The sequence below is a fragment of the Maribacter huludaoensis genome, assembly GCF_029350945.1.
Taxonomy (GTDB): Bacteria; Bacteroidota; Bacteroidia; order Flavobacteriales; family Flavobacteriaceae; genus Maribacter; species Maribacter huludaoensis.
Map to the genome: position 1 here is coordinate 874389 of NZ_JARKMS010000002.1, position 57671 is coordinate 932059.

At 36.0% G+C, this 57671-nt stretch carries 41 protein-coding genes (2 of these 41 cut by a window edge); 20 read left to right on the forward strand and 21 right to left on the reverse strand.

What is annotated here, in order from left to right; translation table 11 throughout:
• Positions 1-1719 carry the 5' portion of an ABC transporter ATP-binding protein gene (locus tag PXC01_RS08855; RefSeq protein ID WP_276471922.1) on the reverse strand. The gene continues 33 nt to the left of window position 1, outside the view, so 1719 of the gene's 1752 nt are visible here — the first part of the coding sequence; the start codon lies at positions 1717-1719; its stop codon lies off the left edge, out of view.
• Between the two features lie 169 nt (positions 1720-1888).
• Here PXC01_RS08855 and nusB point away from each other — a divergent pair, with 169 nt between their 5' ends.
• The 3 genes from nusB to yajC are packed head-to-tail and all read left to right on the forward strand — an operon-like array spanning position 1889 to position 3662.
• Positions 1889-2836: a transcription antitermination factor NusB gene (nusB, locus tag PXC01_RS08860; protein WP_276471923.1), complete on the forward strand. Its 948-nt coding sequence runs from the start codon at positions 1889-1891 to the stop codon at positions 2834-2836.
• 43 nt (positions 2837-2879) lie between these two features.
• Entirely contained in the window at positions 2880-3350 is a 471-nt protein-coding gene (locus PXC01_RS08865; protein ID WP_276471924.1) for a DUF1573 domain-containing protein, read from the forward strand.
• A gap of 24 nt (positions 3351-3374) precedes the next feature.
• Positions 3375-3662, forward strand: a complete 288-nt coding sequence (yajC, locus tag PXC01_RS08870) for a preprotein translocase subunit YajC (protein ID WP_276471925.1) — start codon at positions 3375-3377, stop codon at positions 3660-3662.
• 160 nt (positions 3663-3822) lie between these two features.
• Here the strand turns inward: yajC and PXC01_RS08875 are convergent, their stop codons facing one another.
• Together PXC01_RS08875 and pepT are read right to left on the reverse strand one after the other, a co-directional pair.
• Positions 3823-4422 (reverse strand): YdeI/OmpD-associated family protein, encoded by a 600-nt coding sequence (locus PXC01_RS08875; RefSeq protein ID WP_276471926.1) that lies wholly within the window; start codon positions 4420-4422, stop codon positions 3823-3825.
• Position 4423: 1 nt separating this feature from the next.
• Positions 4424-5650 (reverse strand): peptidase T, encoded by a 1227-nt coding sequence (pepT, locus tag PXC01_RS08880; RefSeq protein WP_276471927.1) that lies wholly within the window; start codon positions 5648-5650, stop codon positions 4424-4426.
• Between the two features lie 74 nt (positions 5651-5724).
• Between pepT and PXC01_RS08885 the strand changes: the two genes are divergently transcribed.
• Together PXC01_RS08885 and PXC01_RS08890 are read left to right on the forward strand one after the other, a co-directional pair.
• Positions 5725-6174: a hypothetical protein gene (locus PXC01_RS08885; protein ID WP_276471928.1), complete on the forward strand. Its 450-nt coding sequence runs from the start codon at positions 5725-5727 to the stop codon at positions 6172-6174.
• 58 nt (positions 6175-6232) lie between these two features.
• A complete protein-coding gene (locus PXC01_RS08890; RefSeq protein ID WP_276471929.1) occupies positions 6233-7279 on the forward strand; it encodes a quinone-dependent dihydroorotate dehydrogenase in 1047 nt (348 codons plus the stop codon).
• A 65-nt stretch (positions 7280-7344) separates the two neighbouring features.
• On the opposite strand, the gene PXC01_RS08895 is transcribed toward PXC01_RS08890, so the two are convergent.
• Positions 7345-7665: a Dabb family protein gene (locus PXC01_RS08895; RefSeq protein WP_420828585.1), complete on the reverse strand. Its 321-nt coding sequence runs from the start codon at positions 7663-7665 to the stop codon at positions 7345-7347.
• A gap of 205 nt (positions 7666-7870) precedes the next feature.
• Between PXC01_RS08895 and PXC01_RS08900 the strand changes: the two genes are divergently transcribed.
• From PXC01_RS08900 to guaB, 7 genes are all read left to right on the forward strand, one after another.
• On the forward strand, positions 7871-8461 hold the full coding sequence (locus tag PXC01_RS08900; RefSeq protein ID WP_276471931.1) for a LysE family translocator: 591 nt from the start codon (positions 7871-7873) through the stop codon (positions 8459-8461).
• A gap of 53 nt (positions 8462-8514) precedes the next feature.
• Positions 8515-9384, forward strand: coding sequence for a hydroxymethylglutaryl-CoA lyase (locus PXC01_RS08905; protein WP_276471932.1), 870 nt, complete (start codon positions 8515-8517; stop codon positions 9382-9384).
• Positions 9385-9526: 142 nt separating this feature from the next.
• Positions 9527-10762 (forward strand): DUF4856 domain-containing protein, encoded by a 1236-nt coding sequence (locus tag PXC01_RS08910; RefSeq protein ID WP_276471933.1) that lies wholly within the window; start codon positions 9527-9529, stop codon positions 10760-10762.
• 95 nt (positions 10763-10857) lie between these two features.
• Positions 10858-11991, forward strand: coding sequence for an imelysin family protein (locus PXC01_RS08915; protein WP_276471934.1), 1134 nt, complete (start codon positions 10858-10860; stop codon positions 11989-11991).
• Positions 11991-13358, forward strand: a complete 1368-nt coding sequence (locus tag PXC01_RS08920; RefSeq protein WP_276471935.1) for an HTTM domain-containing protein — start codon at positions 11991-11993, stop codon at positions 13356-13358. The genes PXC01_RS08915 and PXC01_RS08920 overlap by 1 nt, the downstream gene beginning before the upstream one ends.
• Positions 13339-15810, forward strand: coding sequence for a TonB-dependent receptor domain-containing protein (locus PXC01_RS08925; RefSeq protein ID WP_276471936.1), 2472 nt, complete (start codon positions 13339-13341; stop codon positions 15808-15810). Before PXC01_RS08920 ends, PXC01_RS08925 begins: the two co-directional genes overlap by 20 nt.
• A gap of 144 nt (positions 15811-15954) precedes the next feature.
• On the forward strand, positions 15955-17427 hold the full coding sequence (gene guaB / locus PXC01_RS08930; protein WP_276471937.1) for an IMP dehydrogenase: 1473 nt from the start codon (positions 15955-15957) through the stop codon (positions 17425-17427).
• A gap of 63 nt (positions 17428-17490) precedes the next feature.
• On the opposite strand, the gene PXC01_RS08935 is transcribed toward guaB, so the two are convergent.
• From PXC01_RS08935 to lysA, 4 genes are all read right to left on the reverse strand, one after another.
• Positions 17491-20073, reverse strand: coding sequence for a M1 family metallopeptidase (locus tag PXC01_RS08935; protein ID WP_276471938.1), 2583 nt, complete (start codon positions 20071-20073; stop codon positions 17491-17493).
• A 224-nt stretch (positions 20074-20297) separates the two neighbouring features.
• A complete protein-coding gene (locus PXC01_RS08940; RefSeq protein ID WP_276471939.1) occupies positions 20298-20963 on the reverse strand; it encodes a hypothetical protein in 666 nt (221 codons plus the stop codon).
• A gap of 121 nt (positions 20964-21084) precedes the next feature.
• Positions 21085-21621, reverse strand: a complete 537-nt coding sequence (locus PXC01_RS08945; RefSeq protein ID WP_276471940.1) for a thioredoxin family protein — start codon at positions 21619-21621, stop codon at positions 21085-21087.
• Between the two features lie 58 nt (positions 21622-21679).
• Positions 21680-22918 carry a diaminopimelate decarboxylase gene (lysA, locus tag PXC01_RS08950; RefSeq protein ID WP_276471941.1) on the reverse strand — a complete coding sequence of 413 codons (1239 nt, stop codon included), beginning with the start codon at positions 22916-22918 and terminating at the stop codon, positions 21680-21682.
• 153 nt (positions 22919-23071) lie between these two features.
• Here lysA and PXC01_RS08955 point away from each other — a divergent pair, with 153 nt between their 5' ends.
• The 4 genes from PXC01_RS08955 (at position 23072) to PXC01_RS08970 (ending at position 26320) form a co-directional block, all read left to right on the forward strand.
• Positions 23072-23710 (forward strand): LON peptidase substrate-binding domain-containing protein, encoded by a 639-nt coding sequence (locus tag PXC01_RS08955; RefSeq protein WP_276471942.1) that lies wholly within the window; start codon positions 23072-23074, stop codon positions 23708-23710.
• 151 nt (positions 23711-23861) lie between these two features.
• Positions 23862-25055, forward strand: a complete 1194-nt coding sequence (sucC, locus tag PXC01_RS08960) for an ADP-forming succinate--CoA ligase subunit beta (RefSeq protein ID WP_276471943.1) — start codon at positions 23862-23864, stop codon at positions 25053-25055.
• Positions 25056-25286: 231 nt separating this feature from the next.
• On the forward strand, positions 25287-25622 hold the full coding sequence (locus PXC01_RS08965; protein WP_276471944.1) for a hypothetical protein: 336 nt from the start codon (positions 25287-25289) through the stop codon (positions 25620-25622).
• A 362-nt stretch (positions 25623-25984) separates the two neighbouring features.
• Positions 25985-26320 (forward strand): hypothetical protein, encoded by a 336-nt coding sequence (locus tag PXC01_RS08970; RefSeq protein ID WP_276471945.1) that lies wholly within the window; start codon positions 25985-25987, stop codon positions 26318-26320.
• 43 nt (positions 26321-26363) lie between these two features.
• Here PXC01_RS08970 and PXC01_RS08975 read toward each other — a convergent pair whose 3' ends face one another.
• On the reverse strand, positions 26364-26741 hold the full coding sequence (locus PXC01_RS08975; protein ID WP_276471946.1) for a DUF1456 family protein: 378 nt from the start codon (positions 26739-26741) through the stop codon (positions 26364-26366).
• Between the two features lie 787 nt (positions 26742-27528).
• Here PXC01_RS08975 and PXC01_RS08980 point away from each other — a divergent pair.
• Both PXC01_RS08980 and PXC01_RS08985 read left to right on the forward strand, forming a co-directional pair.
• Entirely contained in the window at positions 27529-27921 is a 393-nt protein-coding gene (locus tag PXC01_RS08980) for a hypothetical protein (RefSeq protein WP_276471947.1), read from the forward strand.
• 112 nt (positions 27922-28033) lie between these two features.
• Positions 28034-28435 carry a TerB family tellurite resistance protein gene (locus PXC01_RS08985; RefSeq protein WP_276471948.1) on the forward strand — a complete coding sequence of 134 codons (402 nt, stop codon included), beginning with the start codon at positions 28034-28036 and terminating at the stop codon, positions 28433-28435.
• On the opposite strand, the gene PXC01_RS08990 is transcribed toward PXC01_RS08985, so the two are convergent.
• Positions 28432-29700: a DUF2254 domain-containing protein gene (locus tag PXC01_RS08990; protein ID WP_276471949.1), complete on the reverse strand. Its 1269-nt coding sequence runs from the start codon at positions 29698-29700 to the stop codon at positions 28432-28434. The genes PXC01_RS08985 and PXC01_RS08990 overlap by 4 nt on opposite strands.
• Positions 29701-29905: 205 nt before the next feature.
• Here PXC01_RS08990 and PXC01_RS08995 point away from each other — a divergent pair, with 205 nt between their 5' ends.
• The gene (locus tag PXC01_RS08995; protein ID WP_276471950.1) at positions 29906-30331 is read left to right on the forward strand and encodes an Hsp20/alpha crystallin family protein; all 426 of its coding nucleotides are present in this window, start codon (positions 29906-29908) and stop codon (positions 30329-30331) included.
• A 654-nt stretch (positions 30332-30985) separates the two neighbouring features.
• Here PXC01_RS08995 and uvrB read toward each other — a convergent pair.
• The 7 genes from uvrB to PXC01_RS09030 all read right to left on the reverse strand — a co-directional run bounded on the left by uvrB (position 30986) and on the right by PXC01_RS09030 (position 53219).
• Complete coding sequence (uvrB, locus tag PXC01_RS09000; protein ID WP_276471951.1) at positions 30986-32974, reverse strand: excinuclease ABC subunit UvrB; 1989 nt, start codon at positions 32972-32974, stop codon at positions 30986-30988.
• A 59-nt stretch (positions 32975-33033) separates the two neighbouring features.
• Positions 33034-34500, reverse strand: coding sequence for a T9SS type B sorting domain-containing protein (locus PXC01_RS09005; RefSeq protein WP_276471952.1), 1467 nt, complete (start codon positions 34498-34500; stop codon positions 33034-33036).
• Positions 34501-34518: 18 nt separating this feature from the next.
• The gene (locus PXC01_RS09010) at positions 34519-36288 is read right to left on the reverse strand and encodes a T9SS type B sorting domain-containing protein (protein ID WP_276471953.1); all 1770 of its coding nucleotides are present in this window, start codon (positions 36286-36288) and stop codon (positions 34519-34521) included.
• Between the two features lie 97 nt (positions 36289-36385).
• Positions 36386-37219 carry an ABC transporter permease gene (locus tag PXC01_RS09015; RefSeq protein WP_276471954.1) on the reverse strand — a complete coding sequence of 278 codons (834 nt, stop codon included), beginning with the start codon at positions 37217-37219 and terminating at the stop codon, positions 36386-36388.
• A gap of 12 nt (positions 37220-37231) precedes the next feature.
• Entirely contained in the window at positions 37232-38134 is a 903-nt protein-coding gene (locus PXC01_RS09020; protein ID WP_276471955.1) for an ABC transporter ATP-binding protein, read from the reverse strand.
• 65 nt (positions 38135-38199) lie between these two features.
• Positions 38200-40212 (reverse strand): DUF11 domain-containing protein, encoded by a 2013-nt coding sequence (locus tag PXC01_RS09025; protein ID WP_276471956.1) that lies wholly within the window; start codon positions 40210-40212, stop codon positions 38200-38202.
• 173 nt (positions 40213-40385) lie between these two features.
• Complete coding sequence (locus PXC01_RS09030) at positions 40386-53219, reverse strand: T9SS type B sorting domain-containing protein (RefSeq protein WP_276471957.1); 12834 nt, start codon at positions 53217-53219, stop codon at positions 40386-40388.
• Between the two features lie 161 nt (positions 53220-53380).
• Between PXC01_RS09030 and PXC01_RS09035 the strand changes: the two genes are divergently transcribed.
• The gene (locus PXC01_RS09035) at positions 53381-54469 is read left to right on the forward strand and encodes a hypothetical protein (protein WP_276471958.1); all 1089 of its coding nucleotides are present in this window, start codon (positions 53381-53383) and stop codon (positions 54467-54469) included.
• 81 nt (positions 54470-54550) lie between these two features.
• Here PXC01_RS09035 and PXC01_RS09040 read toward each other — a convergent pair whose 3' ends face one another.
• The 4 genes from PXC01_RS09040 to PXC01_RS09055 all read right to left on the reverse strand — a co-directional run.
• Complete coding sequence (locus tag PXC01_RS09040; protein ID WP_276471959.1) at positions 54551-55609, reverse strand: nucleoid-associated protein; 1059 nt, start codon at positions 55607-55609, stop codon at positions 54551-54553.
• Positions 55610-55733: 124 nt separating this feature from the next.
• Positions 55734-56231, reverse strand: coding sequence for an IS1096 element passenger TnpR family protein (locus PXC01_RS09045; protein ID WP_276471960.1), 498 nt, complete (start codon positions 56229-56231; stop codon positions 55734-55736).
• Between the two features lie 26 nt (positions 56232-56257).
• Positions 56258-57292: a COX15/CtaA family protein gene (locus PXC01_RS09050; RefSeq protein ID WP_276471961.1), complete on the reverse strand. Its 1035-nt coding sequence runs from the start codon at positions 57290-57292 to the stop codon at positions 56258-56260.
• Between the two features lie 14 nt (positions 57293-57306).
• Positions 57307-57671: the 3' end of a CCA tRNA nucleotidyltransferase gene (locus tag PXC01_RS09055; RefSeq protein WP_276471962.1), read on the reverse strand. The gene runs 1060 nt beyond the window's last position; the window shows 365 of its 1425 coding nt (coding positions 1061-1425); the start codon falls outside the window, past its right edge; the stop codon is at positions 57307-57309.

The following is a 57671-nucleotide window of genomic DNA, read 5'->3' on the forward strand; positions in this document are numbered from 1 at the left end:
GAGGTCTTTATAGTAGCCTTCACTTGTATTTAACTCATCGTGTGTACCTTGCTGAATAAGTTTTCCGTCGTCTAAAACTAGAATTTTATCTGCGTTTTTAGCAGAAGAAACTCTGTGACTTACAATTAATGTAGTTTTATTCTTAGAGGCTTTCTTAAGATTGTTCAATATTTCTTCTTCCGTTTCAGTATCTACTGCAGATAGGCAATCATCAAATAAATAAATTTGGGGTTTCTTGATCAATGCTCGCGCAATAGAGACACGTTGCTTTTGTCCGCCACTCAATGTTATCCCTCTTTCACCTAAAACTGTATCATATTTTTTTGAGAAACCAATTATATTTTCATGAACAACGGCATCTTTGGCAATAGCTATGATTTCTTCATCGGTTGCATCTTCTTTACCAAATTTTATATTATTCTTAATGCTGTCCGAAAATAGAAAGGCATCTTGTGGTACTGCTCCAATAGATTCTCTAAGACTTGTAAGGTCTATGTGTTTAATAGGCTCGTCATCAATTAATATTTCACCAGATGTGGTATCGTATAATCGTGCCACCAAATCTAAAATGGTAGATTTACCTGACCCCGTTTTACCGATAATGGCAGTTGTCTCACCTTCGTTAATGGTAAAGGATAAGTTTTTTAAAGCGTTAATATTAGTATCTTGATATGTAAAGTCTACATCTTTAAATTCAATTTTGCCCTTAACCTTGTGCTCATGAGTAGGTAAGTTCATTAACTCTGACTCTTGCCTTAAAAATTCATTGATGCGTTGTTGACTGGCAGCAGCTCTTTGAACGATAGATGTAAGCCACCCAACTATGGCAACGGGCCATGTTAGCATGTTTACATATAATATAAACTCTGCAATAAGGCCAACTTCAATTTCGCCTGCCAAATACTGTTTTCCTCCTATATATATGACCAATATATTACTGATACCTATTAGTAGTATCATTAATGGAAAAAACCAGGCATTCACCTTTGCCAGACTTACACTTTTTTCTTTGCCTTCATTGGCAAGTTTAACCAGGTCATCATTGGTCTGCGGTTCTAATGCATAGGCCTTGATTACAGAAACCCCAGAAAAAATCTCTTGGGTAAACGTAGAAAGTGTAGAAAGGTATTGTTGTACAATGGTACTTCTTTTGTGTATAACCTTACTAATTTGATAAATTAAAACAGACAAAAAGGGTAAAGGTAATAGGGTATAAGCAGCTAAAGTTGGCGCTTTTATGAACATTAAAGGTATTAAACAGGCAAATAATGTCAATGTTTGCATACCGTACATAATGGCAGGACCGGCATACATGCGCACTTCATTTACATCTTCACTTATTCTGTTCATTAAATCTCCTGTTCTATTTTTCTTATAAAAATTGAGACTTAATTTTTGATAATGGTCAAATATTTCATTTTTAAGGTCGTATTCTATGTACCTGGAAATATTAATGATCAGTTGGCGCATTAAAAAAGTAAAGAAGCCAGATAATATGGCAGCACCTACTATAATAAGTATATACTCCATCAATAGTTCTTGTGCCGTAGATTTTTCTAATTCCGCGTTTATATATTGCTCAACAACGGTTATGGAGTTATTAACGTAAGACGGCATAATCAATTGAAATAACCTTGCAGCTATAGTTATAATAATGCCGAGAAAAAGCTTAAGCCAGTATTTTTTAAAGTATTTATTTAGATGCTTAAGTTCTTTCATAAGTTGTAGAAAAACTGATAGTTTAAATTTCTGTTGGCAAAGATAGTTTTTTGACCTAAAACGATATGTTATAAATAAGCTAAGATAAATACGATTGCTATTGTGACCCTTTAAATAGATACTTACCTTTGCGCCTTTATTTACTAATTTATTAAATAAGTTCTTTTAAATGCTTACAAGAAGGCACATTAGGGTTAAGGTAATGCAGAGTATTTATGCTCTTATACAGTCTAAGGACGATTCATTACAGAAGCAAGAGAAGTTTTTAAAGGTAAGCATAGAGAATACCTACACGCTGTACCTGTTATGGCTTAGTCTTTTTGTGGAATTACATAAAAGGGCTGCCGATCAAATTTCCCTATCTGCAAATAAATATATTACCGACAAAAAGACGGAGTTCCCTAATCCTAAAAAGTTTATCGAGAACAGATTGTTGTTGCAAATTGTAGAGAACAAGACTTTAGAAGAAGAGCTTACCCACAGAAAGTTAGATAATTGGTATTTGAACGAAGAGTATGTAAAGTTGATTTACAAAGAAATCTTAGACAGCGAAGCTTACCAAAAATATATGTCTACTGCAGAAAGTGACTACGCTGCAGATAAGGATTTGGTGATTACCTTGTTCAAGAACATTATTGCACCTAACGATAAAATCTACGACTACTTTGAAGATGATAAGTTAACGTGGGTAGACGATATACCTATTGTAAATACATTTGTTCTAAAACATTTTAAGAAAGCAAAGTTAACGCATACGGAATCTTACTTTTTACCTAGTTTGTTAAAGGATGATGAGGATATGACATATGCTATGCAATTGTTGACCAGAACCTTATTGAAGAACGATGCGTTAGAAAAAGAGATCGAGGGCAAGACACCAAATTGGGACAAAGATCGTATTGCCGGTATTGATAGCATTTTATTAAAAATGGCCATTTGCGAGCTGTTGCATTTCCCTTCTATACCGGAAAGGGTGACTATTAATGAATACTTGGAAATTGCCAAAGAATATTCTACGCCAAAAAGTAGTATTTTCATAAATGGTATTCTTGATAAGCTTACTAAAGAATACAAGTCAGAAGGAAAGCTTAACAAAATGGGAAGAGGTCTATTATAAAAATATTTTATAATTTTACAATTAATTGATAAATCTAAATAGTATGAAAAAAATAGTTCTAATCGTTGGTCTTGTATCAATGGTAGCTTTTACTTCTTGTAAGGACAATGCATCAAGTAAAATCAAAACAGATAATGTAGCAGAAGCTGCTGTAAGAGATGAGGCCGCTAAAGCTGTGCCTGTTATGTCTTTTGATAAAGCAGAACATGATTTTGGTACAATTGAGCAGGGTACTCCACAAGAGACCGTATTTACTTTTACCAATACAGGTAATGCTCCGTTAATTATTACCGATGCAAAAAGTAGCTGTGGTTGTACGGTTCCTAATCCTCCAAAGGATCCTATTGCACCAGGTGAAACGGGTGAGTTAAAAGTAAACTTTAACGGTTCTGGCCAAAACCAGGTTACTAAAACTATTACCGTTACGGCTAACACTGAAAAAGGTTCTGAGCTTTTGAGAATCAAAGCTTTCGTTAACCCAAAAGGAGCAGCTCCATTAGGACCTGTTAAATAATTATAAATTACAGATATACCAAAAATGGGTGATATAGGGCAGTTTCTTCCGATGATTTTGATTTTTGTGGTCGCATATTTTTTTATGATCAGACCTCAAATGAAAAGACAAAAGGAGGAAAAAAAGTTTTCGGCAGAATTAAAACGTGGTGATCGTGTTATTACCAAAAGTGGTCTGCACGGAAAAGTAGTAGATTTGAATGATAAGGATTTCTCTTGCGTTTTGGAAACAATGGCAGGAAAATTAAAATTTGATAGATCTGCCATATCCATGGAAATGAGCGCTAAGTTAAACGCTCCGGAGAAAAAGTAGCTAAACGTTGGGTAAGCACATGCGGTTTTATTAACGAACCGGTTAAAAGGTTTATCTTAAGCATTAGAATAATATAATCTCCGATTATTGAGTAACTTTTTCTTAATTCATAAAAAAAGCACCAATGGTAACATTGGTGCTTTTTTGTGGTAATTAGCTATTATCTTCTATACATATCAAGCAGGCCTTTACCTGCTAATATTAATGGTATGATCTTTTCCAATCTGGAGAGTTTGGTTTGTTCTTGTTTGGCAGTTGCAATATATTCAGCGTAATCTTTCTGTTTGGAATAGGTTAATTTTTGAAAAGCAACTTTGATATCTTTATTGTTTTCAAGCGCTACGGATAAGTGGGGGGGAATGGTAATTTTGGTTTTGGGCTTTCTCTTTACTTTTACATGTAGCCCCTTTTTCTGATTTTCAATGGCTTCATTTATATATGATGTTACTAGAGCTGTATCTATATCTTCTTCCGAAGAATATTTTAAGTGGCGCATTGCCATAGTTTTACCCTCTTGTGCATTTTCAAGTACTTTTTTAGGGTCACTTAAAAATACACCGTTAAAGAACCAAATGCCAAAATGGTTTTTGAATTTGTTTATAGCAATAACATTTTTACCGTTGATCATATAGGTGGGGAAACTCCATTTGTAGGTTTCCGTCATGCCATGGTCCAAAGCAAGGGCTCTTAATTTGGCCACACCATTTTTAAACAGATGCGCCTCATTATAAAATATTTCTATTTTCTCTTGCTTTTCCATACTAATGTTGATTTGCTGTCAACTCGCAAATACGTACAATTACTTCTACTGCCTTTTGCATACTCTCAACGGGCACATACTCGTATTTTCCATGGAAATTATGTCCGCCGGCAAAAATGTTAGGGCAGGGTAGGCCCATGTAGCTCAGTTGGGATCCATCGGTTCCTCCTCTAATGGGTTTAATGATCGGTTTTATTCCTATATCCTCCATAGCCTTTTTAGCAGTTTCTACAATATGAAAAACAGGTTCTACCTTTTCTTTCATATTAAAATATTGATCATTTAATTTTAGATTGATACAATTATCATATTCATTATTATACTTTTTGACAATATCTTGTATCAATTCTTTTCGTTTATTGAAATGTTTTAAATCGTGATCTCTAATAATGAGTTCTACGGTTGCTTTTTCAATTTCTCCATCAAAATGATGCACGTGAAAAAAACCTTCTCGACCAGTGGTTTCTTCCGGCACTTCATGTTTTGGTAAATCGCTGATAATCTTATTGGCGATTAAAAGGGCATTTACCATTTTACCTTTTGCATAACCCGGGTGTACACTTTTACCTTTAACGGTAATTTTTGCTCCCGCAGCATTGAAGTTTTCATATTCTAGCTCACCAATTTGGCTACCGTCCGTAGTATATGCCCAAGCAGCCCCAAATTTTTCTACATCAAATTTATGGGCACCACGGCCAATCTCTTCATCAGGAGTAAAGCCTACTCTTATAGGTCCATGTTTTATTTTAGGATTGCCGATCAAATATTCCATTGCGGTTATTATCTCTGTAATACCGGCTTTGTCATCTGCGCCCAATAGGGTTGTGCCATCTGTGGTAATAATGGTCTGGCCAATGTATTGTAGTAAGTCGTCAAAATAGGAAGATGATAAAATAATGTCCTGTTCTTTGTTCAGTACAATATCTTTGCCATCATAATTTTTAATGATCTGTGGTTTTACATTGGTTCCACTAAAATCTGGGGAGGTATCAAAATGGGAAATAAAACCAATTGTAGGTACTTCATGATCAACATTAGAAGGCAAAGTTGCCATTATGTAGGCATTGTGGTCTATAGTAACATCTGTCATGCCTATAGCACGTAATTCATCTACCAATTTATGGGCTAAGTTCCATTGCTTTTCAGTGCTTGGTGTAGTTTCTGATGACGAATCGCTTTGCGTGTCAATAGTAACGTAACTAATGAAGCGGTCTATAATATGCTGCATGTTAAATGTGTTTTATCAAAAATAAGCTTATATATTGTAATTTAATAAACGTAAATTTTTTATAAATTCAAGTGATGATGAAATTTAGATATGTAGTGGTGTTGGCTTCTGTTTTACTTTTTAAAAATGTAAATGCACAGGCAGATTGTATTCTTGGAGTAGGTGTTACAAGTGATTCTATTATTTCTGACATTTTTCAGTTGAATGAAATGCAAAAACAACAGTTAGAGCTTTTAAGTACAGATGTTAAACTACTTAATGAAGCTTTGAACGATAATTTGGCGGAAGTTAAGAGCAAACATCCGCAAAGTAACGTTACCGAACTTCGTCAACTGGCAGATAAGTATAAGGTTGTTATGGATAGTATGGCAAATGTTCAAAAGGTCATGGATAAGAAAATGTTGGCCTTGTTCAATTTCAATCAATATGAATTGTACTTGTCTTTATGCAAAGATGCTTTAAGGTCCGCTTATATTGTAACCCCGGCAGTCTATGCTGACAGTATATCCAATAAAAACAGATAAAATATTGCTTAACTTTCTCATTTACAGTTTGTATTTTTGCGGCTTATAAAATAGATACATGTACAGGCTTTTTATTAGACCTCTTTTATTTCTTCTAGACCCGGAGAAAGTTCATCATATTAGTTTTTCAAGCATTAAGTTTTTTTCAAAAATAGGACTGTCCGGTCTTATTAAATCAATGTTCATTGTTGAGGATAAGCGTTTAGAACGTGAGCTTTTTGGGCTAAAATTTAAAAATCCGGTAGGTTTAGCGGCAGGTTTTGATAAAAATGCCGTTTTGTACAATGAACTGTCAGATTTCGGGTTCGGGTTCGTAGAAATTGGGACATTGACGCCTAAACCCCAAGATGGAAACCCAAAGAAGAGACTGTTCCGTTTAAAAAAGGATAAGGCCATTATTAACCGTATGGGATTTAATAACCATGGGGTTTTTGAAGCGGTGGAAAATTTAAAGAAAAAGCATAATGTACTTATAGGTGGTAATATTGGCAAGAATAAAGTTACACCTAACAATGAAGCTATAAAGGACTACTTGATTTGTTTTGATGCACTGTTTGATCATGTAGATTATTTTGTGGTAAACGTTAGTTCTCCTAATACGCCAGGTTTGCGCGAATTACAAGATAAAGAGCCATTGACAGCTTTGTTAAATGAACTTCAATTAGAGAATTCCAAGTTAAGTAAGCGCAAAGAGACAATTCGTAAACCAATTTTATTAAAGATTGCGCCAGATCTTACAGATAGTCAGTTAATGGATATTATAGATATTGTAAGCGATACCAGTATTGATGGCGTTATTGCTACCAATACCACCATTTCAAGGGAAAACTTAAAGTCTCATGCGTTAATTACGGAAGAGGCTGGCGGTCTAAGTGGTGCGCCATTAAAGAATAGAAGTACAGAGGTCATTCGTTTTTTGGCGGAAAAAAGCAACAAAGCATTCCCTATCATTGGTGTAGGGGGTATTAACTCTGCTGAAGATGCCATTGAAAAACTAGAAGCAGGCGCAGATTTAATTCAATTATGGACAGGTTTTGTATATGAAGGGCCGGCTTTGGTAAAGCAAATTAATAAGGCGTTGTTAGAAAGTAGCCCTGTTGTATAGAACAAACTAATTTTTATTTAAAAAGCCCTTGTAAATTCTGCAAGGGCCTTTTTAATTAAATGCCTTTATTGTTTGGTCCAATAATCTACCACAAATACATCTTCTAAAATCGGGGTCAATAAAGCTACAAAAGCTTTGTGGTCTGGGTGAGGTAAATATATGGCCCGGTCTTCTTCGCTTTTAAAAGTTAGAAAAAATGCGTGTGTAAATCCTTTGTTCAAACCTTCCGGACTATTGTTCAATCCCCATTCATAAACTTTGATCTGTTCAATCTTTGAAGGTAAAGCGCTGAAAGCTTCTTCAATTTTTTTAATTTGGTCAGCTTTGGTACTTTCTTTGAATTTAAAAAATACGGTGTGCCTTAACAGGCTGTCGTTTTCAATCATAATAGTAGGGATTGTATGTTTGTCCGGATTGGCTAGAGCCTTTACGGTAAAAGATATGGTAATGAATAATAGAAGTGCTTTAATTTTCATAATGTATCAATTTTTAATTTAGATATTAAATGTAGGTGTAATTAACGGTAATTCGTAATTTACGAATTAAACTACATCCCTTATATTGAATTACGAGGTCTTACTAGCTTTTATTATGGCAACTTTTGTTCTGGCACTTTCACCGGGTCCGGATAATATTTTTGTACTTATTCAAAGTGTTGGCAATGGTAAAAAATACGGATTGGCAGTCGTTGCAGGTTTAATGACAGGTTGTTTGGTGCATACCACATTACTTGCTTTTGGGGTCTCGGCCCTTATTAAAAATAGTCCTGTCGTTTTTACGGCGATCAAAGTGTTTGGTGCTGCCTATTTGCTTTATCTGGCTATTATGGTATATAGGGCCGGAGATGCTATCGCATTAAACGGAAATGTTGAAAATACAAAAAGCTTACCCAGATTATTTCGGCAAGGGTTTATTATGAATGTACTTAACCCAAAAGTGACTATTTTTTTTCTTGCTTTTTTTCCGGGCTTTTTATTTTCGGATACTTTAAGCACTGTGATTCAATTTTATGTGCTGGGCTTTCTTTTTATTTTGGTTTCTTCTATTGTCTTTAGTGCTATAGCCGTATTGGCAGGTACCATATCTAGTTTTTTGTCTGCAAATAAAAGGACTGGTAGTATATTGAAGTGGGGGCAAATTATCGCCTTTATAGCTATTGCGATTTATTTATTAATTGGTTAGTTTATTTACGGTATTAATAGGAGATACTTGTTCAGAGTTCGTATTTTTACGAAATGTCTAATTCAGAGATTAAAATAGTAGAGTGTCCTAGAGATGCCATGCAAGGCATAAAGCAATTTATACCTACAGATGAGAAGGTAAGGTACATTCAATCTTTATTAGGTTGTGGATTTGATACTATAGATTTTGGAAGTTTTGTATCGCCAAAAGCAATACCGCAGATGGTAGATACGGCCGAGGTTTTGTCAAAACTGGATTTATCGAAGTCTAACTCAAAGTTACTCGCTATAGTTGCAAATGTTCGTGGTGCGGAAGATGCCGTTATGCATCCTGAAATTGATTTTTTGGGCTTCCCTTTTTCCATTTCAGAGAATTTTCAAATGAGAAATACCCATAAGACCATTGCTCAATCCGTTGAAACGTTACAAGAGATTTTTAACATAGCCGATGCCGCCAATAAAGAGGTGGTAACGTACATATCCATGGGTTTTGGAAATCCTTATGGTGATCCTTGGAATGTTGAAATTGTTGGTGAATGGACAGAAAGACTGGCGAAAATGGGAGCCAAAATATTATCGTTGTCAGATACCGTGGGGTCATCTGATCCAGAAACTATTTCTTATTTGTTTTCTAACTTAATCCCTAAATACCCAAATATTGAATTTGGTGCGCATTTGCATACCATACCCACAAAATGGCATGAAAAGGTTGCTGCGGCATATGAATCTGGCTGCAAACGTTTTGATGGTGCTGTTCAAGGTTTTGGTGGCTGCCCTATGGCCAAAGATGATTTAACCGGTAACATGCCAACAGAGAAAATGCTATCTTACTTTACTGCTCAAAAAGTTGTTACAGGGGTAAATGCAATGACATTTGAGGCTTCTTATAACAAGGCTACAGAGTTATTTTCCGCTTATCACTAAAGCAATCTTTTAAAAATCACACAGATAGTTCGTATTTTCTAATTTTATTTAGATTTACTAAAGATAAGCTTGTTTTGTATGTAAACATGTTATACGTTTGCATTGTTATTTGAAACAAGTCTAAATAAAAATTGATAGTAAAATGAATAAATATTTTTTGGCAATTACCGCAGTTGTTGGTTTAACCTTTGCTTCTTGTAGTTCAGATGATGATGGTTTGGAGCTATCACCATGTGATAATTGTTTTGTTGAATTTGATGTGCCGGATTCTTATGAATTTACTAGAAACGGTGTTTCTACGGTTAATTTTGGTGGGCAAACAACCAGAATTAAAATGGGGCAGGAGCTTTTGTCCAACTTTAATATTCCAACCAATACGGTTGAAGATTTAAATGGAATGTTCGCTCATGTTGAGGGAGAAATTGATTTTGAGGAAGCGGCGCTAAACGAATCCGATAAAAACCTTCGTAGTAAAGTGGCAGCTTCCGCAGATTATTTTTCTACAAATGCAACCGATCAAGCTTTAATTAGAAGTGATTTTGATGAATTTATTAGCGCACAGGTTACAGAGGTTTATCCAAATTTTGAGGTAGCTGCTGTTGCTGGTCAACCAGGGCAATTAGCTGATGGGGAAAGTACACGATATGTAAATGCCAATGGTTTGGAATATAACCAGCTATTTGCAAAATCATTGATAGGTGGATTAATGACGGACCAAATACTGAACAATTATTTAAGTACTGCTGTTTTGGACGAGGCCGATAATGTTGAAAATAATGACGCCGATGTAGTGGAAGAGGGTAAAGACTATACTACAATGGAGCATAAATGGGATGAAGCTTATGGCTATGCCTATGGTTTAAATGCTGATCAAGCTAACCCTAACGCAGATTTGGGAGCAGATAGTTTCTTGAACGAATATATGGAACGTGTCAATGCAGATGCTGATTTTGAAGGTATAGCAGAGGATATATTTGATGCATATAAATTAGGTCGTGCCGCAATCGTTGCAAAAGATTACGCGGTTAGAAATCAACAAGCGGAAATCATCAAAGAGAATATTTCTAAGGTAATTGCGGTTAGAGGGGTTTATTATTTACAAAATGGTAAAACTAAATTAGAAGGAGAATCACCGAACATAGGCGGTGCGTTCCATGCACTTTCAGAAGCTTATGGTTTTATTTATAGTTTACAGTTTACAAGAAAGCCTAATACTTCAGAGCCCTATTTTACAAAGGAAGAGGTAGATGCGTTACTTATAGATTTATTGGATGACGGAGAAAACGGACTTTGGGATGTGGAAGCAGCTACATTAGATGGTATTTCCGCTGACATTGCCGCAAGATTTGGTTTTACGGTAGAACAAGCTGCTGAATAAGATGGTATAAATTCAATAAAAAAGCAATTCAATCTTATATAGAATGAATTGCTTTTTTTATTTTTGCATTTAATTAGAATAAATAAAAATAATAAATGAAAAAGGTTGTTGGAATTTTTTGTGTTCTAGCCCTGGCATGGGCATGTTCTAGTGATAGTACGGAGGATGAAGAGGTAATAATTCCAGGTGAGAAAGAAGAAGTTTCTTTTGAGCGTAGTGCAATGTTGATCAATTGGGCAGATAATATTATTATTCCTTCCTACGAAGCCTTTTCTGCTGATATGGAAGGTTTGTTGAGTGCATTCAATACGTTTAAAGCAGATGTCAATGAAGGTAATTTAATAGCTTTGCGTGCATCATGGTTGACCGCATACAAGTCTTGGCAACATGTTGAGATGTTTGAAATTGGTCCTGCGGAAACTGTAGGGTTTCAATTGAACATGAATATATATCCAACGGATAATGAGAAGATTGATGGGTTTATTGTGAATGGAAGTTATGACTTGACCTTATCCTCTAACAGAAGCGCAAAAGGATTTCCTGCTTTAGATTACTTATTGAACGGATTGGGTGATACCGATGCGGAAGTACTTGCATTCTATAATGGTGACAACGAAGAGGCTTACCTACAATATACCGAAGATGTTTTAAAGAATATGCAGTCATTGACGGAAACTGTGGTATCTGATTGGACAAATGGTTATAGGGATACATTCATTGCCAATGACGGAGCATCATCTACGGCATCTGTTGATCGTATGGTGAACGATTATATTTTTTATTACGAGAAGTATTTAAGAGCTGGTAAAATGGGAATTCCTTTAGGTGTTTTTTCCGGTAGTACCTTACCTAGAAATGTTGAGGCTTATTATGAAGCTACTATTTCTAACGATTTGTTCTTAGAAGGTTTATCTGCTGTTCAAGACTTTTTTAACGGTAATCATTTTAATTCTAGTACCCAAGGTGAAAGTTTGGCATCATATCTGGATGCATTGAACACGCTAAAAAATGGAGAGGATTTGTCTACTTTGATCAACGGTCAGTTTAATACGGCAAAAAGTATGGTGCTTGATCTTTCTGCGTTTAGAGCTGAAATTGAGAATAGCAATACTCCAACCTCCATGTTATTGGCGTATGATGAAGTGCAAAAAGCCGTACCAATGTTAAAGGTAGATATGGTTTCAGCAATGAGTATAAGTATTGATTTTGTTGATGCCGATGGTGATTAATGGAATCGCTAATAGCTAAATATATAAAAGCTCCTATAGAGACCGCCCCTTTGGCGGTCTTTCGTATTTTATTTGGTCTAATGATGCTTTTTAGTATTGTTAGGTTTTGGAGCTATGGCTGGATCGATAAACTTTATATTAAACCACAATTTTTCTTTTCTTATTACGGGTTTGAATGGGTAAAACCATTAGGTGTTTATACCTACCTTATTTTTCTGATTTGTGGCTTGGCGGCAGTTTTAGTAGCTCTTGGCTATCGCTATAAATTAAGTATAATCATTTTCTTTTTGAGCTTTACCTATATAGAGCTCATGGATAAAACCACATACTTAAACCATTATTACTTTATTAGTATTCTAAGCTTCTTAATGATATTTTTGCCAGCTAACGCAAACTATTCTCTAGATGCTTATTTAAACCCCAAAAAGTGCTTTCAATATGTTCCCAGCTGGACAGTCAATAGTATTAAGTTGCTTTTAGGTATTGTTTATTTCTATGCCGGTCTGGCGAAATTGAATTCAGATTGGTTGTTGAAAGCTATGCCCTTAAAAATCTGGTTGCCCTCCAAGTTTGATATTCCTTTGATCGGGAGTTTTATGGGACAAGAATGGGTACAGTATTTATTTAGCTGGTCTGGGGCAATTTACGATCTTTCCATACCTTTTTTATTACTATATAAAAAAACTAGGCCATTTGCGTTTGTTATGGTGGTGTTATTTCACGTGCTTACAAGGGTCTTGTTCCCTATTGGTATGTTCCCGTATGTTATGATCGTTTCTGCTTTAATATTTTTTGATGCAAAAGTCCATCTTAAAATATTGATGTTTTTATTTAAAGTATTCAAAATAAACGGTGCTAGATTTAATAATCAAACAGTTTTTAATGAGCGGTCATCATTTAAGCTTAGGTTTAAGCATATGGTAGTTGTTCTATTTTTTATGCTACAACTGACCGTCCCTTTTAGGTATTTGTTTTATCCGGGAGAATTATTTTGGACAGAAGAAGGCTATCGTTTTTCATGGCGCGTAATGCTAATGGAAAAATCTGGCTACGCCCAATTTAAAATTGTGGACCAAGAATCTGGTCGGTGGTTTTATGTGGATAATACTGATTTTATAACTCCGTTTCAAGAAAAACAAATGGCATTTCAGCCAGATTTTATATTGGAATACGCGCATTTTCTAAAAAATCATTTTGAAGAAAACGGTCACAAGAGCGTGCAGGTATTCGTAAATTGCCAAGTTAGTCTTAATGGGCGATTAAGTACAGAATTTATTGATCCCACCATTGATTTGGCAAAAGAAAAAGAATCTTTTTTACATAAAAATTGGATAACACCGTTTAGAGATGAAATTAAAGGAATTTAGTTATTTGCTTTTATTATTTGTAGCATTTCCAGTATTTGGTCAGTTTAATATTTCTGGGCAAATAACCGATGAAGATGGTACGCCTGTTTCTGATGCAGAATTATATATTAAAGAGCTAGAGCGTTTAGAAACTACAAATTCAGAAGGTTACTACTCGGTAGAAAGTTTGTTGGCAGGTGCCTACACCATTGTTGTTTTTGCCTATGAGTTTGAAATTTTGGAGCAGGATGTGGTCTTAAACGGTAATACTACTTTTAACGTAACATTGCAGCGGCTTAAAGTAAACAATCTGTCTGAAGTTGTCTTAACACAGAAGAGAGAGGAGGTCTTTACTTTAAAGCAGCTAAAAAAAGTAGAAGGTACTGCAATCTATGCCGGTAAAAAGAGCGAGGTGGTACTTTTAGAAGGTATTACCGGTAACTTAGCGGCCAATAATCCTAGACAGATATATAGCCAAGTAGTAGGTTTGAATATATATGATAATGGCGATGCCGGATTACAGTTAAATATTGGCGGTAGGGGTCTTGATCCCAATAGAACTGCTAATTTTAATACAAGGCAGAACGGCTATGATATTAGTGCAGATGTTTTAGGGTATCCAGAAAGTTACTATACACCACCGGCAGAAGCTTTGGAGGAAATTCAGGTAGTGAGGGGGGCGGCTTCCTTGCAATACGGAACACAATTTGGTGGTCTTGTAAACTTTAAGTTCAAGAAGCCTAATCCTAATAAAAAAATAGAATGGGTAAGCAGGCAAACGGTAGGGTCTTATGATTTAAAAACTTCGTTCAATAGCCTTAGTGGTACGGTAGGTAAAATAAGTTACTACACTTATTTTAATTATAAAGAGGGCAGTGGTTTTAAACCAAATTCTAATTATAATAGTAGAAATTATTTTGCTCACGTAGGGTATCAGGTTTCTGATAATACAAAACTTACCCTTGAGACCACATTTCTTAATTATTTAGCGCAACAGCCAGGTGGTCTAACAGATGCCCAATTTATTGAAGACCCCACTTTTAGTAATAGGGAGCGAAATTGGTTTGATATTGATTGGAAATTGTACTCCTTACGTCTAGATCATAAAATTTCATCCAAAATGGATTTTAGTTTAAATGTCTTTGGATTAGATGCTTCTAGAAGCGCACTTGGTTTTCGTACCAATAGGGTATCGCAGCCAGATGATTTGGAAGAACCACGAGAATTGTTAATAGATAATTTTCAGAATTGGGGTGCAGAAGCTAGGTTGCTTACTAGGTATAAGCTTGGTGATACAGAATCTGCGCTATTGGTTGGTTCTAAAATTTATAGAACAGATAATGATCAAAGGCAAGGGCCGGGTACAACGGCTGCAAATGCAGACTTTAATTTTGCAGATGATGAATTTCCAAATTATGAAAGACAATCTCAATTTAATTTTCCCAACTCCAATCTGGCATTCTTTGGTGAAAATATATTCAACATAACTCCCAAATTAACACTAACACCTGGTTTTAGGTTAGAGCATATTAAAACGGAAAGTATTGGTAGTTATAAGAATATTGTGCTTGATTTGGCTGGTAATCCACTTTTAAATGAAGAAGTGGAAGATAATAGGGAATTTGATAGAAATTTCTTGTTATTAGGTTTAGGAGCTACTTATAGGTTAAATTCAAGTGTTGAGTTTTACGGAAATATTTCTCAAAACTACAGGTCGGTAACATTTAGCGATATCAGGGTAGTCAACCCTTCTTTTCAAGTAGATGAAAACATCTCAGATGAAGACGGCTTTACGTCAGATATTGGCTTTCGCGGCAGATATAAAAATGTACTGTCTTATGACGTTAGTGCGTTCAGTTTGTTGTATGATAATAGATTAGGTGAGATTTTAAAAAGCGAAACACAGACAAATGCCTTGGGCGAAGAAGTAGAAACAGGGAGCATAGTTCGGTTCAGGGGTAATATTGGTAAAGCTTTTATGTACGGTTTGGAAAGTTTTGCCAATTGGAGCGTTAAAGAAACGTTCTTTTTGGCTAGTGACAAGCTGAAACTGAATTATTTCATGAATTTGGCGTTGACCAATTCCGAGTATTTGTCTTCAGAAGAAACCAATGTAGAGGGGAATAAAGTGGAATTTATACCAGATGTAAATTTAAAGACCGGTCTTAATTTTGGTTATGGTAACATATTGGGTAGTTTACAATATACGTATTTGTCAAGTCAGTTTACAGATGCTACCAATGCACCTCAAGATATCAATGATAATCAACGTGGTATTGAGGGGGAAATCCCGGCATATGATATTTTAGATTTTTCGTTGTCGTACACCTATAAAAATTGGAAATTGGAAACCGGTATTAACAATGTCTTGGATAATAGTTATTTTACCAGAAGGGCAACTGGTTACCCTGGCCCGGGTATCATACCTTCTGAACCTAGAACCTTTTATGCAACGTTGCAGTTTAAGCTATAATTCAATTAATAATTGACATAAATTTCCAGTGATTTATTGTAACAAAAGAAAGACCTGAATATGAAGTGATCATTAAGGTATTTAGTAAATAAGATATCTTAACTATATTCACTATATTTGCACGCAATTAAATCCTTAATTGCTATGCAAGCCCACCAAAATAAAATTCTAGGAGAAGGTCTAACGTACGATGACGTATTATTAGTACCTGCATATTCTGAAGTGCTTCCAAGAGAAGTAAGTATTCAGACAAAATTCACAAGAAATATTACAATCAATGTACCTATCATATCGGCGGCGATGGATACGGTTACCGAATCTAGAATGGCAATTGCCATGGCTCAAGAAGGTGGTATTGGTGTGTTGCACAAGAATATGACCATTGAGCAGCAAGCCATGAAAGTGAGAAAGGTTAAGAGAGCCGAAAGCGGAATGATTTTAGATCCGGTTACGCTTCCTTTAGATTCTAAGGTGAAAGATGCCAAAGCCAATATGAAAGAATTTAGCATTGGTGGTATTCCCATTGTTGATGCAGATGGTAAATTATTAGGTATTGTAACCAATAGGGATCTACGTTTCGAAAAAAATAATGAAAGACCTATAGCTGAAGTTATGACTTCTGAAAACTTGGTTACCGCCGATGAGGGCACTTCGTTGGCTGAAGCAGAAGATATTTTACAACAACATAAAATTGAAAAATTACCGGTAGTTACGAAAGATAATATCTTAGTAGGGTTAATTACTTTTAGAGATATAACGAAGTTGACTCAAAAACCAATTGCGAACAAAGATCAGTATGGTCGTTTGCGTGTGGCAGCTGCGCTAGGTGTAACCGCAGATGCAGTTGATAGGGCTGAAGCTTTGGTCAATGCAGGGGTAGATGCGGTAGTTATAGATACGGCCCATGGTCATACCAAAGGTGTGGTTTCCGTATTACAAGAAGTAAAAAGGAAGTTTCCTGATCTAGATGTTATCGTGGGTAATATTGCTACGGGCGAGGCTGCCAAGTATCTGGTAGAAGCCGGTGCAGATGCGGTGAAAGTTGGTATTGGTCCAGGTTCTATTTGTACTACTAGAGTAGTAGCGGGTGTTGGTTTTCCTCAATTTTCTGCAGTTTTGGAAGTTGCAGCGGCCATAAAGGGTTCTGGTGTTCCTGTAATTGCAGATGGTGGTATACGTTACACGGGAGATATTCCAAAGGCTATTGCCGCAGGTGCTGATACTGTAATGTTAGGCTCACTATTGGCAGGTACAAAAGAATCTCCTGGAGAAACCATTATCTATGAAGGTAGAAAATTTAAGTCTTACCGTGGTATGGGTTCTGTTGAAGCTATGAAGCAGGGTAGTAAGGATCGTTATTTCCAAGATGTTGAAGATGATATCAAAAAATTGGTACCGGAGGGTATTGTAGGGCGTGTGCCTTATAAAGGTGAATTATACGAAAGTATTCATCAGTTCATTGGCGGTCTAAAAGCTGGTATGGGATACTGCGGAGCAAAAGATATTGCTACTTTACAAGATAATGGTAGGTTCGTAAAAATTACGGCAAGCGGTATCAATGAAAGTCACCCGCATGATGTTACCATTACAAAAGAAAGTCCTAATTATAGTAGATAAGAAAATTAAGAGTATATATAAAAAAAAGAGGTCTTTTAGACCTCTTTTTTTATGTCTTAAAATTTAGTTTAAAGAACTATCCACCTGCTTCTGTAAAAGCTGAACTCTTCTTAGATCATCTGAAGCTTGTAAAACTTTAGATTTTAAAGAAGGTTTTAAATTAGAATTTTGCTCTAGGAAATTCTCTAAAATTTCATAAGCTTCTGGCGAAGTATAATTACCGACTGTACCACTTAACCAGCGTTTTGGAAAAAAGATATCTCCCGTTTTTTGAATTTCATCCAATAGATCAAGGCTTGTTCTTAAATATTCTATAGAAGTGGTTTGATGTAAAGGATGATTTAAATTATTCATTGCAGATACTACCCATGATTCTTTAGCTCTATTTTTCTCGAGTTTTAAAGATTCGAAAAATGTATTTTTAGTTTCAATGTCCTTTGATAAGGAAGGGAGTAAAAATTGAAATCTATTTAGTTTGTCTTTATTGCTGATAGCTAGCCCCGCTGTTTTTAAGATGTCTTCACTTTCAGGATGTCCGTATAAGGCTAAATCCATAGCTAATTCAGTATAATTATCGTTATTTAATTTTAAATTATTAATAGTTATATCCTTCTTCCATATGCCGTATAAATTATTTAATGATTCATTGGTGTAGCCTAAAGAAGCATATGTGGAGTATAGTGTCTTTTTAATATTGGCAGGTAATTTTTCCTGTAGTTTAGACCATACTTGTTTAGTAATTTCATTTTGATAAAAAAGGCGTTGTTCGGCAGATAAGTATTTCCAAAAGACAGAACTAGTGTATCTTGAAATGAGATTGATCAATAACTCATTTTTTTCATTATTTAAGCCTTTAACGTATAGCTTAATGGCTGCTTCTGGCGTTATAGTGCCATTTAGCATATTCTCATATACATTTATATAAGCGTATCCTCTAGCTACTTGGTCGTTTATGGTCGGTATAATATCTATATCCCCTTCCTGTATAGGGAATACTCCATATCCTTCAGCATTAGAATTATAAATTATTGAAGTTGGTTTTTGCATACCAACAGCTTCATCAAGAACAAACTCATTACCTATCATGTTAATGGTTAACGTTTTTGAATAATTCGGATATAGAAATAACACATCAAAGGTCTGTGGCCATGAATAATCGGTTTTATCTTCTGCTTTTTGTGATAGTTTAAATGACCTGATTGTATTATTGGAATCATATTCTATAGCATTACTAAAAATGGGTCTACTTGAATTATTTACCCAAACATTGCTCCATGCAACAATGTCAGCGGTAGTTTCTTTGTCAAGAATATCAATTAGTTCTCCCCATACGGCATTCTTAAAAGCAAAGGTTTTAATATATTCTTGAATACCTATTTTGAACTTTTCCTTGCCTAGTACGGTTTCAAGTTGTCGCATCATTATAGGTGCCTTATTGTAAATAATACTACCATAAAGGGAGCCTGCGTTGTTGAGGTTTTCTAAATCTTGCCGTATAGAGTTCGTGCCCAATGTTCTATCCTCTCCATAAGCATTAGGGTAGTGAGTGATCATAAAAGCCAATTGATGATCAATATCTGGAAAAGCGGGATTCATAATTTTATCTGCCATGAAATTGGCAAACACCTCTTTCATCCAAACATCGTTAAACCAATTCATAGTTACTAAATCGCCAAACCACATATGTGATGTTTCATGGGCAATTAGCTTTGCACGGCTAAGTTTTCTGTTGGCGGTCGCACTCTCATCTATGAAGAGTGAGCTTTCTCTATATTGAATTGCGCCTACATGTTCCATGCCTCCATATTGAAAACCGGGTATTGTAGCGAAATCCATTTTTTGAAAAGGAAAAGGATATGCAGTATAGTCCTCTAAAAACGATACGGATTGCTGATGTAAATCAAAAATGGAGTCTAAGCTGTACTTAATTTTAGTGGTATCCGTTTCTCGGAATAATAGGGTCATGTCCATATTAGCCGGTTTTTGAGTTACAGATTCAAATTTACCCGCTACAAAAGAAAATAGATAGGTACTCATTTGATCAGAAGCACTAAAATTATGTTGTGTGTATTCACCTTTCTGAGTTTGCTTTATTTCTTTAGAACCACATAAAACTTTCCAATCATTTGGTGCTGTAATATTCAGCGTATACATACCTTTTATATTAGGTTGATCAAAACAGGGAAAGAGTGTTCTTGCACGATCAGGCACTAATAAAGTATACAAGTAATCTTCATTTCTATTAAGAGAAAGCTCACCGGCATCAAACTCAATTATAACGGTGTTATTTCCTTTAATTAAGTAGTCTTCATGTAAAACGATATGTTCATTTATATGAAGAATATCAACTTCAGTTTTATTAATGAATACTGATTTTATTTTAGAAGTTTCTTCTTTAAAATCTAAGTAGACTGGTTCTTTAAAATGTTCTAAATCAAAATTTAAAACTAGTTGAGAAGGTATAGGCGCTTTTTGTTCTTTAGGGATATCAAAACTTAGGTTATAATGCACATTGGATATTTGAGAAGCTCTTTGGGTTGCCATAGCTTCTGATACACCAGATTCAACTTGTTTTACATTGTCATTTTCGTTAGCGCACGATGTTAAAATGATGACTAAAAAACTAGCGTAAAATAGGTTCTTCATAAGTAAGCTTTATCCGTTACTGTGAATGTACTTTAATGAAGATTACTTTCCAATTTTTGAAGAGTTTAAACCTACATTAAATGGAGGTGCACTTTTTTACTTATTATGATACGGTAGTATACGATTGATAGTAGTAAACTATTGGCAAGAATAATATTAAGTTTTTTGATAAATAATAATTGATATCTTTTAATTTAAAAAGATATGTGCTCAAATTACAGAGCTTAGTTATGTAAACATTTGTCGAATTCTTTTACAATTTTCAGCACATCAGATTCATTTAAACCTCTATTTTTTAAGCTCGACACTAAATCGGGGCAATCAGAAAAATAATGGATGCCGTTTTTACGAAATGATTTTGCAAAGGGCCCTGAATTGTAAAGAATAGAAGCGATGCCTTCATTCTTTCGTTGAGCGTAATATCTTGTATTATAAACATTATTATTATCAAAAAGATGAACTATACCATGTACACTGTTTACAGGAGATGGTAAATATGCATTGTTATTTTTTTCAGTTTTTCTTTTAAATAACCTTATTTCGTCACTTTCATAAACAAGCTCAAACAATCTATATTTAGAATCTGATATTTTAACGAATTGATAATCCCATGTTTTGTTTAGCATGTGATTTTTAATAATAATTTTTTTTACATCAAAATGGCTATAGTTGGTTTTCTTATTTTTAGAACTTTTTTGAAATTTCACCTTTTTTGAGCTTGTTAGAGCCATATCATCTAAAATAGGTAATATCATTCTTCCTTTTAATGTATCGCCATTTCGTAAAATCAACTCGCCATATTTCCACTCACTTTGCCATTTTTTTTTGTTTTGACCGTAGACAGAAATTATACTTAATGAAATAAGTTGAATAATCATTAAATACTTCATAAAACTTATTTCTCGTTGTTTAATAGAATACTAAACTATATCAAATACTTTGATAAAATCTTAGTTTCTTCTGTCAAATATGAGTAGAGTTTTTTACAAAAGAGGGGTAGGTTTTTTATGCTTATTTACCAGCTTCGCCAGTGTAAGCCTTCCAATCTTTTTCTTTGTAGATATCGCTACCAAAATAGCGTGCAATTTCTAAGAATGGCTCTGGCTTTTGATAACCAGGTATTGGAGAAAGCATGTTTAATTCTTCATCCAAAAAAATAGTAGTTGGGTAACTTAGTCTACCTTGCATCAAGGCAGCTGCAAATTCATGGTACCCCTTTCTTCCTGATGGCACAAATTTATATGTCTTTCCTTTATATTCTATAGGATCCTTGCCTTCTCCATCAAACTTTACCATATAGTAGTTTTCAGCCATATAAGCTGCTACTTCTGGATTTTGAAATGTATCCTTATCCATTTTCTTGCACCAACCACACCAATCTGTGTACACGTCAATGAAGACTTTCTTTGGGTTTTCATCGGTTGCCGATAACTCTGCAGCTTCATCCCAAGAAATCCAATTTACCTCTTGTGCATAATTTGCGGCCGAAACAAATAGTACGGCTAAAAATAAAACTGATTTTGAAAAAGAGAAAGAATACGCCTTCATGGTTTTTTTGAGTGTTTAGTCCAACAATTATACCAAAACTAACGTATTTTGCACAGCTTTATTTCACTTTGGCAGTTTGTTTAACACTGAACAAATCTTTTACATCAACCTGATTACGAATTAAATCGTCAAAAGTTTCTCTTTCGCGTATAAGAATTGCCTTCCCTTTATGCCAAAGAACTTCTGGCGGTCTAAATCTTGAATTGTAGTTACTTGCCATTGTAAAGCAATATGCACCTGCATTTTTAAAGCAAAGAATATCACCTTCGGTTATTTCGTTTATTCTTTTGTTACTGGCAAAGGTATCGGTCTCGCAGATATAACCTACAACAGAGTAATAGCGTTCTCTACCTTTTGGATTAGAGATGTTTTTAATGGTATGTGTTGCACCATAAAGCATAGGCCTTATCAAATGGTTGAATCCAGAATCTACACTTGCAAATACGGTTGAAGTGGTTTGTTTTACCACATTTACTTTGGCAAGAAATACACCGGCTTCGCTAACTAAAAATTTACCAGGCTCAAAAGCTAAGGTTAAATCTTTGCCATATTCTTTACAAAACTCATTAAAACGTGTGCTTAATTTTTTTCCTAGTTCTTCAACATTGGTTTCAATATCACCTTCTTTATAGGGTACTTTAAAACCACTGCCAAAATCAATAAAATCCAGGTTTTTAAAATTACGTGCCGTTTCAAATAATATTTCAGATGCATATAAGAATACGTCAATGTCCAAAATATCGCTTCCGGTATGCATGTGTATACCGTTAATGTTCATTTTGGTCAATTCTACGATTCTTAGAAGATGCGGAATTTGATGAATACTAATACCGAATTTAGAATCTATGTGACCTACGGAAATATTAGAATTACCGCCTGCCATTACATGTGGATTAATTCTTATACAAACAGGAATGTTTGGATGCTTGCTACCAAATTGCTCTAATATGGATAGGTTGTCTATATTTATGCGAACACCCAATTTAGCGGCTTGTTCAATTTCCTCTAAAGAAACTCCATTGGGGGTGAAAATGATAGACTCGGGTTTAAAACCAGCTAATAAACCTAATTGTACCTCTTGTATAGATACGGTATCCAAGCCACTTCCAAGACTGTTCATCAATCTTAAAATAGTAATATTAGATAGTGCCTTTGCTGCATAATTAAGTTTCAGTTTCTTAACTGAGCCAAATGCCTTGGTCAATCTATTGAATTGTGAAACTATTTTTTCCGAGTCATAAACATACACCGGATCACCGTAGGTTTTTGCAATTTGCAATAAATCCTCATTTCTCATGCTATCTATTTTTTTGCTAAAATACTTTTCTAAATCTTTAAGAACAAAAATAATAACATAAATACAATAAAAATAACAAATTGTGATATATGGAACAATTGCTTCGTAGTATTAATTTTTGGTGCTCAATAAACCTCTTTGTACATTTAGCACATGAGATTACCATTATTTCCTTTGCAGTCTATTTTTTTTCCGGGAGAAACCGTGCCGTTACATGTTTTTGAAGATCGTTATAAACAGTTGATCAACGATTGTAGAAATGAGGCCATTACATTTGGCATTCCGGTTTTTATCAATAATAAAATGGAATATGGGGTAGAGGTACAATTGGTAGAAATGGTTACAACCTATGAGGGCGGAGAGATGGATGTAGTCTGTGTAGCTCGGCAAGTATTTAAATTGTTGGCTTTTGATAATGTAATGGATGATAAATTGTATGCCGGCGGTATTGTAAAATTGATGGAATACGATTATGAGGCAACCGATGAAAAAAAACAGACGATCATTAACGGTATAGAACAATTATATGCTATTATGGACGTGCCCTATACAAAACTTAATGTAAAGGAGTTTAATAGTTTTACCTTGGCACATAAAATTGGGTTGTCTTTTGAACAAGAATACCAATTATTACAGATACCTACAGAAAATGACCGGCTTAATTTTATAGGTCTTCATCTGACGTCGACTATAACAGTATTGTCAGAAGTAAATAGAACTAAAAAGACTATTGAGTTAAATGGTCATTTTAAAAATTTTGACCCATTAGATTTTAAAGATTTGGAGATTTAAACCAATTTTTAAATGAAAAATTCACTTGTTTTCTAATTGTTTTGTGTTTTTAAGGAGATAATTCTGTTAGTTATTCTAATTAATCTCCTGTATTTTTAAATAATTACTTCGTGTTTCCTATTTTTGCTTAACATTTAAATTCACCATATATATGAACCTTCACGAATATCAAGGAAAAGAGATATTAGCAAGTTTTGGGGTGCGCATCCAAAGAGGAATAGTTGCCCAAAATGCAAAAGAGGCTGTTGAAGCTGCAAAGCAATTAACCGCTGAAACCGGAACTGGATGGCACGTTATTAAAGCACAAGTACACGCAGGTGGTCGTGGTAAAGGTGGTGGTGTAAAATTGGCCAAAAACCTTAAAGAGGTAGAAGAAATAGCAAACCAAATCATTGGTATGAACTTGATTACTCCGCAAACTTCTGCAGAGGGTAAAAAAGTACATCAAGTATTGGTTGCTGAGGATGTTTATTACCCAGGCGAGAGTGAAACGAGCGAGTTCTACATGTCAGTTCTATTAAATAGGGCTACTGGTAAGAACATGATCATGTATTCTACCGAAGGTGGTATGGACATTGAAGAGGTTGCAGAAAGTACTCCGCATTTAATATTTACAGAGGAAATTGATCCAGCAACGGGCCTTTTAGGATTTCAAGCAAGAAAGATTGCTTTTAACCTAGGTTTGTCCGGTACTGCTTTTAAAGAGATGACCAAATTTGTAGCTGCTCTATATAAGGCATATGTTGAAAGTGATTCTAGCATGTTCGAGATCAACCCTGTATTAAAGACATCGGATGATTTGATTATGGCTGTTGATGCTAAAGTTTCTATTGATGATAACGCTCTATACCGTAGAAAGCAATATGCAGAAATGCGCGATCTTAGAGAAGAGAATCCTATTGAAGTAGAAGCAAGGGAGGTAGGATTAAACTATGTTGACCTAGACGGTAACGTTGGTTGTATGGTTAACGGTGCTGGTCTTGCAATGGCAACAATGGATTTGATTAAAATGGCAGGTGGAGAGCCAGCTAACTTTTTAGATGTTGGTGGTACTGCAGATGCAAAAAGAGTTGAAGAAGCTTTTAGAATTATTTTAAAAGATCCTAATGTAAAAGCAATTTTAATCAACATTTTTGGTGGTATCGTTCGTTGTGATCGTGTAGCACAGGGTGTTGTTGATGCGTATAAAAATATGGGAGATTCAATGCAGGTGCCAATCATCGTAAGGTTGCAAGGTACCAATGCAGAATTAGCGAAAGAGATTATTGACAATTCTGGTCTTGCAGTTCAATCGGCTGTACAATTCCAAGAAGCTGCTGATAAGGTAAAAGAAGTATTGGCTTAGTACCGTCCGTTTCTTTTAGTACAATTTAAAGACCACTCTATTAGAGTGGTCTTTTTTTTGACCTTAATTATACGTTCAAATTATTGAAAATGTAGTTTATAGTGTATAAATCTGCATATATTATTATTTCAATATTAAATTGATGTTAAAATTATCATATTATTATTTTTAATCCTTTATTTTGTGATATATGTAATTTATCAATAATTTCTAATCTTAAAAATATATAATATGAAAAAAGTCAAAATTTTATTAATCGCAATGCTCACATTTAGTGTAGGAACAATTGCCGCACATGATAAAGAGTTCAATGATGATAAGGGAGCAAAGTGGATAACCACTCAAATTCATGAAATGTTGGCCAATGAGGATATACCTAATCAAATTAGAGGTGCAAAAGCCGAGATTAAAATTGCTGTTGCCGATGATGGTATGTACAGATTATTATCCATTAAATCTAACAATGGTCATTTAAAGGAATTTTTGAAGAAAGGGATAGATTTTGAAAATCTTGTACCGGGAAATACGGACTTAGTCTATGTTATTCCAATAGAAATAGCAGATTAGATTAGATACTGTTTATCAATTTTAAAGAACGCCTAGAGGCGTTCTTTTTTTATTTATAAAAATGAAATATTTGCTTGGATAGAAATTATTGTATGTTTTATTTTAAGTAATCGTAATTATAAAACAAGGAAATCTATATTTTATGTTACTTAAATGAAATTATGGTTAAGGTTTTAAAATCCTATTTTTTTGAATGATTTGTATTTCTAAATTTGAAATGTAATTGAAGAATTACTATTAAAGAGATGTCAAAATGAATTTAAATTGTAACATTCTTATTTTATAATCGTCTTTTTAGTAATTCATCATCAATCAATTAATAATCATACTTCAGAAAATCTGAGGTAAAAAAACAAAAAGTCATGAGAAAATTAAGTTTAGTAGTCGTAGCTGCAATGCTACTTGCAACAGGTAATGTATTAGCAAACGATGTAAAAGGTGAGAACCCTTCTAAAAATCTATCTACACAGATTTCAGAAATGTTAACGGAGAATAGTTTCTCTGAAGAACATAAAGATTTAACCGCCCAGGTTCGTTTTACTTTGAACGCTGAGGGGGAAATTGTTGTGTTATCCGTAAATTCTGAATCTGATAAGATGGAAAGTTTTGTCAAAAATAAATTAAACTATAAAAAGGTTAATTTGACAAACGTAAAGGAGGGTAAAGTGTATACCATACCTGTACGAATAGAGGTGTAGTTTATGGACTTAGGCTAAAAAAATCTTAATACACCCCGGTGTATTAAGATTTTTTCTTGTTTTTATACTTTACAGAGCTAATGGCAGTATCTACCTTTTTCATTTGCTTTGTTTTAAAATCTTTTCTTTCATTATTTTTTTGAACGGGTCTTTTGCTGCTAGTTGACATAGCCAACAAAACTTCTCCCGGTATTTTAGGAGCATCTTTTGTGCCGCGTAGATGAAGAACTAAACCGTTTAAAAAGTTGCGTAAAACCTGATCACCGCATTCCATGTAATTAGGGTGGTCTTCATTTCTAAAGAAGGCACCCAATTCGCTTTTAGAAATTTTGAAGTCTACCAGCTGTAAAATTTCAACGATTTGATCATCTCTGAATTTTAACGCTACCCTTAGTTTTTTAAATATATCATTATTTGTCATACCGCAATTTTAAGGACTGCAAGTTATTATAAAAATATGACCTGTTAACGGCTTAGTCGTATTAATAGACCTGTTGTCTACATAGATAGATTTATGGTACTAAAGAGGCCAATTTTTTCGGTAGAAATTTATTCCTATGCTGCATCCATATGTAACAATGAATGTAGAAATGATAAAATTATTATTTCTGTTTCTAAGTTAAATGACCCACACGCACGACTATTTTTAAGTTATGTTAACCTGCTTACAACCACCTTAGAAATTCTTTAGCGGTTTTTTAGCTTCTTACTGATTAATTTCTTAGAATAATCTTACAATTTTCTATAATTCTGGATTAGATATTTTGTTAATATTATTTATTGGCAGGTCGTTTAATCGATAATATGAGGTGTTTCGTCGAGAACACTTTTCAGATTATCCAAAAAGAGGTTTCCCTATATATTATTCATGCTTTTCAACCGTTATATTTGTAGGAATTATCTTATATATTTATAAATGAAAAGAAAATTAATAAATGGCTTATTGCTTTTTTTAGTGTTTGTTGTGTTTTTAATTAGTGTAGGATCTGTTTTTGTAGATCTATAACCAAGTTAGCTGTATAAAATTGAATTGTCATTACTATTCATTTTGGCAATTCTTTTAACCTTAGGCTATTTGATTTTTAGTGGAGGTTCATATTAGCCATTAATTGTACAAACAATATTGTATGTAGTCGTAAAAGGCATTTAGTAAGCATTTATATGAAGGATAACGAATTTAGAGAATGAAGAATATATAATTGCAGATTATGGGGGGAGATATGATAAAGCTTAAGATTATATCAGGTATGATTAAATCTTCAATAATTAATAAAGGCTTAGAGCAAACTGAATATGAATTCATTTGTTGTATAGGTCAACAATTGGGTCTTAACCAGCAAGTTATTGATACCTATGTAGAGGATAATGAAATATTTATATTACCTGATTCTATGGAAAGTAAAATTTTAAAATTTTACAAAACGGCTTTACGTGATAAGAATCTATGCCAAAACTATTATAAATGGATTAGAAATTCTTACCGTCAGGGTATGGCCATGGGCCTACCAAAAAAAATAATAAGAAAGTTTATATATGATTTGCATTTTTCTGAAGATGGTATTCAAGGAGAACGTATAATTAAGAACTATTTTTTAAAGTAAAAGGCACACAATATTGAGGGGAGTTTAGTATCATCTATCAAATATGAAATAAATAGGGCAAATTTTACGTTAAAATATGTAGCTGCTGAATATCAAATCATTACGTAAGAATATGCCTACTAATAAAGAAAAGCTAAGTATTTTATCAGAAATGATTTCATTTGCCAAAGTAAACAATAAGGTGAAAGAATCAGAATATGATTTTCTTTTTTCGGTTGCCCAGCAATTGGAAGTCAGTAAAAAAACTTTTGATAGTCTTTTTACATCTCACGTAGAGCATGTAATCCCTAAATCCCAATCGGAACGTATTTTACAATTTCATAGGTTAGTGCTGTTAATGAATGTTGATAATGAACAAGATATTAACGAGGTAAAGCGAATTTATGATATCGGTTTAAAAATGGGATTACCACCAGGTGCAATTCAACAGGTACTTTCTATAATGCATAAATACCCAAATAAAGTTGTGCCACCAGATATGTTGATTTCTATATTTAAATCGCACTACAATTAGGACCAAGAGATAAAATTGGCACTTAATTGTTCAAGGTCTCTTTTGTTTTCAATGTTTTTATTGGCGTCTGTTATTAATTCATTGATTTCCAATTCTATGACTTCTAATTGATTAGAGTCTATTACGTGATTTTTAAGAGTGTTTAGCATATGCATTAATTTCCTCATAACGGTGATGTCATGTTTACAATAAAGCCTGTACGTTGCCATAACATTAAATAATATTTCGGAAAATTTGGAACATTTTATTAGGCCCAAATTTTCTCCATCTATATCTGTTATATACTCATAATCCGCTTTGTGCATTAAACGTAAAAAAAGTGAAGTTAAGTAGTCTATAGTATTTAGGGCCGTACCTGGATCATTAATGCCCGGGGACATCGCTTTTACACCTATTTCTGAAATTTGTCTAAAGCCGTAGATATAATTTTCTCCTATCAATTCTTCATGACTAAATAAAAGCGTATTCATTATTTTCTGTTCTACGTGGTTATCTAATGGCTTTTGGGTTTTAAAACCAATTGTCCCATTTAAAATAAATTGACCTTTATGTAATTCAATGGCGATTTTTAGTGAGTTTTTTTTACATAAATCGAGCAGATCATCACTTAGGATTCCGTAGAAATAACCCGTTTTGGTAATTTCATAGGCATACCAATGATCTTGGGCTGGAAAGTTAAAAGTGTTCTTTTCCTGATCTTTAATTACTGATGTTATTTCAGATTTTGTTCGGGTATGAATTGCGGTCAAAATATTGCCTACTTGTATTGCTTGAGAGATATGATGAATAAAATAGATAAATGCCGCAAGGCAGCCTACAGCTAATATGATACCTAATAACACTGAAAAGCCAGGAGTTTGGTATGAGTTGTTGGTAGGTTCTATAGAGATGAGAATAAAAATGTTATAAAGAATTGTACCAATATAGAGGCCTAATACAATTTGATGTTTTTGATCTGATACAATGCCTGGCAAAACTCTTGGAGAAAAATTGCTTGATGCTTGATTAAGCAATACCATTACCATTGAGAAGCTAAATACGGTCAATGAAATTAAACCTCCAATTAGTGTGCTTAGAATAGTTTTGGCCGTATCCGTGTTGTCTATAACCAGAGCTGGCGCAACTTCCATAATATGTGCGGAGATATTTTTTTGTTCCAGATAAATCATAAAAAAGGCAGTGAGTAATCCGCCTAAGGAGATAATTGTGGGAAAAAAGGCAATTCTGGATTGAATTTGGTCAATAAAGTTGGTTAGTCTGTCCATTTTTAAAATCTATCCCTAAATCTAATGATTGTGACTGTTGAAAAAAGGCTGATATGCCAAAATTCCAAACTCATATGCATTAATAATGACAAAATGACATTGTATACTGGTAATATAGTGACAAAATGTCGTTAAAATTGCGTTGGTATATAATTTGCCTTATTCAAATCAAATAATAAAACAAATTAATTTAAAAGATACTATTATGAATTTAACTAAGAGAAATGATGTTTTGTTCCCAGCATTAATGAATGAGATATTTAAACCAGATTGGTTTGGTGGAATTGAAAATTCTAGATCATCCGTTCCAGCGGTGAACATTAAAGAAAATGAAAAAGATTTTGAACTGGAACTTTTTGTGCCTGGAAGGGTAAAAGAAGATTTTATGATTGAAATTGATGATGCCGTGTTAACGATTTCAGCAGAAATTAAAGAGGAGAGTGAAGAAGTGAAAGAAAATTTTACAAGAAAAGAGTTCAGTATCTCGTCTTTTAAACGTGCATTTACATTACCTGATACCGTTGCAACAGATAAAATTGAGGCAACGTATGAAGGAGGAATTTTAAAATTTAACCTTCCAAAAAAGGAGGAGGCCTTACCTAAGCCAAAAAGAATGATAGAATTAAAATAAGTATTAAGTGACTGCCTTTTTTTTAGGTTGGTTTGAGTTGTTTGGTTGAAGTGCTTTGAGAGATCAAAGCACTTTTTTCATGTCCTTAATAGTGTAAAATTTTTACACTAAAACCGAACGTAATTTGTAGTTATTGTAGTTGATAAATTAGCTCGTTTATAAATGATACAAGATGAATTTTTTTATGAATTTTTTCCTTGAATGTGATTTTGTTAATTGATTATTTTATGTTCACTTTTTGTTGAATAATTAAGTAGGTTCATCACTTTTTTAGGATTTCAAAAAACATGGCTTTGGTGATTTTTGAAACAGTATTTTTGTAGTAATAATTAACTGGTTTTTGGTCAATAAAAAAGTCGATTTTATTGTTTGAAAAATTAACGTAAATTCGTAATATCTTCGCATGAAATATTTCTTCCATGAAGGCATTATTTATCTTCATAAGATTTTAATAAAGGAGAAGCAGTAGTTGCTGTCGATAAATTGAAATGTTCATTTAAAATTTGCTTAAAAATTCATATTTCAACTTATATTAAAAATTTAGTCTTGTCTAAAAATTTAATTTAAATATTTTAATTCCAGTATTTTAAGGTGTTTAATATAAAGTTTAAGTATATCTTATTCGATTTTTATCAATTTTATTGAAAGCTTACCTTATTCCTGCTCCTGTAAAGACTTAATTTCATCTCTTAGCTTAGCAGCTTGCATAAAATCGAGCTCTTTTGCAGCTTTTTCCATTGCCTTTCTTTTTTCTTTTATCAGCTTTTCTATCTGCTCTTTTGTAAGGTAATCCATGTCTGGTTCGGCAGCTCGTAGTTCCTCTTTAATAAAGTGATAGGTAGAGACAGAATTTTTAGAAAGCACACTGTCCAAACTCTTGTTCAATGCTTTTGGAACTATGTTATTTTCCGTGTTGTATTGTATTTGTTTTTGTCTTCTGTAATTTGTTTCGTCAATGGTTTTTTGCATGCTGTCAGTTATCTTATCTGCGTACATAATGGCACGTCCGTTTAAGTTTCTTGCAGCTCTACCAACGGTCTGTGTCAAAGATCGGTTACTACGTAAAAAACCTTCTTTGTCGGCATCTAAAATTACCACTAAAGAAACCTCAGGTAAGTCTAATCCTTCACGTAATAAATTCACGCCTATGAGTACATCAAAAATACCTTTTCTTAAATCCTGCATGATTTCTACACGCTCTAGAGTGTCAACATCACTGTGTATATATCTACACCTGATATTTATTCTATCCAAATATTTTGCCAGCTCTTCTGCCATTCTTTTTGTTAAAGTGGTCACCAAAGTACGTTCATCCTTTTCAACCCGAATTTGTATTTCTTCCACTAAATCATCTATTTGGTTTAAACTTGGTCTAACTTCAATGATCGGATCTAAAAGTCCCGTTGGTCTAATTACCTGTTCTACATATACACCTTGGCTTAATTGTAATTCATAATCTGCCGGAGTTGCACTTACATATAACACCTGATTTTGTAGTGCTTCAAATTCTTCAAATTTTAAAGGCCTATTGTCCATAGCTGCAGGTAAACGAAAACCATAATCTACCAAGTTTACCTTTCTTGAACGGTCACCGCCGTACATGGCATGAACCTGTGGGATGGTCACGTGGCTTTCATCGATCACCATTAAATAATCATCTGGAAAATAATCCAATAAGCAGAAGGGCCTGGTACCCGGTTCTCTGCCATCTAAATATCTGGAGTAGTTTTCAATACCCGAACAGTATCCCAATTCGCGTATCATTTCTAAATCAAAATTAGTACGTTCCTCTAACCGTTTAGCTTCTAAGGGTTTGGCTATATCCTTAAAGTAGTCAATTTGTTTTACCAGATCATCTTGAATGTTATGAATGGCGTTTTGTAAAACATCCTTAGAGGTAACGAACATATTTGCCGGATAAATGTTCAAGTTTTCATACACCTCTATAACATTATTGTTGAAAGGATCAAATGCCTCTATTTCTTCTATTTCATCACCAAAAAAGTGTATTCTAAAGGCGTGATCCGCATAACTTGGAAAAACATCCACCACATCGCCTTTAACCCTAAAGTTACCGTTTTTAAAATCTGCCATGGTTCTGGAATATAATGACTGCACCAATTGCTGCATCAATTTAGTTCTGGCAATGACCTGGTCTTTTTTTATAGAGATTACATTCTTTTGAAATTCAATTGGGTTACCAATACCGTACAGGCATGAGACGGAGGCTATAACGATAACATCTCTACGACCTGATAATAAAGAAGATGTAGTACTTAAACGTAATTTCTCTATATCTTCATTTATTGAAAGATCTTTTTCAATGTATACACCGCTTGTGGGTATAAATGCTTCTGGTTGATAATAGTCATAATACGAAACAAAATACTCCACCGCATTCTCAGGGAAGAATTGTTTAAACTCAGAATATAATTGGGCTGCCAAGGTTTTATTGTGAGCCAATAATAATGTTGGTTTCTGAACTTTTTCTATTACGTTGGCTACTGTGAACGTTTTACCGGAACCCGTGACCCCTAATAACGTCTGGTATTTTTCATTTTCATTTATGCCTTTCACCAATTCTTTAATGGCATTTGGTTGATCCCCAGTGGGTTTAAATTCTGATACTACTTTAAATTTCATACTATAAAATTACGAAAGAAGCATGATTTAAATGGACTCGAAAGGAAGTTTAGTTACTACTATCGTTTTAGTGTAAAATGGCCACGTATGGGTGGTTGATTACTAAAAGTTGCTTTAAACCAATAGTCTGATTGGGGCATGGCCCTATTATTAAAAGTACCGTCCCAACCAATGCTATTTGGGTTGATCTGTTGAATTAGACTACCAAATTGATTGAAAATGTGTATGACTTCTATAACAGCTTCAAAGTTTTCAACGGGTGGTACATATTGCCAGTGGTCATTAATGCCATCTCCGTTAGGGGTGAAGAAGGACGGAAAATCTTTTGGTGAAATATCTCTGTTTACCAATCTTTCTGTTATCCCACAGCCGTTTTTGTCATGTACATAAGCAGTGTAATTACGGGTTGGCATCTCGGTAAATATGGAAGAATCTTGATATGGGCCATCTCTACCGGACAATGAATATTCATATTGTCCACTGCCTGTTACCGAGATTACTATCGTTTTTCCAAGTGGTAAGTTAGAGACATCTATAGTGTTGATGATGGCAGCTTCGGAAGCTACAACGTCAATTAATTTTGAACTTGTACAGGCAATATCGCCTGCATCGGTATTTATATAATTATAAGCTTCAAATCGATATTTTCCCGGTGTATAAATTGCTACATCCCTCGTTTCAGAGAGTAAAGTTTCTTCGCTGCCACTATTGGTTTGGTACCATCTATAACCATCCGCAATATCGGTAGATGAAATGGTGTAAGGTAACTCGTCACTGCAAATACCAACAATACTAGGTAAATCTATTTGTGGTGCCCTATAAATTAGCTCGCCGTTGGTTTCGGATATATAGGGGTCGCACACATATAGGGCAAAACTTGTGGTAAAAACTTCTTCAGGGCATGTGGTGTTGCTACCAAGGTCATTGTAGGGTTCTATTTTTACGTAAATATTTGAATTCTGTGGAAGGTCTTCCGGTGGGTTATAGCTTAGAACATTCTTTACATTCTCTTTGTCCAAAATTTCATTTCCATTTGGTGTTGTTCCAATAGATAAAAAATAACCAGTTGCCGTGGGTGCATATTCCCACTCTAAATCTGTGATTATGGTTACACTGCCCGCATTATTGTCCGGGGTTATTAATTGCGAACATGGCGGTATAGTGGTGATGGGTGCCGTTGTAAATACCAGTTCATCACAAAGTATAGGTGCGCCGTCATAGGGTACAAGGCTTAATGTTGCATAAAGTGTAGTATTGGCAGGTAAGCCCAACTGTGGTTTGTAAAATGTGTTTACGCCAATTGGTTTTCTATCCAATACATCTGTCCCTTGCGGTGTAGTGCCTATAGATAACAAGTACCCATTGTACCCAAGCACTTCTTGCCAAGTTATGGTGGCATCTAAGGGAAGATTATCTGAGCCGTTAGCAGGGTAAATGAAAGATGTACAATCTTGTCCATAAAATATTGAGCATGTAAATAGGACATATACATACATTATTAGAAGTAAAATTTTTCTATTTTCCATTAGGTTACTATTATACACCTACCGTTTTAAGCTAAAATAGCCTATAATGGTTTTGTTATTGGTAGCTATGGCTTTAAACCAATAATTAGATTCAGGTAGCGGCCTTCCGTTTAAACTACCGTTCCAGCCGTCTTTATTTGGTGAAATCTGCGCTATAAACGCTCCGAACTTGTCGAAAATAAATATTTTGGAAACTTTGTATTCATCAGTATCATTTGGTGGTATAAACTGCCAAAAATCATTAATGCCGTCACCATTTGGTGTAAAGAATTTGGGAAAACCGCTTACGGTTAAATCCTGCTCTACCATGCTAGATGTAGTTCCACACCCATCTTTATCACGAACATAAATTATATGGTCCGTTAATGATAGATCTGTAAAACGATTAGAATCTTGATATGGTCCGTCCTTATTATCTATGGCATATTCATAATTGCCATTAATACCTGTAATTACTTCATAGTTAAGTGAGCTTGCGCTTAACTGTACTTTTATATCCTTTATTTCAGGTGCTTGTGATATTTTGGCTTCAAATGTTTTTGAAGATGCACATTCAAATGTTCTGCCAGATTCTTCAATATTTACATAGGCTTCATACACATATGCTCCTTCTTCGTCTATGGTTACTTGTGCTGTAGTTGATAATAAGGTCTCATTTCCTCTAGCATCTAATTTATACCATCTATAACCATCAGCTTCATCGGTTGCAGTAACAACGCTAATTTCATTATCCAAACAAATAGAAACGATGTCCGGAAAGGTTATTTCGGGGTTTAAAACTAATAATTCTCCACTAAGTGGGTCATAATAAGGACCGCAGCCAAGTAATGTGGAAAATGTTTCTTGTGTACAGCCTATAGCTTCACCTGCTGCATTGAAAGGAATAATGGAAATAAAAAAGGTTCTGTTGGGTTCAAAGTCTATGACTACCGTGGAGGTCTTGAAAAAAATAGCATTTTCTAGGATGTTGGTCTCAAATGGCGAGGTACCTATTGAGACCCTGTAGCCGGTAGCATTGGGCGCTGCGTTCCATTCAAGGGTAGGGCTTAAGGGTACATTGGTCTCTCCGTTCATAGGAGAGAGCATTGTAGTGCACAGGGGTAATATAGCTTGTTGGGCCGTGGTGAACATAAGCGTAGTGCATCCCACTGCCATACCGATTCTGTTGTATGGTATTATCGTAACATAGATTTCCGATTCTGCAGGTAGATCTGTTGGTGGGTTGTAATTAAGTGAATTGCCTATATCGGTATCCTTAAGTATTTCGTTTCCTAGCAGCGTAGTGCCAATGGATATAAAATACCCTGTAGCGCTCGGTGCTGCCATCCAAGAAATATTGGTAGCAGTATTTATGTCCGTAGCTTCATTTACCGGCAAGGTCAATGTTGTGCATTGTGGTACTCCGGTCAAAGCAGCTGTTGTAAAACGTTGACTGTCACAAACTATATTTGGTTGATTAAAGAAAAATAAGGTTATAGTAACAAATATTTCCGTATTCTCGGGCAAACCTGTGGTTGGCGTGAAATTGGTAGCTGTACCTACATTTCTTTCATTCAGAATATCGTTTCCTCCGGGAGTGGTTCCTAACGAAATAATATAACCGGGAACACCTGTTACGGATTCCCAAGTAATAGTGGCGTCTACTGAAACCAAGGTAGAGCCATCGGCAGGACTCATAAGTGCAGGACATTCTTGTGCAGAGGTTTTGCATATACTCAACATAATGGCCATGAAAAATATTGGCGCAACCAATATTGGGGGTATTCTCATGTCCCATTTCTTTTTCATAGCATATTTGTAATCAATACAATATACCACAAATTGAAAACTCTACGGCTTTAGTGCTCTGGTTAATTGATTTTAAGTCTTAATTCTAATGAAGCTATTAAAGGTCACGTTTCTTTAATATGGCATACGAACCGTAAACGAATATAGCGATCCAAGCTAAAACGATTACAATTTCATACCAATGAATATAATAATCTAATGCAAGCTTTTCGCCCATTTGGTTTGCAACGGATTGTACGGCACCCAATCTAGAAAATGGTTCTTTTATAAGATTGAACATTGCTTGTAAGGGAAAAAAGCCCATGATCATATCAGTGGTCTCACTATCAAAAAATTTCCATCTGATAATACCCCTGAAGATTCCTTCAAAAACTTGCCATAATATTAAAAAGCCAAGGGCAAAGGCCGAGCGTTTTACCAAAACCCCCAAGAAAAGACAAAAAGAAAAGAAGCCCGTTAGTTTTACAAAAAAGGCTAAAAGAAACTCTAAATCGGTGAAAATTATAGATAATTCATTAAAATCTGAGTAAATGAGTCCTAAAATTAAAGAAACTATAAAAACGAAAAATGTGGATACTAATGAAAAAGTAATGACGGTCAAGAATTTTGAAAGGATGAATTCTTTTTTTGAGAGTCCGTCTATTAAATTCTGTTTGATCGTTTTATTGCTGTATTCGTTAGACATCATTGAAACAATGACTATGGCTAGGAACAATTTAAAAAATGCTGTTATAAATGTATTAAAATGCCAGATGTACGGAAAGTTGAAAATACCTTGATCCGCCAAGTGAAATTTTATAGGGCCAATATCAAATTTAATGGCCGCTACCAACGCAATAGAGGTTAAAAGGGCAAAATAGGAAATGATCAGCACCTTGCTGGCCCTGTTGTTCCATAATTTTATAAATTCTATTTGAAGCAATCGTATCATAATGGTCAGTGGTTAGGCGTTAACGTTTTTGGTTAGTGCTAAAAATTGCTCTTCTAAACTTTCTTTTCGTTTTACTAAATGAGATACAATGATTCCCTTATCAAAAAGTAGCTTGTTTAATGTTTGCGCATCTAACTCCGAAGTTAGAATTGCCGTGACCAAACCATTCTCCTGTTTAATGCTGCCAAAATGTTCGTTAGTTCGTAAATACGAACTAAGTTTTTCCAGATCGTCTGATTTTAATTCGAAAAAACCGAAACTGGCCTGTAAACTATCTACCCTGCCAGAATAAAGTTTTTCTCCTTTTCTTAGAATAACAACATGTGTGCAAACTTTCTCTACCTCGTCCAATAAATGGGAAGCTAAAAGAATAGTAGTGCCCTTTGCGGCTATGGTTTTGATAATTTCCCTGATTTGATGAATTCCTTGTGGATCTAGACCATTTGTAGGTTCGTCTAAAATTAGTATTTCCGGATCGTTCAATAGGGCAGAGGCAATAGCCAAACGTTGTTTCATGCCTAACGAAAAAGTTTTGAATTTGCTGTTTTTTCTGTCTAGAAGCCCAACCAAATCTAACTTTTCCTCTATTTTATCTTCTGATACATCTTTGATCTTGCAAACCAATTTTAAGTTTTGCAAAGCAGTCATATACGGATAGAAGTTTGGGCGCTCAATAATGGCACCTACTTTTTTCAATGCTTCATGTGTTGAGGTGTCGCCGCCAAACCAAGCAAATTCTCCGCTAGTTTTGTTGACCACGTTCAATACAATGCCCAGGGTGGTTGATTTGCCACTACCGTTAGGACCTAAAATGCCATAAACATTCCCTTTTTCAATGGTGAACGAGAGATCTTTTACTGCAGTTAGATATCCAAATTTTTTAGTAAGATGATTGACTGATAGAATAGTACTCACGTCAAGTGTTTTTTGATTGATTATGCTTACTTGACGACTTACTTGATGGTTTGTTACAAAAATTCTTACATACTTGTTGCCCTAAAGGTAATTCTGCGGTTGGTAATTACCGTAGTGGGGGTATTAAAATTGACCGTTACCGTCTCTGATGGGTCATCGGCAGTAATGTTCGTATCGGTCTGGTCTTGAGAATTACTTATATTATTGGTATATGTTGCAGTTGTGGTATTTACATTTGGTAAACTGACCCTTGTTACCAATGTCAAAGTTTCCAAATCACCACTATTCATGCTGCCTACGGACCAATTTGGATACGTAAAACTACCCTTTGACACTGATGCGGATATTAAGGAGATACCATCTGGCAAAACATCTGTGAGCACAAGGTTTGAAACTGAGTTGATGCCATAACTTTCTACGGTAATGGTAAAGGTGACTTCCTCACCATCATTGACCGTATTTTGGTCGGCTACTTTTTTAATTACAATATCCGGCTCACAGTAATATGCGGTAAGTGGTTGAGAATCATAGGTGCAACCGCCCTTGGTTACCCTTACGTAATAATCGCCTGCTGTAGTAGGCGTATAGGTGGGGCTATTGGCACCTGCAATCAAAGAACCGTTTTCAAACCACTGATAATCATCAAAATTAGGATCTATAACCTCTACCTGTGCTGTCGGTAGGCATCCGCCTCCGGTAACCGCTAAATCAACTTCCGGTACGGTATCAAAACCTGAAAAATATCCTGCTATACCTCTTGCGCCGCTAAAACCTATAAAACCTACGGCAATAGGACCTGTAGACTCTACTGTTACATCTCCCGTTAAATTTGCTACATAGTAAGTTTTCCAAAGCGTTGTGCCCGCTACTGCAGATGAAGGAGGTAGTGCTACCGTTCCCGTTCCGTCTGTAACGGTAATATTCGCATCTGGGGTAGTGGTAGAGGCAATTAACGTAACACCTCCTGTCATGGTTACACCGGCCGCATCTTCTATATGTGTAATATTATCTACCGTATCCGGCAACAAACAATTGACCGGGGCTATAAAATTTAGGCCTTGGGTGTAGATGGCACTTGCACCTGCCATTAATTGATAGGCGTAGGCATCTTTTGAGGTAGTTACGAACATATTTCCACCGGCAGAAGAAACAGAATAATTACTTTCGGGAATTTCAAAATAATCGCCGTTGTTGATAGTTGCTATCGGAGTAGTAGAACCGTTTACATAAATGGCCGTACCGTTTTGGGTGCCAATTATAATCGGTATTTCTGTTTCGCTTGTACCGTTGCCTCTAATAAATACATACTCTTTGCCCAATCTGTTTTGAGGTACGGGTTGGTCAATGGCGGCATCTCTACCGGAATAACCTACCCTTGCTCCGGTATTAAGGCCACCATTACTTATAACGATAGGGTTATTTGAAATTACATCTGCACCTAACCAACCATCTGCATTAGCGGGAGTTTCTGCAACATACGCTTCAAATACAAAAGATTCATTGGCATTTAAGTTTATGGTATAGGTATCTGCGGTTATACCATCACGATCGTTGCCCAGTCTAAACTCACACCCCGGATCATACCCTGAGAGTGTTACCGTAGTACCATTTTCAGTGGCCATTATACCAAGCGAATTGGTTAAACTGTTCTGTGTTCCTTTATTAGGTGTACCTCCCCATTTAAAGTGGGTACCCATTGCTTGTCTTCCCTTACTGGTCAAGGAGGTTGCTTGTGATCCAGATCGCCCCCTATAATTGACATAGAATTTTTCTCCGCCTGGAGCCTCCAATCTTAAACCCCCGCTGGTAAGAACAATACCGGTATTTGCGTTGGTCATCATGGTTATATTATTATCACCATTTGCCAATATGATTTCTTGTGGCGTAGTTTTGGAAATAGATGCAGTAGTAAATAAGGTGGTAGATGTACCTTGATAGATATTTACCGTAAATGCGGTTGTTTCCGGGGTGGATAGATAGATGCTTTGTTGGGTTACAGCTTGATTATTGCCCCCTTGTTTTAAAGGTGGCAGGTAATGCAAATCACTCAATTGGGAAAAACCAATTGACGAAATCATTAGTAGTAGTATTAATAAAATATACTTTTGCTTCATAATAAGCCTGCCAGGTATAAGGTTAAAGAAACTTTAATTGCCCTAAAACCACAATTAATAGTTGTATAATGTTGATATTAAGTGGTTAATGTGTAAAAAAACAGAGGTAGCTATTTTAGCTACCTCTATTAATTTACTTATCTATATAGAGTGAAGTTTCCTACAAACTCTCTAGTGTCGGCCGCGCCGTTTAGTTTAATGACATACCAATAGTCTCCGGTAGGTAGTTCGTTTTCCTGATAGAATCCGTCCCATCCGTCTTCATTATCTTTAAATGTGTAGACCGCTCTACCGTATCTATCATAGATGCTTATAAAAATCTCTGGATAAATTTCAATATTACCCGGCATCCAAAAATCGTTCTGACCATCACCATTTGGAGTAAAGAAATTAGGAATTTCAATGTCAATAAATTCAATGAACAGGCTAGCTGTAGCTTCACATCCGTTTTCATCTACTACGGTTATTGCATAGGTGCCCGTTTCTGTAATATAGAATACATTTTCAGAACCTCTATTCTCATCCTCAAAGTAGAAAGTATAGTTTTCTCTACCTCCAACGACAGTTGCGGTTATCTGATTGATATTACTTTCTACAACGGTAATCTCAAGAGGATCGAATGCCAATACCTCAACATCGTATGTGGTTAAACAACCATTTGCGTGAGAAATACTGATGTAATGCGTTCCGGGAGTAAGGTCCCTGAACATAGGTGTCAATTGCATCTCTAACGGATCAACGGTATCTAAGCCAAATAGTACATCATTTTCTATACTAGGATCGTTTAGTGTGATGCTTACATAGTTACTTGGTATTGTGCCGTTACAGCCATATATCGGCTCTACAGTTGCTCCAAGATCTACACCTGCGTCTATGGTAACTATAATTGTTTCTTCACAACCTTGTGCATCTTCTATATATATGATATAGTCACCGGCCGCCAAGTTCGTAAAGCTTAACCTGTCTTGTACAAAGTCTGTTTCTGATTCTAAACGTGTGCTATATGGAGCGGTACCGCCAGTTATAGTCAAATCAATTGTACCATCTTCTTCGCCAACACATATTTCTGGAGTGCTTTCAGTTATTACTTCTAATACTTCCGGTTCTACAATAGTTGCTTCAACAAGCTCAAAACAACCGTTGGAATCTTGTGCTATGATTACATAATCGCCAGGTGCCAATTCATCAAAGGTATTGTCATCACTAAAGCGATCTAAATTTGGTGAAATTGCATATTGGTATATTCCTGAACCACCTATCATATTAACCGTTATACTGCCATCTTCTTGCCCATTACAGGTAACATCGTTAATGGTTGTATTAGCGGTGTCAATAACCAATGCTTCCGGTTCTGTAATATTTATTAGTGCAGATGATACTTCGCAATCATCGCTTTGAACCCTTACATAATATGTTCCTGCCAATAAATCGGTGAACAAACCGGTTGGTTGACCAGATCGTACCACATTTGTTAAACCTGCATCAGAGTACAATGCATATTCGTAATTGCCCAAACCACCTTGTGCTTCAGCATTTATAACTCCGCTATCATCACCGTTACAACTAATTGTTGGGTTGTTGTTATCTAAAGTTACCGTCAACGGAACGATCGGATTTACTGTTACGCTATTACTTACAACAGATACACAACCAAAACTATCTTGAATATAGTACTCATATGTATTTGGAAGAACACCTGTGAACAAATGGGTGTTAGGTCCATTAGTTTCATTCATGGCATTGAATGTTGAGGTACCATCCGTATTCCACATATATGGCCCCGTACCACCAGAAGCGGTCAACAATAATTGTGCATCATTTAAACATGTTGCTCTTTGTGCCGTAACCAATTGACCTCTAACTTGTACAGGTTCTGCAATCTCAACAATATTAGTTTCGTCAGAACAATTTAGTTCATCTAGTATAGTAACACTATAATAGCCTGATCTTAAATTCATGAAGGATGCCGTAGTCTGTGAACTGGATGTCTGTAAAAGATTTGCTCCAGGTCCGTCACTATCATATGTTTTAAGAATGTATCTATAATTTGTAGACACTGTTCTTGGTGTAAATGCCGCGGTAATTATTCCGTCAGTATCACCTTCGCACTCCAAACCTACTACAGATTGAATATTTGCAACAATTGGTTCTGGAGGGGTCAACGTAAATGCGTTGGTAAAGGTTTCTGTACAACCTAGACTATCCGTAATTTCTACTGTATATTGACCATCACTTAAACCTGTGAATAAATTACCATTTACTTGATTTGCAGTATAGGTTGTTGAAGAACTTACATGCGTTAATACAATATTGAACGGAGCTTCGCCGCCATTAGGCGTAATATTTGCACTTCCCATATCATTACTACAACCAACATCTTTTGTCTCTATTGCGGCTAAAGTAATTGCTGCGCTAGGTGATGTAATCGTAAATGCTCTTTCTTGAACACATTCAGGAGTTCCAACTTGTGAAGCTCTTAAAATATAACTACCGGCAGCTACTGGAATAGAAGCTGTTGTACCTGTTCCTGCAAAAGTATCGGCATCATCTGTACGTGCAGTAGCTGATCCATCGGCATTTAAAACTTCCCAGTTGAAATCGCCTGTATAGGTAGCATCGGTAAAGGTTACCTCAATGGCCCCATCGGTTCCAAAACATACTACATCAGAAAGCTTATTAACCTCAATACTAAATGTATTAGGGTCTTCTACCATATGAGTTCGTGTTATTTCACAACCAGTAGTAATATTTCTAATACCAATAGTATAGGTGCCAATTGCCAAATCTGTAAATGTATTGTCACCAGTTTGATAACTTGCGGATGGCAATATTCTAAATTCATAGTTTGCAAGATTTGCAGTAGTATTGGTAACGCTACTATTTACAACTATAGTTATGTTCTCACCGTTGTTAACACAGTCCAAGTCCCTGTCTACAGTTACCGTTGCGTCCACAAAAATATCATAAGGATTTATGGTCACTACATGTTCCGCAGAACAGCCTTCGTCGTCATAAACACGAACAATTATATCCCCGCCAGCGGCATCTGTATGTGTATAGGTCAAATTATTGCTGTTTTGAAGAACAACATTGGTTGCATCGTCTATAAATTCAAAACGATTGTATGTTCCGCTACCACCAACTATTGTAATAGGGTCTATTGTTATAGTGGCATTATCTTGGTTATTACCGGTAGTACAGCCAAATTGAGCAGGAACCGGAGCAGTAAATGCTATAGCTACATTTTCTTCAACAATAACAGATTTTACCGTAGAACAATTATTAGGACCTCTAGCGGTAACATCGTATGTGCCGCCCGGTAAGTCTATAAATGACTGGGTACTTGCATCCCACGATGCACTTGAGGGCATAGGTGTTAGAGTATAAGTTAGCGGATTGTTGCCGTTATTGACCTGAACCAATTCTATTGTGCCATCTTCGGCACCGGTACAACTAACCTTAGTAGGGGTTGCCGTGAAATCTGGACGTACGGCAGCAGGAATGGTTACCGCAAAAGTTCTACTACAATTTGGTGATGCCGTGCCTATATCATATACATTTACCGTGTAAATGGTGTCTACCGTATCATCCGGTACGCTTACCGGTACGTTCATAGCACCGCCGGTAAGCGTTTGCTTTGCTACCACATTGGCAGACGCACTATCTAAAATTTCGAATTCATAGTTGCCTGAACCTGAAATACCTTCAATAGCTATTTCAGCTTCATAACCCGCACCACAACCTAATTGCTTATCTAAACTTGCAGAGGCTTGTAGAGTAGGGTGCACCACTATATTGGTGTTTACCGTACAACCTGTAGCATCTTTAACAACTACGGTATAGCTGCCGGCCGGTACGGTATTATATATGCCATTATTGTTTTGATATGTGCTACCGCCATCAATAGAATAAAGAACGGTTCCCGTACCTGTAACATTTATGGTTACAGAAGCATTGGTAGCGCAATTAGCTATTTCCACATCGTCAATAGTTGGTGCTGCCATAAAGCTCATGGTAACGTTGCCCAAATTATAGGAGCAACCATATTGATCTTCTACCGTTACCGTGTAAGTACCCGCCGGTAATCCTGCAGCAATCTCAATAGGGTTGTCTCCGGTTGCCGTAATGGTAGTAAAAGGTGAAGGACCTGTAATGGTATATGCATAGGTGCCACCACCTCCTTGAACATTGTCTATTAATATTAGACCGGGATTTTCACACGAAATATCTTGAATTGATCTTGGGTTTCCGGTAATAATATCCAATTCATCTAGAATAGCATTTTCACTGGCACTGATACACTGTTGTGCACCACCGCTGTCTATTTGCGTTACTTGAATATAATATTCGTTAGGTGAAAGACCCGTTACGGTAATGGTGTTATTGTAGGCTATTACACCTGCACTTTGATCAACGATGTTATTGTCGATATCAAATAAAGTCCATTGCATACTAGGTTCGGTCAAACCATCTTCGTCAACTATCGTATAAGTGATCTCGCCATTGTTAGATGTACTACAAGAAGGGCTGATTTCTGGAGTAATGGTCATTGGTAGGCCACCCGCAATTTCATTTACGTTTACTGTACTTTGTCTAATACAAGTTACTGGTGTATTGTTATCTCTAACATAGAAAACATACGTTCTACCAGGTATCAAATTTGTGAACTCATACATACCATGACCTGCAGTTACCGTACTTCCGTCCAAAGCAATAGCGCCACCGGGGTACCATGTAGCGGTGCTTTCATCAAAATTTGCGGGATCACTTGAAAAAGTATATTCGTAACCTGGAACTCCTTCGCCACCTTGTACTTTTACTTTTAATTCATCACAATTTTCAACTACGGATGAAGTGGTAATATCCAAATCATCCAATGGATAAGGAATGATTTCTCTTGGTAAATCTGTTTGACAAATTAAATTGCCGCTACCGTCAATTGTTCTAATGGAAGGGAAAACTTCATCTCCAGAAGATAATCCTGTTCTAAAACTAGTTCCTGTTTGCCACGTACTACCACCGTCTTGACTATATTCTATAGTACCGGTTAAACCTGTAGTTACGTTTGTAAAATCGAAACCAAAATCAGTATCGGCTCCGCTACAATCACTTGCATAAGCTAATACAATATCTGCTGTAAGTTCAGCTGGTGCTGTAATCGTTACAGATTCTGTTTCAGAACATCCGGCTTCATCGGTAATTACTACATCGTAATCACCTGGTGCTAGATTATAATAGGTTTTAGTAGATCCAACAACATTGGTTTGTACTTGGTCTGGTGCACCATTGGTAATGTCTATCAATCTATAATCGAAAGGAGATAATCCGTCATTAATTGTAACTTCTATATTTCCTGTACCGTCATGACAATCTGGGTCTGTTGCTACGGCAGTAATGTCCAATACCGGATTTGCGGATATGGTTTCGGTTACCATCGTTTGGCAAGCATCCGTACCATTTGCTTTATCTCTTACATAGATATCATAATCTCCAATATCTGCCAAGGCAATTGTTGTAGAATTACTTGTTGAAAAATCAGCATCTGTAACCGTAGTTCCATTAGGAACAAAGGCATACATGAAATTATTGTCACCACCCGATGCAGTTGCCGTTAAACGACCATCGGCACATAAACTTGCATTTACAGGCTCCACACTTAGTGAAATTGTAGGTGCAATGGTAATGGATTGTAGCGCTGAAACACAACCATATTCATCATTTACTTCTACATCATAAGTACCTTCGGATAAGTTGCTGAATGTATAGGTAACGTCGGTTATTGGAGAAGGTGTTTGCCATGCTCCGCCGTTAATTCTAAATGAATAGTTACCATTGCCATCGGTTACCGTTGCAGTAACTGTACCGTTGTTTTGACCGTCATAACACTGTGTAGCGGTAAGACCAAAAGCAATTGTCTCTGGCTGAGAAACGGTTACGGTGGCCGTTGAAACTGCTTCACAATTATTATCGTCCCTTACTCTTACGTGGTAGGTACCTGCGGGTACGTTCAAAAACTGTGTTGAGGTAGTGTAGGTCCTTATTACGGTATTATCCGTTAATTCTAACTGATATTCATAACCTGGTGTGCCTTCATTTGCAGATGCTTGTAAAGTTGCCCCAGTATTAAAGCACGTAAATTCAGCAGTTTGTTTAAGATCTGCCGTTAATGCATTTGGAGAAGTAAGCGTTACCGATGTTGCTGAGGTTGCGGTACATGAATTGTCATCTATTTTTTCTACCATTACAGTGTACGTACCATCTGAAAATGTTGCAGGGGTAGTAATAGGTGATGTAGTTTCTGCTGTCCAAGTTGCACCGCCATCTACAGAATATTGATATCCTAAGACTGGATCAAAATTAGAAACTTCAAAACGAATACTACCGTTATCGCTACCGTTACATGTAGGGTCTGTACTACCTAAAATGGCTACTTCAAAAGTTTTTCCGGATTCTACAATTACCGTAATATCTTTGGTTTGCTCACAAATTTCTGGAGTTTGTGATGCCTGAATATCATCTAATACCAAGAAATTACCATTATCACTATTTAAATTGGTACGCAATACAACACCAACTGTGGTATTTGCACCAGGATTGAAAGTAACCGTTCTTTGGTGCCAGTCATCTGCATTGTTGTTTTGAGGAATAGCGGCAGTTGCCTGACTACTGATTAAAGTACCTGAACCGTCTACCAATTCTACCAATATTTCTGGATCGTTACCAGAAGCATTGTCTATTAATATGTTATAAGCGTAGAACGATATCGTGATTTCTTGATCGGCAAGTGCTTCTAATCCTGTTCTTGACCATAAAATGTTGTTGTCACCGGCAGAGGTGCTTACCCCAATTGCCATAAATCTACCATCGGTTAAACCAGAGTGGTCATTAGGGCTTCTCCAAGATGCATTAGGGTTGGTTATTCTATTGGTAACAGCATATTCCGCATTTACAAGTATTCCTGCAGGTCCTAAGTTACAATCCGTTTCAGTTCCATCCTGTGGTTCGTAGCAATATCCTGCACCAATTTCAGCAATCTGTGTAGTTACACCCGCTCCAAAATTTTCAAGGAACAAGGTACTTTGAGAGCTTGCAATGGTATTCGTGTATCCAACAGTTATGGTTTGAGTACCTGAAGCAACATCATTGAAAATATTACTGTTCAATGGCGCGTTGTCCGTACCGTTCAATTTATAGGTATAGGTAAAATCCGTTGTATTTGAAGGGGTAATCGTTACTACGCCGTCTCCATCGCACTCATAGGTAATGTCATTTGTAAAAGTTGGTGCAATAGTAGACGTAGGTACGGTAATTTCTAGGTCTGTAGAACATTCCAAAGCATCTTTAATTCCCAATTGGTAGGTGCCAGGTGCTAAACGTTGTTCATCTACCGTAGAGAATGAATTACCTCCGTCAAAACTATATTGGTAAGGTGCTTGACCACCACTTGCATTTAAAATCTTTACCAAAGCCGTAGGCGTTGCCGCACCAGACGTATCACATGAAGCATCTTCAATAATTGAAGGTGATGCCGTTAAAGCAAATGGTTGGGTAACCTCATACGCTATAGTCTCTTTACATGCATTCCCAGGGTTACTATTGGAATCCATTACGGTAATGTTATATACCCCCGCAGCTATATTGTTAAAGAAGTTTTCTGTCTGGAAGGTTGCGCCATCATCAATACTATATTGGTAAGGGGCATTACCGCCAGAAGCAGTTATGGTCAATACAGCGCTAGCAGAATCTGCACACGTAATAGCCGTATTTGATGCTGAAATGCTTATGGTGCCCAGATCTTGCATCTGTACATTATTTGACAATCCGTAGCATCCGTTATCATCTCTAATTACAAAAACATATTCCCCATCTTCATTAGGTACATATGTAGAAGGCGTACCATCATATCCGAATAAAAACGATGGATTGGTCGTAAATTCTGAATCTGGTATAGTTGTCTCATCCGCGTAAGGAGCGACACCATCTTTACTGTATATGGCATATTCATAACCTGTTGTGCCGCCAGTGGCCGTTAAATTAATTACACCGGGAGTACAGGTAATATTATCTTGGTTTGTAGCGGTTAACCTTAGTTCGGGAATTTCGTCGACCGTAATAGTACTTTCATCACTACAGCCATCTATGGTAGTCGTTACCACAACATAGTCATCTGCAGAAAGACCGGTAAATGTATGTGTATTGTCCTTTGAAAGTAGATTATTGGCGACCAAGTCTCCTTTGCCACCGCTACCGTTGTCAAAATATAGTTCATAGCTATACTCTGGCGAAACGTTCAGTGCCTGTATGGATATTGTTCCCGCATCGTTGCAATCAAATGGTACTGAACTTACCGTTGTGTCAAAAATTCTTTCGGCAATCCCAATTTCCTCTGTTTCAAATACACAACTATTTTCAATGGGTGCACCTGTGGTAGGATTCAACTGCGTAATCTGCACTTTATAGGTACCGCTGGCCGTTATAGCAAAATTAGGACCTTGTGCCGCACTGAAAGGTACAGCTATAGCATTGTTTTCTACATCGAATAACTGGTATCCGTAACCACTACCTAGGTCTATTACTCGTATAGAACCTTCGGTATCACAAATAATATCAGATGAATCTGGTTCAGGGATGTCCAATGTATTTTGATATGCATTGAAATAGAACCTACTGAAACATCCGCCCTCATAACCAATGACCACCCTGTATTTACCACTTTCGGTTATTGTAAAATTATCGGCATCGGTTACCTGGTTCCATGTCCACCCACCATTTGTGTTTGCGCAATCATCACTTACATCTCCACAAGTAGTGGTATTACAGCTTGTTTCGTCAAGTTTTTCCCACTTAATGCTCAAAGCATCGGTTATACCTAACTGTATAAATGCACTATCGGTATCTCCACATAGGAAAATATGTGGCATTGAGTTGTTATCGTTAGAACATGTTACAATTTCACCTTGAATATCATTATCTGGGTTGCTGTCACCATTAACTTGGTTAAAGTAACTGATGATCGGGTTGGTCTGTGTTTCGCCATAACGCTCTACGGTAATCAATTCCGTATGGTTTGCACAACCTGAAGCCGATGTTTTTTCAACAATATAGTTGCCTATTGTTGTAACCGTTAGCGTGTTTGATGTACCGTTATCTAAAATAGTATCACCAGAATCTATTGATCCATTATTATTGTTATCAATCGCCCAAGTGTAGCTGTCAAAACCTATACCGGCAGAAAGTGTTCCGCTGGCGCCGCAAAGTTCTACTGTACGGGCAACGTTACAATTTGCCAATGCATCTGATACATTATTGGCGGCAACTTCTAAAGTCGTTGTACATGCACCTGCAGGGTTACTGCCATCTTCGTCCGAAAAGGTGTTGGTATTTAAAGTGCCGGTGTAATTGGCATAGGCATGGTTCTCTAGTTGAGAGGCACAGGCCGCTACAAATTCAGAGCAGTCGCCTGCAACGGAAACCGTTATCTTTATTTTATATTCTGGATCGTCTATTTGAACTAGATTGTCAGGTATGGTGAACGTAATTGTTCTGGAGCTTTCATCATAGGTGTTGGTTACGCCCGGTGCGTCGTTAATGTTTATGTCATCTAAACTTACATTGTCTGGCAACACATTTTTAATGGTGAAACCGGTTGCATGATCATCTCCCGTATTTTGAAATCTTAATACATAATTGTAAGTATCTCCTAAATCTACATCTTCCCCGTTAATATCGGTACCGCCCAATAATTCAGAAGTATTGTCCAAAACAATTACCGGTGCAAAAACCTGAGTATAAGAAGCTGCATTTACCGTACCATCAGTAGGGTCAACTGCAGGAACTCCCGTTCCATACTCGCCGCCATCACCACCGTCCGCAGCATCATCTTTATAAAATTCATTGGCATCGCTACATCCATCATCATCACTATCCAAATCCAAGTGATCTGGGTAGCCATCCATATCAGTATCTAGATTTGCACAAAATCCAGAAAAGGACGCTGTATTATAGGATAGAAAGGCAACATCTGCATTTGAACTAAGTTGTAATCTTAGATAGGCAACATCGGCTAAATTGGCGGTAGGTATGCCAAACTCTGATAATTCCACGGTGGCCAAGCGATAATCCCTTGTTGTATTATCAAAGAATACGCTTCCGTTTGCGTGGTAAACATCTAATCTGTAAGAGCCAACAACACCGGTAAGTGCTCCTCCACTATACGCTTGTACACGCACGGCGTTCCCTAACGGGGCACCTGTAGCATCGTAAAGACTTACAATGTGGCTAACCCCACTTGGATCTGCAACTTGTGTCAATAAAATATCAGGAATACCATCACCAACGTTAGAGGCTACTATAGGATCTATTTCATAAGTCCAAGTATCGCCAATGTTGACTATGCCGGATCCTAAATCCAACCCGTTTTGTCCATGTGTCAATAAAGGGTTCAATGCATCTGTAGTAGGGTCGTTAACCATGGTTAATCCTAGAGCATTGTCATTATTTCCATCATTTAAATTCGCTTCAAAAGTTGCTTCACCATATATGTTGTTTGAAGGGGTCAAGGCCATCCAGCTAGACTCTGTAGCTGAAATGTCCGAAAATCCGTCATTGTTGGCGTCTATACCGTCAAATAAACCATTGCCGTTGGAATCATAAAGATTATCGTCTGCAACGCCTGTGGAAAATGTTGTGCCACCTGATGTGAATGCCAATAATTCATGTGATAGATTCGGTAAAACTGGATTTCTTGAAGTTGTAGAACTTCTCCAAAAGCCATTGAAGTTAGAGAAAATTTCGGTTACGGCGGTACCACCCTGGACCGTGCTTGAAGGTGATGTGAAATTTACGTCATTAGATATAATACACATTTGCTCAACAGCATCTAACACCCCATCATTATCATCATCTAAATCAACACTATCTACTACACCGTCATTGTCAAAATCGTTATGCACTATAATACGGGCAGAGGGTTCATCTCTTGTAATATTGGCATCCGTTTGGTCTTGGGTGTTAGTAGCTATGTTTACCAGGTTTAATAATGGCAAAATGTCTATTTCATCTGCGGTTACCTCTAACGTTAATGTAGCAACCTCACCAGGAGCCAAAGTTCCAATATTCCAAACATTTCCATTAAATGTTCCTGTAATTGTATTGGCCTGAACCAATGTTAATCCTTCAGGAATATTATCTGTAACCTGTAAATTGGTAATATCATTAAAGTATAAATTTTCTGCTCTAATGGTAAAAGTAGCAGTTTCACCTTCTGTAATTTCTGGTTTGTCAACTGTCTTTTTAATTTGAACATCTGGTTCACAATAGAAAATCTTAATAGTTTGCGAGTCGTAGGTACATGGTCCTTTTGTACCTCTTACATAGTAATCACCGGCAATGGTTGCTGCATAATCATATGCATTTGCGCCTGGTATGGCGACACCATCAAAAAACCATTGGTAGGCATCGAAATTATCATCTGATGCTTCAAAGATACTTGAGCCAGAAAAACACTCACCTTCAACACCGCCGTTGATTTGTAAAACAACTTCCGGTACGGTATCAAAACCTGAGAAATAGCCGGCAACACCACGTGCACCATTAAACCCGAAAAAACCGATAGCCATTGGCCCGGTCGAAGTTACGTTTATATTGCCATCCAAATTTGGAATGTAAAAAGTCTTCCAGTCATCCGATCCCGCTACTGGGTCAGACGCCGGTTTAGAAACCTCTACACCATCTTCGTATACCTTAATATTTGCGTCTAAGGTATTTACCGAAGCAATAATGGTTAATCCGCCAGTAACATCAGTACCGGCCATGTTTCTAATATCTGGAATATTGTCCATTACATCTGGTAACAAACAGTTTACCGGGGCTACAAAGTTTAGACCTTGAGTGTAATTTGCAGCTGCACCTGCTAAACTCTGGTACGCGTAAACATCTTTAGACGTTGTAACAAACATGTTTGCGCCTGCAGAGTTACTAGAGTAATAAGAGCTTGGTATTTTAAAATATTCACCATTATTAATGGTTGCAATTGGTGTTGTACTGCCATTTACAAATACTTGGGTATTATCTGCGGTACCAATTACCAATGGAAATTCTGTAAGGCCGCTACTAGAACCGTTACCTCTAATAAATACATATTCCTTTCCTAATTTATTAATAGGTACTGGCTGATCAATACCGGCATCTCTGTGACTTTGGCCATCTTGACTACCAAAGTTCATAGAACCATTACTGATTACAATATCTTTTGTTGCTACTATAGAAGCACCGATCCAACCATCTTCATGTGCTTGTGTAGGTGAGGTTCCTATATAAGTTTCATAAACGAAAGACTCATTGGCATTTAAGGTTATAGTATGTGAATTGGCGGTAATTCCTGCTCTGTTATTACCTACTCTAAACTCGCAACCTGGATCATAACCGGATAAGACAACTGTGGTGTTGTCTTCAGTGGCCATAATACCTAACGTATTAGATTTGGATACTTGTGCACCTTTGTTGGGTACACCGCCCCATTTAAAGTTCGTACCCATTGCTTGTCTACCCTTTGCTGTCAGTGACGCAGCTTGTGCACCAGAGTTACCTCTGTAATTCACATAAAACTTTTCTCCGCCCGCAGATATAAAACGTAAACCACTATTGGAAAGTACTGTACCGGTATTTGCATTGTTTACTAAAGTAATATTGTTATCACCATTTGGTAAGGTCCAAACACCTGGGTTAAGTCTATCAATAGTAAATGTTCTTACAATTGTGTTAGAGGTACCTTGATAAGCATAAACGTTGAAAGGTGTGGTTTCTGGAGTAGATAAATGAATTGCTTGGTTTTGTATAGCTGCATTATTTTGACCTTGCTTCATTGGTGGTAAATAATGAAGGTCGCTCAACTGTGCGGTTCCTAAAAAAGAACTGAATGCAATTATAAAAAACAGTAATAATTTAATAAACGATTTAGTCAGAGTAGTCATCGGTATGGTTATCAGTAGTACTAAAACAAATAAAGTGACCTTTTAGCTCCTGACTAAAAAAATGTTGTATATGGTCCATATATGTTGTTGAACACGCTAATTATATATGCTTGATGAAATTTATTTGGTCTATTTGTGTAATTTACCAGTAAATTTGCAGCATGTCGGAAGAAAGATTAATGTCCAAAAAAAAACCTGCTTACCCTGTAAGTGAGGCATTAGATGGCTATTTGGAGCACTATAGTAGAAAGATAGAAATACCTATCTTTTATGATGATTTACTTCGGTTCTCGGGATCGGTGGTTGTGTATGATAAAAATGATGAGGATACGCTTTGGGTACGTGCATATTATTCTGAGTTTGATAGAAAGGAAATTGACGATAGTTTAAAAAAAGTTTATTCTATTTTACATTCTGATGGGAGCGATAATATTCATCAATATTTAAATGTCGATGCAGTCGATTTCTGTACGTTTGGAAACTCTAAACCCTTTAGGATTAAGATCAGAAATATATTAAATGACAATTTCACATATTTCTATATCAAAAAGACCGATGCATCTCGTATTTATGGGCTAGAGTTAGAGCATATGCTTTCACCCTACAATCTTAACTTTTTGGTCTATAAGGATACGTTGATCGAAGAGCATATTGCAGGTATACCTGGTGATGAATTTATTAAGCATAACTTACCAAAATGTACACCACGTGAAAAGGCGCAATTGGCTAAGGAATTCGTAAAATTCAATGAACGTTGCATGATCCGTCTATTGGGCGATATGCGTTCATATAACTACGTAATTGTCCCTACACACGATTTTGACCATGTAGTATACAAAATAAGGGCCATAGATTTTGACCAACAGTGCTTTGAAGGAAAGCTGAAAGTCTATAGACCTCAATTTTTTAAGGAAAATTACCAGATGGTTGAATTGGTTAGAAAGAAACTAACACATGATTCTGTAGATCAATACAAATTGGAAGAACGGTCTATGGTAGCCAAAAGAATTTTAAGTTCCGGCAATAGAATTAAAAAATTACGGGCTATCTGTAAGACAGATGATATTTCTACTCCTGAAAATATAGCAATGTTAAGAGAGCAAATAGAAGTTCTTACCATGGATATGGATTTTAAGAATTGTAAAACAATGGGAGAAGTGCTGGATCTAGCACTGAATTTTGTGCGAAGAAATTATGAAGACGTAAGTTTAAAACAGATTATAGAACATAATATTAAAATAAATAGCTAACTGATTATCAGTTAATAAGGAAAACAAAAAGCCCGTTATTTAAATTTAAATAACGGGCTTTTTTTTATACAAATTGTTTATTTAGCTCTTCTGTTCTTTATTGAAATATACCAAATAGTAATACATTTGTCGCTCTTCATCCCATCCTTTCTCTACAAACTTCTCCGCAGATTCCGGGTTTATAAAATCCATTTTAATCTGTATATTGGTATCTAGATTAATAACATTTTTAATTTTCTTACGAGCATCAGATACCGCTTTATTGGCAATATCAAAAGTAGAAACATCTTCTATACTAAATTTAGGTCCTTTTTCTGTTTTGTAATGTTTAAACTCCGGTATCAATTCTGGGTTCTCCATTACTTCGTTCAAAAACGTAGACTCTTCAAAAGCATCGTTCTTTGCAAAATGGTTTACTGCACGGTTCATGAACAAAACTTCTTGTTGTTTATCCTCGGCAGGTAAAACAACCTCTTTGGCAAAGTCTTGGCAAAATTTTAAATAGTTTTTTGTCTTAAAGTTGTCATCTGATAATGGTTCAACACCTAAGAAGTTTTCTATCCAGTATTTGGTATCGTATTTATTGCTGTCAACTGAAAGTACTTTATAACCTTCCTCTTTTTCAACATTGAAAATTAAGCAGCCTTTATCCAACTTATTAATATTGATACCTTGTTGAATAACAATATCCAAGTTGCTGTTTTTTTCTTCAAACTGAATAAAATCGTGTTTTAACTCACTTTTAAAAATTCCGATGGCATCAACCTTCTTATTATCTAAAAGTAAGTTAGAAAGGTAAGCTACATAGACTTCCCCACTTTTAATATGGGGGTGGTTAGATTGCTCAAAAAGTAACGAAGCTACTTTTTTTGAATTTAAATGCGCCTTTGACGGGTCTTCAAAAATTTCGGTCACTATTTTATATAGCTCGTTAAACTCAACATCTACTTCGTTTGCAAGCTTATAATAATTCTCTTCTTTTTCTCTAAAAGGTTTAAAAAAATATTCTTTTAATAGACCCGTAGTTTCATCATTAAGTCTAAAGGGTTCTTCTGAAAGAAAGATACCTTCGTTTTTATTTTTGTTACCAACTCTATGTATTGAAATACTCTCAATTTGGGTAGCATATAGGTTAATCATAAAATGTTCTAAATTAAATGGTTAGTAATCGAAAAATATTTTTTGTTCTATAAGCGAGAATCAAACGTTACAATGCTTTTATTTTGATATCTCGCAGGCTTATGCTTGTGTCAATTAGAGAAATTTAGTTCCAATTTTCATCGAAATCCAAATCGTCGTAATTATCAAAAGTATCATCAAAATCAAAAGCACTGTTCTCTGCTTCAAAATTTTTCTCTGGTGGCGTTTCCGGTAGTTCACCAAATGTAAAGAGTACATTAGGGTAAGAACGGCCATCTTCGTTTTCTTGAATGTCGGCAAGTTCAACAAAAAACGTCCACATGTTCATAAAATCATAAACGTAGATAAGTTTTGGGTTGTTTTCGTTCATGATATCCTCTAAAAAAGTTTCGTTCATTAAACGTACATCAGAGCCAGATTCGCTCATGTCGAACAACGCAATTTCCTCATCTTGTTTCCACTCTTCGTCACATGTGTAAAATGAGGCCATTTCATTGCCTAAAAAGCCAAATGCCTGGGTAATGGCATTATGAAACTCTTCTAATGAATTGTGAGACTCAATCTCTAAATCTCTGAAAATATCTTCTTCAGCATCTAGAATTACACGAATTTTATAAATCATACCTTAATTTTTGCGGGTCGGCAAAGTTACGAAGTTTTGGAGTCTTTTCTAGGCTTTAATGCATCTAATAGTATGTAGAATTGCACACCGAACAATATGGAGGCCAATACAAGATGTAATGGCTGACTAGCAAACGGAAAATCCAAATAGTTCATGGCTACACCTGTAAATACCTCTACCAATAGTAAAAACAAGACCCAATACACTTTAAAATGACCTAGGTCATGCTTGGTTATCCTATACGCCAAAAAAGAATTTATCAATATAATCAATATAGAAAACGATCGGTGAACATAAAATAATAACTCAGGATCTTGTAACCATTTATCCTTGGCGGCATATCCAAAAATATCTATTTGATCATCTACAAATTGGCGAACCTGTGTACCCATTGCAATTTGTACAAGCGTCATTACCAATGCTACAATGCTTATACGTAATACTAATTTATCGTATTTAATACGTTTGTTTTCACTATTGGCCAGGTAAATTACATAAAGTATCATTGCAACGATAACCAATGCCATGAGCATATGGACCGTAATTTTTGCCGGTTCTAAAACGGAGTATACAACAGTAGCCCCTAACCAAGCTTGAAAGACCATACCAACTACTACCAACCAGGACAAAACGGGTATGCGTTTTTTCTTTTTCCAGAATTTTAAGGAAATAATGGCAAGTATTAATGTTGCAAGGCCTGCCAAAGCACCCAATAATCTATTAATATATTCTATCCAAGTATGCCATGGGTTAAATTCTGCGTAGTCGTGTTTTGTATAAAGTTCCCAATTTGCTGCATTGAAGGTATCTGTTGTGGTAAAGGACTCTTTAGAGACCTGTAATGTTTCACGGTAAATTATTACTTGTCCTTTTTCAAATGCTCTATTTGGTTGCCATTGAATTTCAGTTATTTCCGTTGGGGGAATGTAGTAACCAAAACATTTGGGCCAATCTGGGCAGCCCATACCACTACCTGTCATTCTAACAACTGCTCCGGCAACGATTACTAAATAAACTAAGACCAAAGATATTTTGGCAACCTTTCTAAATGTAATATCCATAAATAATATCCATTCTATTTTGTACTCTGTAGACCTAATTCTGCACCCTTAAGATACATAAATTCTTGAGCAGCTTTATATTCATTTGGAATTTCTCCTTCTAAAATAGCCTCTTTGATCGCTTCTTTGATGATACCGATTTCTTTGGATGGTTTCAAAGAAAATGTTTCCATAATTTCTTCGCCACTAATAGGTGGTTGAAAATTTCGTACATGGTCGCGAGCTTCTACTTCTTCAATCTTCTGGCGTACAATTTTGAAGTTCTGGTGATATCTGCGCTGTTTTTTAGGGTTTTTGGTAGTAATATCCGCTTCGCATAACGTCATTAGATCTTCCACGTGGTCGCCTGCATCGAATATTAATCTTCTTACGGCAGAGT

Bases quoted from the DNA above. Each gene is read 5' to 3' on its own strand.
- nusB (WP_276471923.1), top strand. From the start codon at position 1,889: ATGCTTACAAGAAGGCACATTAGGGTTAAGGTAATGCAGAGTATTTAT.
- PXC01_RS08865 (WP_276471924.1), top strand. From the start codon at position 2,880: ATGAAAAAAATAGTTCTAATCGTTGGTCTTGTATCAATGGTAGCTTTT.
- yajC (WP_276471925.1), top strand. From the start codon at position 3,375: ATGGGTGATATAGGGCAGTTTCTTCCGATGATTTTGATTTTTGTGGTC.
- PXC01_RS08875 (WP_276471926.1), bottom strand. From the start codon at position 4,422: ATGGAAAAGCAAGAGAAAATAGAAATATTTTATAATGAGGCGCATCTG.
- pepT (WP_276471927.1), bottom strand. From the start codon at position 5,650: ATGCAGCATATTATAGACCGCTTCATTAGTTACGTTACTATTGACACG.
- PXC01_RS08885 (WP_276471928.1), top strand. From the start codon at position 5,725: ATGATGAAATTTAGATATGTAGTGGTGTTGGCTTCTGTTTTACTTTTT.
- PXC01_RS08890 (WP_276471929.1), top strand. From the start codon at position 6,233: ATGTACAGGCTTTTTATTAGACCTCTTTTATTTCTTCTAGACCCGGAG.
- PXC01_RS08895 (WP_420828585.1), bottom strand. From the start codon at position 7,665: ATGATTGAAAACGACAGCCTGTTAAGGCACACCGTATTTTTTAAATTC.
- PXC01_RS08900 (WP_276471931.1), top strand. From the start codon at position 7,871: ATGGCAACTTTTGTTCTGGCACTTTCACCGGGTCCGGATAATATTTTT.
- PXC01_RS08905 (WP_276471932.1), top strand. From the start codon at position 8,515: ATGTCTAATTCAGAGATTAAAATAGTAGAGTGTCCTAGAGATGCCATG.
- PXC01_RS08910 (WP_276471933.1), top strand. From the start codon at position 9,527: ATGAATAAATATTTTTTGGCAATTACCGCAGTTGTTGGTTTAACCTTT.
- PXC01_RS08915 (WP_276471934.1), top strand. From the start codon at position 10,858: ATGAAAAAGGTTGTTGGAATTTTTTGTGTTCTAGCCCTGGCATGGGCA.
- PXC01_RS08920 (WP_276471935.1), top strand. From the start codon at position 11,991: ATGGAATCGCTAATAGCTAAATATATAAAAGCTCCTATAGAGACCGCC.
- PXC01_RS08925 (WP_276471936.1), top strand. From the start codon at position 13,339: ATGAAATTAAAGGAATTTAGTTATTTGCTTTTATTATTTGTAGCATTT.
- guaB (WP_276471937.1), top strand. From the start codon at position 15,955: ATGCAAGCCCACCAAAATAAAATTCTAGGAGAAGGTCTAACGTACGAT.
- PXC01_RS08935 (WP_276471938.1), bottom strand. From the start codon at position 20,073: ATGAAGAACCTATTTTACGCTAGTTTTTTAGTCATCATTTTAACATCG.
- PXC01_RS08940 (WP_276471939.1), bottom strand. From the start codon at position 20,963: ATGAAGTATTTAATGATTATTCAACTTATTTCATTAAGTATAATTTCT.
- PXC01_RS08945 (WP_276471940.1), bottom strand. From the start codon at position 21,621: ATGAAGGCGTATTCTTTCTCTTTTTCAAAATCAGTTTTATTTTTAGCC.
- lysA (WP_276471941.1), bottom strand. From the start codon at position 22,918: ATGAGAAATGAGGATTTATTGCAAATTGCAAAAACCTACGGTGATCCG.
- PXC01_RS08955 (WP_276471942.1), top strand. From the start codon at position 23,072: ATGAGATTACCATTATTTCCTTTGCAGTCTATTTTTTTTCCGGGAGAA.
- sucC (WP_276471943.1), top strand. From the start codon at position 23,862: ATGAACCTTCACGAATATCAAGGAAAAGAGATATTAGCAAGTTTTGGG.
- PXC01_RS08965 (WP_276471944.1), top strand. From the start codon at position 25,287: ATGAAAAAAGTCAAAATTTTATTAATCGCAATGCTCACATTTAGTGTA.
- PXC01_RS08970 (WP_276471945.1), top strand. From the start codon at position 25,985: ATGAGAAAATTAAGTTTAGTAGTCGTAGCTGCAATGCTACTTGCAACA.
- PXC01_RS08975 (WP_276471946.1), bottom strand. From the start codon at position 26,741: ATGACAAATAATGATATATTTAAAAAACTAAGGGTAGCGTTAAAATTC.
- PXC01_RS08980 (WP_276471947.1), top strand. From the start codon at position 27,529: ATGGGGGGAGATATGATAAAGCTTAAGATTATATCAGGTATGATTAAA.
- PXC01_RS08985 (WP_276471948.1), top strand. From the start codon at position 28,034: ATGCCTACTAATAAAGAAAAGCTAAGTATTTTATCAGAAATGATTTCA.
- PXC01_RS08990 (WP_276471949.1), bottom strand. From the start codon at position 29,700: ATGGACAGACTAACCAACTTTATTGACCAAATTCAATCCAGAATTGCC.
- PXC01_RS08995 (WP_276471950.1), top strand. From the start codon at position 29,906: ATGAATTTAACTAAGAGAAATGATGTTTTGTTCCCAGCATTAATGAAT.
- uvrB (WP_276471951.1), bottom strand. From the start codon at position 32,974: ATGAAATTTAAAGTAGTATCAGAATTTAAACCCACTGGGGATCAACCA.
- PXC01_RS09005 (WP_276471952.1), bottom strand. From the start codon at position 34,500: ATGGAAAATAGAAAAATTTTACTTCTAATAATGTATGTATATGTCCTA.
- PXC01_RS09010 (WP_276471953.1), bottom strand. From the start codon at position 36,288: ATGAAAAAGAAATGGGACATGAGAATACCCCCAATATTGGTTGCGCCA.
- PXC01_RS09015 (WP_276471954.1), bottom strand. From the start codon at position 37,219: ATGATACGATTGCTTCAAATAGAATTTATAAAATTATGGAACAACAGG.
- PXC01_RS09025 (WP_276471956.1), bottom strand. From the start codon at position 40,212: ATGATTTCGTCAATTGGTTTTTCCCAATTGAGTGATTTGCATTACCTG.
- PXC01_RS09030 (WP_276471957.1), bottom strand. From the start codon at position 53,219: ATGACTACTCTGACTAAATCGTTTATTAAATTATTACTGTTTTTTATA.
- PXC01_RS09035 (WP_276471958.1), top strand. From the start codon at position 53,381: ATGTCGGAAGAAAGATTAATGTCCAAAAAAAAACCTGCTTACCCTGTA.
- PXC01_RS09040 (WP_276471959.1), bottom strand. From the start codon at position 55,609: ATGATTAACCTATATGCTACCCAAATTGAGAGTATTTCAATACATAGA.
- PXC01_RS09045 (WP_276471960.1), bottom strand. From the start codon at position 56,231: ATGATTTATAAAATTCGTGTAATTCTAGATGCTGAAGAAGATATTTTC.
- PXC01_RS09050 (WP_276471961.1), bottom strand. From the start codon at position 57,292: ATGGATATTACATTTAGAAAGGTTGCCAAAATATCTTTGGTCTTAGTT.